This window comes from Halomonas sp. AOP22-C1-8 (assembly GCF_052378905.1).
Lineage (GTDB): Bacteria > Pseudomonadota > Gammaproteobacteria > Pseudomonadales > Halomonadaceae > Vreelandella > Vreelandella citrativorans.
In genome coordinates, this window is the sequence record NZ_JBQSYD010000005.1 from 1 (window position 1) to 57462 (window position 57462).

The following is a 57462-nucleotide window of genomic DNA, read 5'->3' on the forward strand; positions in this document are numbered from 1 at the left end:
GATGATGTCTGAGCAGAATGAAAACGTTTCCCTTGAGCCACCATCACAGCAAGAGCTCGTTGATTTCATGGTGGGATTCAAAACGAATGTCGTTTTATGGGGCTCCCCGAAGGTTATCAACGCCCAGCTGAACTTTCAGAAAGTATCAGAATCTGGCGGCAACGTACTTTTTGCTGTAGATAAGTTGTACAAAGCAATTCGTGAAGACATAGGGCTTAGCAACAAAGGGCTCGATAAGCGTCAGTTAGTGAAAATGTATTTGCGTGACCCAGGCGAGTTGGATGCGATGAGCGCTTCTAACCAAGCATTGCAGCGGACAAGCCGCTGAATGCGGCGTTATAGGTAAAGAGTATGGGAGTACCCCTTGGCTGTACCTGATTTTCAATCATTGATGTTGCCATTGCTCAAATTCTCCGCTGATGGCGAAGAGCATACGATGCAGGAAGCCCGTGAGGGGTTGGCGAAAATAATGGAGCTGTCTCAAGAAGATCTTGAGGAAAGGCTGCCAAGCGGTCGGCAATCTACATTTGCAAACCGCGTAGCTTGGGCGAAGGTCTATTTGACCCAAGCCGGAGTCCTGAAATCGCCCAAGCGGGGTAAATTTCATATTTCTGATCGCGGCCGAAAAATTCTTTCAGAAAACCCATGTCGGATAGACATAAAATTTTTGCAGCGGTTTGAGGAGTTCCAGGCATTTCGGCAGGCAAGCAGCAAAAACCGAACCGAGAAAGTAACCCACACGGGCGACGACGAGGCAGCAACTACGACTCCGGAAGAGACATTGGAGCAAGCCTACCAGCAGTTACGGGATGAAACGGCAAACGAGCTGCTTCATCTGGTAAAGAACAATACGCCGGAATTTTTCGAAAAACTGGTTATTCACCTTATCGTTTCAATGGGGTATGGGGGCTCTGTCAAAGAAGCGGGCAAGGCTACTCGAAAAACAGCAGATGAAGGTATTGATGGCGTCATCAAAGAAGATCGTCTCGGTCTGGAAACCATATACCTTCAGGCAAAGCGTTGGGAAGCAGCGGTTGGCCGACCAGAGATTCAGAAATTTGTTGGAGCGCTTCATGGCCAAAGAGCCAAGAAAGGGGTGTTCATCACAACCAGCCGCTTCTCGAAAGAGGCACTGGATTACGTCGGTCAAATTGATCCGAAGGTTGTCCTGATAGATGGCGCAGATCTCGTGCAGCTGATGATTGATCATGGTGTTGGAGTCAGTACGGCAACGATATATGAAGTCAAAAAGGTGGATACGGACTTCTTCATTGAAGATTGACAGAGACACCTATAACAAAACGCCCACTCGGATGGCCTTTTCTCCGCGTTGCTCCAAAAAGGCCACCGGTGCGCTCTGCGTTATATTAGTCATCGTTAAATGTCCGTTTATGCCCGAAACCCCCTGCAAATTAAAGTATCTACTCAGTGCAATAATAAAATTGTTGGCCGGTAGGCTGTCTCTTCTGATTTCCCATAACCTACAGAAATGCCGCTATAACAAAAAACCGGCCATACGCAGTGACCGGTAAATTTACTATGGCTGGATTAAAACGATTCAATCATTTTCAGGCGATGTAGTCTGCGCCTCGGTTTCTTCCTCGGGATCTTCTTCAACTTGCTTAACTCGAGGTGCCGGAGCCACCCAGGCTTTTAGGTATTGGCCTGCATAGCGGTAGAAATCGGGGGATTACGCAGGCGAGGCGTTGGGCTTTGTAAGTAATCTCTTACAAATGTGACGGCAACGTCTTACATCGCGAAGCTGCATTGTCTGTTAGGTTGTGGGTGCGATTGGATGCGCGAGCCGGATGGAGCCAGCTTTGCTGTAAGGATACGGATACCAAAGACCCTCGGCCAGTGGATGGCCGGGGGTTATATATTAGGATCGGGTAACTGACGATTAGGTCAGCGAAACACCGATTTCTGGGCGCGCTTCTGGGCTTCTTCAGCGCTCAGGCTGACAGTTTCCTTACCCTGGCGCTTTGCAGCAAGATAACGCTTACGTGCAGCCTGAATAGTCGCTGCTTTGCGCTGCTGCTGAGTGGTGTGATCATTGACGTATAAATGCATAGCATGTTCCTCGCTGAGAGGTAAAAGGATTGTCATCTAACAAGCTATCGAGAGTGTCAAATTTTGTCTCGTAGGCGTCTGCTGGGATAGGAATGCCGAGTTCCTGATTCACCTTCAGCGCAGTACTATCATCCCAAGCTTGTCGTGGAATAAATAGCGCGCCGTAGTTTGTCCCCGCCAGTGAAAAGTGTTGAATCTGTGCGCCTGGAAGAGTGGTGTCATCAATAAACTCTCGGCTACCAAAAATAATGCCCATGCCGCCTCCTGAAAACGGGGCAAGTATTATGGCATGGAAACAGCTCGCTTATCCTTTAACCTCACTCACCACCCAAGCCGTGGCATCAATCTGCGGCTTGTAGCCATTCAAGGTTAACGGCGACTCCGGCAACATATCCGCCCGCACTTGCGCTTTCTGCTGGTAGTAGCTGAAAAACTGCTCTGAACCATGTTGTACCCGCCGCTAGTACCTGGCACTTTGGCGCAATCGCCCCATAGCTCCTACCTTGTTGTAAAGACAAGAGGAAAGATTATGCTCAATAATCTCGCCAACAAGCTGGGCCTTCGGACGGATCCGACTATTTTTTTCACCTCTGCAGGCATCATGGTCCTGTTCCTGGTGGCGCTGTTGATTGCACCGGACGCGATAGGGAGTGCCTTTGGTGCGGGGCGGGAGTGGGTGGTTACTAACCTTGGCTGGTTTTTTATTTTAGGGGTGACCTGTTGGGTGGCGTTTTTGCTGTGGGTGGCGATTAGCCGTTACGGGGCAATTCGCTTGGGTGGTAACGACGCCAAGCCTGCGTATAGCAACATTTCCTGGTTCACCATGCTGTTTGCGGGTGGTATCGGTACGGTGTTGATGTTCTGGGGGGTTGCCGAGCCTATTTCCCACTTCTCTACGCCGCCAAGGCCGGGTGTCGAACCCTTTTCGGTAGAAGCCGCCGATGATGCCATGAGCTTTTCGATCTATCACTTGGGGCTGCATACCTGGGCGATTTTTGCGATGCCGGGGCTGGCGTTTGCGTACTTTATCTATCGTTACAACTTGCCGATGCGTTTTAGCTCCGTGTTCTACCCGTTGCTGGGCGAGCGCATTTACGGCCCTGTCGGCAAAACCCTCGATATCTTTGCCATTCTCGGCACGTTGTTTGGCGTGGCGGTTTCCATTGGCTTGGGCACTCAACAGATCAATGCAGGGTTAACCGAACTGTTCGGTGTGCCAGATGCGGTGTTTACCAAGGTGGTTATTATCGCTGTGCTGACCGCCGTTGCTGTGGGGTCGATTGTGGCGGGGCTGGATTCAGGCGTGAAGCGGCTTTCCAATATCAATATTGGCATGGCGGTTGGCTTGCTGGTGTTTGTGCTGCTTACCGGCTCGACCGTGTTTTTGTTACGTGCGGTTGTTGAAACCTTTGGCTTGTACATCACTAACCTGTTGCCGATGGCGTTCTGGAATGACACCCTGGCTCGCTACGCCAGCACCGACGGCAGTGGCTGGGGGTGGCAGGGCAGTTGGACGGTGTTCTATTGGGCCTGGACGGTGACATGGTCGCCTTTCATCGGCATCTTTGTGGCACGTATCTCTCGCGGGCGCACCATCCGTGAGTTTGTGCTGGGTGTGCTGTTTGCGCCTTCCATGTTTACGCTGGTGTGGTTTGCAATCTTTGGTTGGTCGGCCATGGAGATTGATGGCATTGGCGCAGCGGCTCGCGAGGCAATGGGGGACCAGGCGGGTGCCTTGTCCGCCGCCGTGGCTGAAAGCATCCCGCTCGCCATGTTCGCGTTTTTTGAGAACTTCCCAGCGGCTACGTTAATCCAGGGCTTGGCGGTGGTAATCGTGGCAATTTTCTTCGCTACTTCGTCAGATTCTGCGTCGTTGGTGGTCGATATGTTGTGTACCGGCAGCGCCGACCCTGGCCCTTGGCATCAGCGCGTATTCTGGGGTGTTTCGGAAGGCATGCTGGCCGCTATGCTGATTGTGCTGGCGGGTGATGCGGGGCTTACCGCACTACAAGAGGTAATTACCGTGGTCGGTTTGCCCATGTTTATCCTGGTGTTTGTCATGATGCTATCGCTGCTGCGCGGCCTTTCTCATGAGGACCTTACTAAAGTGAAAGTAGGCAGCCCACCCAAGCCCGAAAAGCTGAACGAATAACCTTACGAAGTGACCACACAGAAAAATGCCCGCTGATGGCTCAGCGGGCATTTCTTGTAGCATTCGGAAGTTTAATCTTCCCTGTTCGCACGTTATTAACATTCGAGCCAGCAGTCGTTGAATTGTCTCGTAGTTAGAACAGCAAACTATTTAAAACGGCAGAACGCCGCTAAAGCCAATCCCTAGTACGGCGATCACGACAACCACGACAACAATAACGGTAGTAGAAGGCATATTTACATTCCTTGTAAGGGGGAGAGCCTTTAAGCCTAGTGCATGGGTGGCTTTTTCGCACGTGGCGAGGCGAACATGCCGATACGGAATGATTAACCGGTGGCTGATTAAGGGGCTGATGCCAATTAGGAGCTGAAGTAGAAGCTGAAAGTAGAAATTAAACGTAGCAACGAACAGAGGAAAGCAGAGACTTAACCCATTAGCGCCCAGCAGAGGTGCTGGGCGCTATGATGACTACTGCAGGCACGTTAAGGCTATGCTGGTTTTCCGCAGCTACAGTTGTGGCCGCAGCCCGTGGAGCCGTCTGTATGGGCAATAGCACACGCCTCGGAGCAGAATTTCTGACCGTCTTTCTCAATGGATTGGTCGTCCACGGAACAATCGCATTTCGGGCAAGCACACTGTTGTTGAGCCATATTGCACCTCCTGTGTTGGTAACGTCAGCATAGACCCGGCTCCCAGTGTTATGTAATTGCGTTAGTGATTTATAGTTCAAGCTCGGCGTAGCATTCCTCCATAAAGTCCAGCAACACGCGCACTGAGGGAAGTAACTCGCGGCGTGCGAGGTAAACCGCGTGAATCACTTCTTGGCGCAGTTCCCATTCCGGTAAAACAAGCGTCAGCTGGCCGGAATCAATGGCGCCCGGCAGCACCAGCTTGGGCATTTGCGCAATACCAATGCCTGCTAGCGTGGCATGGTAAAGGGCGGTCATGTCGGTGGTGATAAAGCGTGGCGTATGCTCAATAACCTCGATGTGTTCGTCGCGCTGTAATCGCCAAGCGTGCTGTTCAACGGGCCTTGCGCGGCTGATACTGGGAAAGCGGGCAAGGTCGCAGGGCGCTTTCGGCTTCCCATAGCGGCTGAGCAGTTTCGGGCTGGCCACCAGGCACTGGCTGCTTGCTGACAGCACCTTGTGGAACAGATCGCTATCTTCAAACGGTAGAGGGCGGGCACGAATAGCAATATCCACACCTTCCGTCAGGGGGTCTACATGGCGGTTGGTGGCTTCCAGGTGAATATGTACCTGGGGGTAGAGACTCATGAAATCCGCCAGCATCTTGCTGACATGAAAGTTAAGTAACCCGGTGGGGCAGCTAAGCCGTATGATGCCGCAAGGCCCAGACTGGCTCTCTTCAATTACCTGCTGGGCAGCCTCAACTTCTTCCAGCATGGCTTTACAGTGCAGGTAATAGCGCTGGCCGATATCGGTCATTCGCAGATGCCGCGTTGAACGGTGGAGTAGCAATACCCCTAATTGTTTTTCAAGCTCCCCAACGTGTCGGCTAAGCTTTGACTTGGCGATGCCCAGGGCGTGCCCGGCGGGTGCAAAGCCTTCGTGGTCCACCACTTGGACAAAATAGTACAGGTCGTTGAGATTGGGGATTGTCATTATCGTTCTCAAATTGAAACGGTGTGTTGTGATTTTCCCATCTAATCACCGAACAGACGACCGTCTACACTCAGTTTTGTAAGTCGCAAGGCCAACCGGAGCTACCAATGGTGATGGCTCCATTAACTGAGTGCTAGGAGTGGATCATGTCAAAACCTTACGTTCGTCTAGATAAAGATAATGCCGCCGTATTGTTGGTTGATCATCAAGCGGGCCTGCTTTCACTGGTGCGCGACATTGAACCTGACCGTTTCAAAAATAACGTATTGGCCTTGGCTGATACAGCAAAGTACTTCGGTTTGCCCACTATCTTGACCACCAGTTTTGAAAATGGCCCTAACGGCCCGTTAATGCCTGAGTTAAAAGAGCGCTTCCCCGACGCGCCTTACATCGCTCGCCCTGGCCAAATTAACGCGTGGGACAACGAAGATTTCGTTAAGGCCGTTAAAGCGACCGGTAAAAAGCAGCTGATTATCGCGGGCATCGTTACCGAAGTGTGTGTTGCCTTTCCGGCACTTTCTGCCCTGGAAGAAGAGTTTGACGTGTTCGTGATCACCGATGCATCCGGCACCTTTAATGCCATGACGCGCGATGCTGCCTGGGACCGTATGTCAGCCGCCGGTGCGCAAATGATGAGCTGGTTTGGCGCGGCGTGTGAGCTTCACCGCGACTGGCGCAATGATGTTGAAGGTCTGGGTACCTTGTTCGCTAACCACATTCCCGATTACCGCAACCTGATGAACAGCTACAGCACGCTGACGAGCAAGTAATTACGAGTAACCACTGGCGGCGGAATCTGTCGCCAGTGGCTTATCTCTCACTTGGGGCAGCAAGGCAGGTTTATCTTCATCAATAACGGTTACTACGCCATAAAACATAACGATAAAGCCGGGCCGTCTTGCCTACGCTATTTTTGAGGAGTGCAGCACATGAGTTGGGTGCCGACGATTGAACCCCAATGCCCATCAGCGGGTGGTCTGAAGGATATCGAGACGCTGATTATTCCCCGTGCGCGTGACCTGGGCGGCTTTGAAGTGCGCCGCGCATTGCCTGCGCCCAAGCGGCAGATGGTCGGCCCGTTTATATTCTTCGATCAAATGGGGCCTGCCGAATTCTTAACGGAAGGTGGAATCGATGTTCGCCCTCATCCGCATATCGGCCTGGCCACCGTTACGTACCTTTATAAGGGTGAATTTCAGCACCGTGATAGCCTGGGCACCAACCAAATGATCTATCCGGGAGAGGTCAACTGGATGGTGGCCGGCAATGGCGTGACGCATTCAGAGCGCACCAGCCCCATTACCCGTCGGCAGCCAACCCATTCACTGTTTGGCATTCAAACCTGGGTAGCGTTGCCTGAAGAACACGAAGATAAACCCGCCACCTTTGAGCACTAGGGCCAGGACGCACTGCCGCTACTGCAGGGTGAAGGCAAAGAGGTGCGCTTGATTCTAGGCACGGCGTGGGGTGAGAAAGCGCCCGTACAGACCTTCTCGGACATGTTTTATGCTGATGCTAGCTTGATGCCGGGCGCTAAATTGCCACTGCCTGATAACCATGAAGACAGAGGCGTTTATATTACCTCGGGCAGCGTGATTATCGCCGGTGAAGTGTTCGAGGAGGGCCGGATGATGGTGTTCCGCCCAGGCGACCCGATTACCGTTACGGCAGGCGAGCGCGGCGCGCGCTTAATGCTGTTGGGCGGCGAGACGCTTAACGGCCCGCGCTACGTCTCCTGGAACTTTGTCGCCTCTTCCAAAGAGAAGCTTGAAGCCGCCAAGGAAGCATGGATTGAAGGCGACTTTGAACATGGCCGCTTCCAACTGCCACCTGACGACAATAGCGAATTTGTTCCTTTCCCAGGCCAGCCGGGTAATTAAAGGCCTGACTACTTGCTACCTCGTTTGAAAAAAGCATAAAAAAAGCTCGCATGAGGGGATGCCTCAGCGAGCTTTTTTCACAGCGTTTTACAAGTGGCTGTCGTGCAGCTTTGGGCTACAGAGTGATGACACCGATAAGGTAGCCAAAAAGCAGTAATACCAGGCTGAAGACCCACATAATGCCGAAGGAGTACCGGATATGTTTGCCCATTTCCAGCCCGGCAAGCTGTAACGCTAACCAAACGGCCGGGGCAAGCGGGCTAACAAAGGTGCCGATAATATTACCGATCACCATTGCGTACGCGGTTGAAACCGCTGGAACCCCTGCATTGCCGACCACTTCAATCACGATAGGCAAAAAGGCGAAGAAGTACGCATCGGTGCTCAGGATAAGATCAAACGGTACGCCAAAAATGCCGATCAATATGTGCATATAGGGCACCACGGCTGCCGGTAGAATTGCCACGATATCCGCCGATAACTCGCTCAGCATATTGGAGCCATTAAGAATCCCGAGGAAGGTGCCCGCAGCAATAATAATGGTGGCCATAACAAGGGCATTGGGCGCATGGCGTTTGATGCTCTGCATTTGCCCATCCATCTGGGGAATGTTAACCGGTAGTGCCAAGGCAACACCGATCATAAAGATCAGCGCGGGCGGCAAAGTGTCCATGGTAAGCGCAACGACAACCGCGAATAACAGCAGCGCATTAAAGGCCATTTTCCAGCCGGGCACCTTGTCGGCGGCTGGCTGTGTTTTGAAGGTTTCCTGAATATTGGCGGTAGCTGTGTCATTCAAGGCAGCGTCAGCGTCGAGTGAAGGTAGGCGCTTGATACGACGATTTTCACGCAGGCCTAATACCACTGCCAGTGCGAGTAGAAGGACCAGCGCAAATATCTGCAGGGGAATAAGCGGGCGCCATAGCTCGCTTGGGCTCATGCCGAGTACTGAGCCAATTCGGGCGAGCGGGCCAGCCCAGGGAAGCATATTCATAATGCTGGCGCCCAAACCGACCAGCAGTAACAGCAGGTAAGGGCTCATACGCAGGCGCTGGTAGGTTGGTAGAAGTGCAGGAATGGTTAGTAGAAAAGTGGTGGCTCCGGAGCCATCCAGGTGGGCAATACTGGCAACAAGTGCGGTGGCTACGGTAATGCTAACCACATTGCCTTTGGATACTGACAGCACCTTGCGAATAACCGGTTCAAATAGCCCCGCATCCTGAAGGATACCGAAGAACAGAATGGCAAACACAAACATGACAGCGACAGGGATAACGCGTGCGAAGCCTTGCTCATAAAACATCGCGATATCATCAATACCAAAACCGGTAACTATGGCGGCAACAATAGGCACAAGGACGAAGGCCACCAGGGGCGATACGCGTCCGCTTAACAGCATGGCTACAATAGCAGCGATAGCGGTCAGGCCCGCTAGGCTTAGCGACATTTTTAGCTCCTTGAGCGTGAATTTTCAATCCAGGATATTTCACTATTTTCTGAATTAAACTAATGGTTAATAAACTAAAGTCGCGCGGATTATGGTGACTCTGTTTTGGCTGCACAACCTAGACTTTATGCTTAGTCGTCTTGTAAATGCCGATATGTAGGCGAGCGATTGTGCACCAACAGAGAGACGATGAACGGACTGGTACTTGGTAACCAGGGTTTATAGGGAGCGGCTTAAGGCGAGGCCTAACTGGCTGAAATAGCGTTGAAAAGCAGTATTAATGTGCAGGCGGGCGCTGCCTTGGGGGTAAAGGCCAAGTTCGGCTTCTGGGGTGGCTTTGGTGCCTTTAACCAAAAAGTGATTCTTGATCGGCGCGTCCTGCACAAAGGCTTCAAACGCGCGGGCGCATAGCTCTTCCGGTTTGCTGTAATACACTTGTCCCAGCTTGCGGTCCATGGCTACCGAGTGCTGAAAAAGCTCGCTGGGCCGCTTGCCGCCGGGTTGTAGCAGAATGGCCGTAAAGCACTCCATTAGGCGCAGGTTAAGCGGGTGCACAATAGGCGGCGCATCAGCCAGCCAAGCGGCTGATGCAAATATATCGCGAGATAGCCCCGTGAAACACTTTTGCGCAATGTAGTGATCAAAGGCATGAAACCACTCGTGGGCAATACTGCCAGGCCCCGCGTTCTTGGCCAGCGCAAAGCTGCGCTGGGCAGGATCGTAATGGGCGGCAACGCCGGGCCGCCCGCCGCTGCCATACTGCAATGCCAGTGAACCGCGTAATGACACCAGCGTTTCGGGGCCTTGTAGAATCAACATCAAATCGCACAGCGCATCATGAAACAGCTCCGCTGCACGGTCGCGCTCAGTAGGAGTCACCCAGCGGCCAATTTCGATGGAGCGAAAATCGAACTGGCGCCGAATAAGCGCAAAGCTACTGGGCTCCTGCTGGCGATGAGACGGCCCGTTGCGATAAAACGTTCGAGCGTCGATACTCACGGCGCGCTTACCTGTTGGCTATCGGTAAAGGTATTCAAGCTAGACAGCCTGAGGATTAGGCTCTGTCTGAAAAGTGTCTGCGCTCGACAATACGGCGTTAAAAATTGGCTCGTGCGCGAGTCCGATCAAAATACTCATTTACACATGTAAACTCCGTTTTTTCGCCAATTTTTGCCTTGTCTTGTCTTCGCTCGTCGACTTTTCAGACAGACCCTAGTGCTGAATCCTTGCCTCCCTGGCGTGAATAAAGAAGTCACGTAAACGTTTCAGAGACTCTTCATCCCAGCCGGGCGGTTCGGAAAGCGCGGCCCAGGCATCAATATAGTCTTCCGCCGCAATTTCATGGCCAAAGCCTGGCGGGGCGCTTTCGGTAGTAAGGTCTACCAATAATTGCAGCATTGTTACCACAGGATACCAGCGCAGATCGGGTGAAACATCGGGACCACGCGGTGTGTGCATCCAGTCTGGTTCACGCCAGAAGGAAGCGGGTTCAAAAAACGTAATGGGGTCGCTGGCATATTGCAGGTAGGCAATACGAAAATTTCCCCATTCTCCCGGTACTTCTTGAAGCCCCTGCGTTTGGTTCATAAAGCGCACTACCGAGCCATCGCGAAACCTGGGTAGCCAAGCTGGCGAGCCGGGGTCACGGTCAGCCGTAATGCGTTTCCATGTGTCGCTTCGGAAAGGCGGGCCGGCCCATAGCGCTCCATTAAAGGGATCATCAATAATATCGTAGAGATCAAACGAAAGATCCGAGTTAAGTGCGCCCAGGCTGAGCCCAAACAGGTACAGCCGAGGACGTTCGTCACTGGGAAGGCTGGACCAGTAATCATAGACCACTGCAAATAACGCCCGGGCATTTTCGACGCCATAATCGGCTTCAGAAATTAGCGATAGATGGCTGGGCAGATAGGAGTATTGGGCCGCTATCGTGGCAATGTCGCCGCGGTGTAGGTATTCCACTGTATCCTGCGACCCTGGGTCTATCCACCCACGCCCTGTTGGTGTTGCTAATACCAAGACAGAACGCTCGAAACCGCCTACTCGGATCAGTTCTTCCAGCGCGAGTTCGGCTCGCTCGGTAGGCGTTTCAGCAGCATTAAGACCCACATAAACGCGGACAGGGTCAAGAGCTTCTTCGCCCAGAAAGTCACCGATTTGCGCGCCGCTTGGGCCTTCGGTCACAAAGCGCCGGCCACGGCTGCCTAACGCTTCCCAGCTAATTAACGACTCTGCGCTGCCGGGCTTTAGTGGGTCTTCAGGCGGAGAGAGGTCGCTTTGCATAAGCTCATCTACCTGCTGAAACGAGCGGTCGGCCACCTTTAGCGCATACGAAAAAATAATGCCTTCGATAACGAGCCAAAACAGCGCAATAGCGGCGATCGTGCCCAGCACATAGGCCACTCGGCGGGGCAAAATATAAGCCAACTTACGTGAAAGCAGCCGGAAGGTGCGCCTAAAAAGCAGCGCCATAAGCATTAAAAACGCAAACACACCCAAGGCAATTAAGGCAATGGAGAAGGGGTGTGTGCCGCTAACGGGTTCCATCTCCATTAGTTGGCGAATACTATTTTGCCATTCGGCGGCTCGCCATAAAAAAAGAGCGGCGATGCTCAGGGATACAGCGGCGGCTAACCAGTGAAAATACGTTTCCAGCCGCGCATTGGGGTCAGGTAAATGGAGGTAACGCCAAAGCCCATGCCCCATCACTCCCAACGCATATCCTGCGGTAAAACTTAGCCCCGACACGATACCTTGCGCGATGAGTGGGCGAGGTATAAGGCTTGGCGTTAGCGAAAACGCAAAGAAGAGCGTGCCCAGTACCAGGCCCACGCCTGAAAAGCGCGTTAGGTGTGAAGTAATCCACTGTTGTTGACTTCTGAGTTTCATTACTTACCTGCCGACCGTTATCAAGCGTATCAAAGAATGGTGTTCAAACGCAGTATGCGTTATAGCGTATATCAGAAATAGTTGCGGAGTAAAACGCTACATAAGTCTTTTTAAGAGGCGCCTCAGTGGACTTTCTCAAAGTGTGATGAAAAGATTTTAAACAAGCTTTGAGGAAGTCCTTATAGGAGTGGCGACGGTGATTTATACTAAAGGATAGCTTTGAAATATAAATGGTTGACCACAAGGAACGCCTTGGCTAACGATGTGCAGGAGCTATATGGAAGTTAAGCGGCGTACAATATTATTCGAAAGAGCTTGTGCAAATGCGATCACGGCTGTCCAACTCTTTCCCTGCTTCATAGGAGAAGGTGCGCCTTAACCTATTATAGGCAAGCCTTGGACAGGCGTGAGGCTAGCTAAAAACCGCTATCCCCTTGTGCATGATGTAATATCTACTCACCTGCGGCAGTTTCAATCCAGGTTTGAAACGATGCTTTTATTGATATACTGGTTAAAAGATAATTTTCTTCTGTTGTTATTATTTAATAGGTGGTGTTGTCGGACAATATATCTATGCTGCTGTGTATCTTGTTCTTTTTATGTGAATTTTGTTATTTTGTTGGGCGTTTAATATTAGGCCGGAAGATGAGCTTTTGTGGGCGCTTTAAGATCCATGGTAGCCACATAGCGCAAGGACAGCGTATTAAGGAAGAGCAGATAAAGATGTTTGTGGTACACAAGGAAGCATGAACAGGATGTTCGTGGTGTAGGATTATGGAGGAACTAATCATTCCCGGCCAGCAATGGCCGGGGTTTTTAATACTCTTTTGAAAAGATAGCTCGCTAATTAAGGTGTGGGTAACAGCAGCGGCATAATAAAATAAACAAACAGCGTAATCGCAATAGCGCTTACGAGGTTCATAGCAAAGCCCGCTTTGGCCATTTGTTTAATAGAAATACGCCCTGTGGAAAATACAGCGGCGTTAGGCGGGGTGGATATCGGCAACATAAAGGCACACGTAGTGGCGAGAGCAACCGCCACCATTAATCCGAGCGGATTGCCGGTCGTGATGGCTGCAGCCATGCCCGCGGTAATGGGCAGCGCCATATTTGCCGTTGCGGTATTGGAAATGATTTCCGTCAAGAACAACATTAACAGCACCATAATTAACAGTAGCCAGAAGTAATTGACGCCATCCAGTAACTGCAGTTGCTCGCTGATCCAACCGGTCAAATCGCTGGCGATGAACGCAGCAGCGAGCGTCATACCCCCGCCCCAAAGTATAAACAAGCCCCACGGCAAGCCCTTCATATCGTCCCAAACCAGCAGGGCGCGTTTTTCGTTGTGGGCAGGAATGACAAACAGTGCAATGGCGGCGGTTACCGCAATAATCGTATCGTTAATGGGTAGGTCAAAAAACGGTGCCAGCCAGCCGCGTAACGCCCAAGCCAGTGCCGTTGCCACAAATACGCCCAAGACACGCTTCTCTTCCTGGCTCATGGGGCCAAGAGCCGCAAGTTCCTGGGCCACAAAATCAATCTCAAGCGGTGTATTGGGTATTTTTGTGTATATCCGAGTGAGATAGACGTACAAAATCGCCAGTAAGATCAGCGTGAGTGGCAGCGCGAAAATCATCCACTGCAAGAAGCTGATTTCTACCCCTTCAAAAAACTGCGGGATCATGGCCACTACGATGGCATTGGGCACTGAGCCGATAATGGTTGCCAGCCCGCCAATCGAGGCTGAATAAGCAACGGTTAGCAGCAAAATACGTGCAAAGCTATCGCGATGATGACGTTCAAACTGGTCGCGTTCGTCTAATTCATTGGTTAGCGCGACGGCAATAGGCAGCATCATAAGCGCTGTGGCGGCGTTGGATATCCACATGGATAAAAACGCCGAGGCAATCAAAACGCCTAATACGATGCTACGCAGGCTGTTGCCAATGCGGTTGACGATCGACAGGGCGATGCGTCGGTGCAGATTCCAGCGCTCAATGGCAATGGCCAGAATAAACCCACCCATGTACATGTAAATAACCGGGTTGGCGTAGCCCACAACGGCTTCGTCCAACACCATCACACCGCTAAGCGGCAGTACCAACATGGGTAGAAAAGAAGTAACAGGGATAGGAACCGGCTCTGTCACCCACCAGGCGCCCATCCATACGGTTAATGCCAGCACCGTGCGGGGGGCTGGATCAATCAGCGTGTCTGGCATCAGTACCTGTATCAGTACAAAAAGAAGTGGTCCCGCTAACAGTGGTACCCAGTGGCGCCAATTTGACAATGACATTCCCATACTCGTCTCCTGACGCTATTGCATGAATTTATTGATAATTTGCTAACAATAAGAAGCGGGCATGCTACCACTTTCGTTTATACGCCGTTGGTTGTAGATTTTAGACTTTGGTATAAGGTTGTGGAGTGTCTGCCAGCGCTGCTTTCACTCAGCGTGGTAATCAATAGCAAATTGAGAGGGTGCAAGGGTTGGGGCGTTATTTGGCGGGAAGCATAAAAAGTAACATGTCGTATTGTCAGAGTTATTGGCGTTTAACTTTTTATTTGGCTCTTATTGTGCATAAAGATTAACTATTTTTAAGTACAAGCAGCGCATAACGCCGGTGCCTACGTTGGCTATTGGCAACCAGCTTTTAGAGATTAAGGGCTTTTAAAGTTTTCCTATCTCAGGTTAATGTGTTTGACACATTTAAGGTTCAAGGTAGGCAGTGCCACAAACGGAAACGTGGTCAGGAAGAGCAAGCAAGGAGTGCTTGTGGTCGCCAGGGATGCACGAACAGGACGTTCGCGAGGAAAGATTACGGAGGAACCGATAAAGCCCCAGGCAGTGATGCCTGGGGCTTTCTTATTGCAACGTGCTAATAAAAACGTACTAATGAAAATGAACAGCGCGGTTATTTGTCCTCGTTGTTCTCCGGTTTTGCATGCCCCTGGTGGCTAAGTGCGCTTGCTTGGTCAAGGCGCGGATGGTTATCCAAAAATTCACGCTCAAGGTTGGGCAGTTTGTCCAGCGCTTGTAGGGTATGCGTGAGCGCATGGATAGCGGCCAGTACGTCCTGGGTGTTTCCGGTTTCCGAAATGGTGTGCATATTGCGGATCGGAAAACCGATGGAGGTCGCGGCGCTGTCGATAGAGGCCAGCACGCCTGCCATGCCGTCGGTGCCTGTATCGACGCCCACCATATCGCGCTGCATCGGAATATCCTGCTCTTTGGCGGCGCTGGCGATGATGCGGTTTAACTGCTCACTGGCAATCGAACCTACCGACATGGTAAAGCCTTTGCCCATTTCCAGCGGCTGCATGCGTTTATCGCCGATACCCGGCGCGGCTACGTAGTCGTGGTTAACGTCCACGCCAATCAGCGCATCGGGTTTTAGTTCACCGGCCATTACCCGGCTACCAAAACGGCCAATCTCTTCGTAGCTTGCAATCGCAAACATAATGCGCACGTTGTCAGTGCCGCCTGCTTCGGCGATTAACCGCGCTACTTCAGCCGTTACAAAACAGCCCAGGCCGTTGTCCAGGTAGGCGCCGTAGAAGGTGTCGGGGCTGAAGCCGGGGCGGATAGGGCGGTCAAAAATAATCGAGTCACCCGGACGCACGCCTAAATTAAGCACTTGCTGCTTTTTGTTCTCGCCGTGAATTTGCAGGTCCAGGTAGATCTGCTCTTTCTTAATGCCTTTGTCGCCGGTGCGCGCTGCTGGGTCGGAAAAGTGAATGGCGCCGAGTGCTTCAACGGTGCCACCCTCAATCGAGCGGTAGCTGCCCGGTTTTTCGGGGTCTTCGCTGAACAGCTTCACTTCATGGCCGATCAGCACGGAAGGTAAAAAGGAGTCGGTGTTGATCCAGATTTTACCGTCTTCGCCGATAGAGCGTACCTGCATACGGATCTTGTCCGCATGGCCGATAATCATGACCTTGAACATATCATCGCGGTTAGGGTGAGTATCCAGCACCACGCCTGCGTTGCCCTTGAACTGGTGAAGGTGCCAGCTTTTGGGGGCAAATGTCTCGAAGTAGGGCTTTAAGACGCCGTAGGTCATGGCCCCTTCAAGGCCAACCGGGCTAGGCGCGGCCAGGATGTCGCGCATCAGCTTGAACTGCGCTTCGGGCATCGGTTGTGTCCAGGGCTTGGCGTTATCGCTCATTAAAACTCTCCATGGGGTTATCTGTGTGACTAGTCTGCCAGATTCATCAGGCTCTTCCACCATTAGACGATGTGGGCCGCGCCGTGTACACGTAATATGCAGGCTAATTAACTAGAAACAACGGTTAAGTCAAAACAGCGACAGGAGAGAGCATGAGTGCGGCATCGCTACGCGTTCAGCGCTATAGAGTATTGTTGGCGGGCGTTTGCAGTCAGCTTTTGTGTGTTGGCATTGCCCGCTTTGCCTATACGCCATTGCTGCCGATCATGCAGCAGCACACCTGGATGGGCGACGCGGATGGTGGCTGGCTAGCGGCGCTTAATTACGCGGGCTATATGCTGGGCGCGGTGCTGGCCGCCTCGATTCGCAGTATTTACATCAAAGACACGCTTTACCGTATTGGCCTGGTGCTGGCGGTGCTGACAACCGTGGGCATGGCACTTACGGAGAACTTTTGGCTATGGGCGGCGCTGCGTTTTTTTGCGGGGCTTTCCAGCAGTGCGGCCATGCTTTTGGCGTCTGGGCTGATCCTTCACTGGTTGATGAACCATCACCAGCGGGGAGAGCTGGGGATTCATTTTGCGGGGCTGGGGTTAGGCATTGTGCTGGCTGCTGTGGCGGTAGAGTTAATGCTGGCGTTCTCGCTTGACTGGCAAAGCCAGTGGTGGATTTTTGGCGTATTGGGCGCTGTGCTGCTGATACCCGCTTGGCGCTGGCTGCCTCGCCCTGTAAAACCGGCTCCCGGTGCTCGTCAAGGTGAGTTGCCTGCCGCCATGCCGCCTTCGCGTACCTTTATGCGCTTAATGTTGCCCGCCTATTTTTGTGCCGGGTACGGCTATGTGATTAATGCCACGTTTATTGTCACCATCGTGGAGCGCGAGCCGCTGCTTGCGGGCGCGGGTAACTGGACCTTTGCTGTGGTCGGTTTAGCGGCCGCACCTGCCGTTATGTTGTGGGATTTGGTGGCGCGGAGGATTGGCTATTTGGGGGCGCTGGTGGTGGCCATGTCGATCCAGGCCGTGGGGATTGTATTGCCTGCTATCTCCTCAAACCTGGTGGTTGTGTTGCTCAGCGCGGTGCTATATGGCGGCACTTTTCTAGGCTGCGTGAGTTTGGTGCTGACCATGGCTGGCAGGCTTTACCCGGCAAGCCCTGCGCGCTTAATGGGCCAAATGACGCTGGCGTATGGCGCTGCGCAGATCTTTGCACCCGCCTTAACCGGCGTGCTGGCTGAGGCTTCGGGCCACTATACCGTGGGCCTTTGGCTGGCCGGTGGCTTTGTCACGTTGGGGGCGGTGCTATTGGTGTGGCTGCGATGCGTGGACCAAACTGCCCAGCGGCTGGATGCCGAGGCGAAAGCGCTGTCTGTAATGCGCTAATTGAAGCGCTAAGTGATGAGCGAATGGGGCAGGCCGGGAAGAAGCCAAGGGCGTCGGGCGGTCGTTTTCAGAAAAGAGTTAACGAGTTTTGTGCTTTTGAGCCGAAATCCTCTAGGATAAACGCTTTTTTTACACCAGAAGGATAGTCATGGCGTCTTCCGAGCAACCTCGCATCCAGTGGCTGGGCCGCTGGGGGTTCGTGCTCGCCGCTACCGGTTCGGCGGTAGGGCTGGGCAACATCTGGAAATTCCCGTATATCACCGGCGAGTATGGCGGTGGCGCGTTTGTCCTTGTCTATCTGGCGTGCATTTTTGCGGTGGGCGTGCCGGTAATGATGAGCGAAATCGCTTTCGGGCGGCGCGGGCGCGGCAGCCCCATTGATGCGATTCGTCGAGTGGTTAACGAGTCCGGTCGCTCATCGGCGTGGTCGCTGCTTGGCTGGATGGCCATGCTGTGCGGCTTTTTGATTCTGTCGTTCTACGTGGTCGTGGCAGGTTGGTCGTTTTCTTATCTGTGGAAGATGTTAACCGGTGGCCTGGTGGGCACCAGCGTTGACGACATGGCCGCCGTTTTTGGGGAAAACAACGCCAACCCGCTCAGCCTAGGCTTCTGGAGCACGCTTGTTACGCTGGTGACCATGATTATTGTGGGCAAAGGCGTTCAGGAGGGGATCGAGAAAAACATCAGTTGGATGATGCCAGGCTTGGTTATCATGCTGATACTGCTGATTGTGTACGGCGTGTTTTCCGGTGGCTTTGGTGATGCGGTACGCTTTTTGTTCTCCTTCAAGGCGGGGAGCCTCTCCAGTGAAGGGATGTTGGCCGCGCTTGGCCATGCGTTCTTTACCTTATCGCTTGCCTCGGGTGCCATTCTTACCTACGGAAGTTACCTGCCCAAAGGCGCCTCCATTGGGCGTACCACCATTAGCGTCGCCATTGCAGATACGGCCGTTGCCTTGATGGCGGGGCTGGCGATCTTCCCGGTAATTTTTGCCAATGGCATGGACCCAGGTGAAGGCCCCGGGCTTATCTTTATGAGCTTGCCGCTGGCGTTCCAGGCCATGCCGCTGGGTACGCTGTTTGGGATTCTGTTTTTCGCCATGCTCTCCATGGCCGCGCTGACATCGTCCATTTCGATGGTCGAGGCGACCGTTTCCTGGCTCTGCGACAACAAGGGATTCTCACGCCGCAGTGCTGCGTGGAGCACGGGGATTGTTCTTTGGTTGATTAGTACCGCTGCCATGCTCTCCTTTAACCTGGGCGCTGATTGGACGTTGGCAGGCAAGACCTTCTTTGACTGGCTGGACTACATCACTTCACGCTGGATGATGCCATTGGGTGGGTTAGGCACCGTCATACTGGCAGGCTTTGTCCTGAAGAGTGAAACGTTCCGCGACGAGCTAGGGCTCTCGCCTCTGCCCTATACGCTATGGCTTGCCATGGTGCGTTATGTCAGCCCGCTGGGTATTTTGGTTATTTTCGCTGATGCATTAGGGCTGTTTACCGTTACCTTTTCAGTTCATTGGCCGTGGTTGTTGGCTATCCTGCTGATCATGATGGCGTTGGGCGAGTGGTTGAGTCCTCGCCTGCGTCAGGCGTTAACGACACGCTAACGGATTCTCCCCAGCCAACGCTGCTGCTGAGCAATGAGTGACGGCTCATCCAGCGGCGTTTGGCAGGTGATTTGAGTCTCTTCCTGAGATCGTAGTTGAGACAGGAGCTGAGACAGGAGTTGAGATCGTAATTGAGATAGCAGTGGTTACTTACGTAAAGCAGATTGCTTGATAGCGCCAGGGTGAGTGCCTGCCTGCATCAACTCGTCCCAGCGTGTGGTGTAGCGGTTTGAACAATGAGCGCTGCGCAGCTGCCAGGCGGCATCGGCATCCGTCATGCCAAAGCTGATGGTGCCTTGCCCCATGCGCTGATTGATATTATCCAGGGTGGCCATTAAGTAAGGGTATCGGTTCCGCGGCGGTTGATGTAGCAACGAGAGCTGGTGCTGCTCGGCATCAACCAGGTCCAATAGCATCACACCTGCCTTCATAAACCGGTAGCCTGGCCGGTAAACCTGTTCAACCCCTTGGTGAACGGCCTCAAGAATTGTGCGCGTATCGTCGCTGGGTGAGGGCAGGGGCACCATGGCGTGGGGAGAATACTGGGGTTGGTCTCGGCGGTGGCGGTTGGTGTTTAGAAAAATCATCACGGCTCGCGTGAGGCTGCGCTGCTGACGGAGTTTTTCGGCGCTGCGCTGGGCATGTTGGCGTAACGCGTTATGTACTTCTGTTTTACTACCGGTTGATTGGCCGAATGAGCGCGACGTCATAATGCGGTGGCGCGGTTGATCCAGCGTATTCATCTGCAGGCAGGGTGTACCGCGCAGCTCCAGCGCCGTGCGGGCCAGCACTACCGAAAAATGTTTGCGCAGTAGCCGAAGGTCAGCCTCACGCAAGTCCCAAGCGGTATTAATATTACTGATCGCTAACCGCTCAGCAATCCGGCGCCCAACGCCCCATACGCTGCCCACCGGCGTTTGTTTAAGCAGGGCGGTCGTTGCCGCATCTTTTCCCGTTAGCAGGCACACGCCTTGATAGTGAGTCGCCTGCTTGGCCAAGTGGTTGGCAAGCTTCGCCAGCGTATGCGTAGGGGCCAGCCCGACGCATACCGGCAGGCCTAAATGACGCCGAATCCGCCGACGCAGCCATTCGCCCAGGGTTTGGCACTGCTGATTGCTGAACGCCTCCAAGTAAATAAACATTTCATCAATGGAGTACGGTGACACGGCTGGGCAGGTATCGCGCAGTAGCTGGCACAGCCTGGCCGACATATCGCCATACAGCTCATAGTTGGATGACTTGAGGTAAATGTCACCATGCTTACGCAGGCTTTCGAGCTTAAACGATGGCATGCCCATGGGGATGTCCATGGCTTTCATCTCGGCAGAGCGGGCGATGATACAGCCGTCGTTGTTCGACATAACGCCAACCGGTTTGCCTTCCAGCGCAGGATCAAACACACGCTCACAACTGACGTAAAAGTTGTTGGCATCGACCAGGCCAATCATCGGACATACTCATGAATGACGGCACGCACTACTCCCCATAGCTGGCACTCGGTGCCTTCCAAAGGAAGCGGCGGGTAGTGAGGATGCGCGGAGCAGAGATGCGGCGTATTTTGGTAGAGGGCGTAGCGCTTAATCAGCACTTCCTCTTCAAACATGGCAACCAGAATGTGCCCTAGCCGAGGCTTAATGCTGCGGTCAACGACCAGCAGGTCGCCATCAAAAATCCCCCAACCTTCCATACTGTCACCAGCGGCGGAAAGGTAGAACGTCTGGGTAGGGTTTTTAATTAACCGCGTGTTGAGGTCGAGCGTACGCGGTTCGTAATCCTGCGCTGGTGATGGAAAGCCGCTAAAGCCCGCACGGCCTTGTAACGATGAAAAAGGCAACGGCTGAGAAGTTAACGGCAAGGTGGGCACGAGCGTCGATGGAGGCAACGACATCGTCGGCATCCTCACTGAATGTAATGTGTATGTATATACAGTATTTATTCGTGAGGTTTAAATTGCAAGCGTTGAACGGCGATTAGGCAAGCCTAGCGCGCTAGCCACAACCCCACGACGATGGCACTAACAACAGCAATAAAAAAAACAAGGTTACGGGCGCGTGTATCGCGGCGTGGTTTCATGGCAGCACCATTAGCAAGGGTTGGGTAAAAGCGACGGAAGAATTGCGCCTGGCATGGTAACGTTTGTTACTGATACCGTCATCCAGACATTGCCTGAACGCTTACTTCAGGAACATTAAAGGCGTCGCGTTATTTGCCAACGAGATGGCCGCTTCATCAGGAAAACAACGTATGTGTGAACCGACCCTCCAACCCGCGTCTCGACACTCCGCGCAACCGCTGGTGCTTGCGCAAGGGCGCTTGGCCGCACTGGGCTGGGGCCGCGTGGATGCACCTGTCTGGCTGGCGCTACACGGCTGGCTGGATAACGCGGCAAGCTTTAGCCGCTTGGCACCGCTTTTGGCAGATGCGCTGGATATCCGCGTGGTAGCCATTGATTTTCGTGGCCATGGGCACTCCCAGCACGCCGCTTTCGGAAGCGACTATGCGTTGTGGGATTACTGCCACGACGTGCTTGATGCGCTGGACGCGCTGGGTATTGAACAGGCTTCTTTACTGGCCCACTCCATGGGCGCAGCGGTTGCCTGCCTACTGGCCGCCGCCATGCCAGAGCGTATTGCCCGGTTAACCTTGATTGACGGGCTGGGGGCGTTGAATACGCCTGCGGAAGAAACTGCCAGCCAGTTGCGCAAAGGGCTTATTGCCCATCGTCGCCCGCTTTCCCGCCCACCACGCTATGCTGATATCGAAAGTGCGGTTGCCGCGCGGGTAGCCGGTGGCGTCACCACGCTGGATAGCGTAACGGCGATGCCGTTGGTTGAGCGTAATACGCAAGCAACTGCCGATGGCTATCTACAAATGCGTACGGATAGTCGACTGCTAAAACCCTCTCTGGTGCGCTTTACCCCTGAGCAGGTGCTGGCTCTGTTAGCGTGTATTCAGGCGCCAGTACTACTGATTGAAGGCGAGCAGGGTATTTTAGGAAAGCGTGCCTGGGCCGAGCAGGCGCGCTTGGCGGTTAACGATCTGACCCGCCATGTGTTGCCTGGCGGGCATCATCTGCATTTAGAATCTAAAGCGGTTGCCGCTGTGGCTGAACTCGCCGCCGCCCACTGGGAGGCAGCCGTGTAAAACGGTTATACGGTCGGCTCAAGAGCAATAGGAATAGCCAATGAATCAACTGACGCACGCGGGTAGCGGGAAAAAAGTGGCTTTGGTGTTGGGCAGTGGCGGGGCGCGCGGTTATGCCCATATCGGTGTCATTGAAGCCCTGGAGGCACGAGGCTTTGAGATTATTTCAGTGGCGGGATGCTCCATGGGCGCCCTGATTGGTGGCATCTACGCTTCTGGCAAACTGCCCGAGTATCGGGAGTGGGTCTGTAATCTCGATTATCTGGATGTGCTAAAGCTGGTGGATGTGACCTGGAGCCCGATGGGTGCCATGCGTGCCAATAAGGTGATGAGTAAGTTGGAAGCGTTGGTAGGCGATGTGCTCATTGAGGATTTGCCTATTCCGGTGACAACGGTGGCGACTGACCTGGTTCGCCAGCGCGAAGTGTGGTTTCAAAATGGCCCGTTACTGCGCGCCATTCGTGCCTCTATCGCCATTCCAGGCGTCATTACGCCGGTCAATGTTGGTGACCAGGTGCTGGTTGATGGCGGGCTTCTTAATCCGCTGCCTATCATGCCGGTTATTTCTGCCCACGAAGCAGATCTGGTAATTGCGATTAACGTAACGGCACATAGCCCGCAGCCGGTGTCGTTGGAAGAACTCCTGCCCCGTGAGCACGAGGAAAATGACAGCCGAACGGCGCAAGAGCGTGACCGTGATGAAAAAATTGGCGGCTGGATGAGCGACGTGCGCCAAGCCACCCTGCGTTTATGGGAGGGGCTTGGCAGCAGTGAAGTGGACAGCGGCGTGGAAGCTGGCGCTGAAGAGAGTGTTGAGACGCGAGGCAAGCGCGAGTGGAGCAAGCTCGATATGATTTTAGAGTCGTTTGATATTACCCAAGCGGCCCTGGCAAAATACAAAATTGCCGGTTATCCGCCCGATATATTGATCGAGATTCCCAAGACGGTATGCAGCACGTATGAGTTTCATCGCGCTAAAGACTTGATCCGCCTGGGGCGGCACTTGGCCGATGAGGCGCTGGAGCGGCGCATGCCCAGCATTGCCTCGGATGCGACAGAGTGAGGCAGCGAGCCGCTGGAAAAGCGCAAGCAGAGCAGTGAAGAGAGCGGCTGAGCGGCGTTACGCCCCGCGCTTACGCAGCAATATATAGACTGCTCCGGTGCCGCCATCAATATCAATGGCCGAGCAAAAGGCCAGCACCCCCGGCCATTCGCGTAACCAGGTATTGGTGTGACTCTTAAGCACCGGAAAATCTGAAGTGGTGCCCCACGCCTTGCCGTGAACCACCAGCACGCAGCGCAGCCCTTGGCTTGATGCATCGCGCAAGAAGCTTTCAAGCTCCGCGCGGGCTTCTTCAAGCGTGTAGCCGTGCAGGTCAAGCCCCGCCTGCCACTCGGTTTGGCCACGCTTTAACTGGCTGAAGGTACGCCAGGGTAAATCGGGCACGCTAAACTCAAGGTACTCAGACGGGCGCACGGCCTCGACCCGGCCATCCGATGTGCGGCCGCTGGCTTGTACTGTGCTGTTTTGAACCGCCGCATTACGCCGTGCCTGTTGGGCTTCATCATTGCGCTTGGGCTTGCCGGGGTCGGCTTGATTATGTGCAATACGGCGTACGCCTGCTGCTTTCAGCGCCTGGCGAAAAGCGCTGATATCGTCATCGTTGGGCAGGTGGCGTCGCGTCATATCAAGCTCAAAGTGTGAAAAGGCAGAAAGAGTAAAACAAGAAAGCATATAAAGTGCCGACAGTATAGCGAGCTGAGCGGCGCTGTGAACCGGGCGGCGTCAAAGGTACAATCTTTTCTTTATCAATGAGTGTAGCCGCATGTGGCTGCATGGATGGTTTTCGTTTATCAGGAGTCGCTGTGACCACGCACCTCAATGCTGAGACCTCTCACTCAACCCTTTCGTTGCCGGATACGGCGTTGGTGAGCGATCTTTTTACACTACGCGACTATCTGCGCTGGGTATCCAGCGAGTTCTATCTGGCCGGGCTGCACTATGGTCACGGCACCGAGTCTGCCTGGGATGAAGCCGTTGCGCTCTGCCTGGGGGCACTTCATCTGCCCTGGAACGTCGACCCCGCCGTTTTGGAAGCACGGCTTTTGCCTGTTGAGCGCCAGCGTATTATCGCCCTGACCCGGAAGCGGGTAGCCAGCCGCCAGCCATTGCCGTACCTGCTGGGCGAGGCCTTTTTTGCAGGCCACCCCTTCAATGTTGATGAGCGAGTGCTGATTCCGCGTTCGCCGATTGCCGAGCTGATCGAAGACGGTTTTTCGGCCTGGTTCCCGGAAGAGCCGCCGGAGAGCGTGCTGGATTTATGCACCGGCTCTGGTTGTATAGGGATTGCAACCGGCCTTTATTTGCCTACCTGCGAAGTGACGCTTGCCGATATTAGCCAGGATGCGCTGGCCGTTGCCCGGGAAAATATTACCCGCCATGACGTGGGTGACCGGATACGGGCGGTCGCCTCGGATGTATTTGACGGGCTGGAAGGCCAGCGCTTTGACCTGATTGTTTCCAACCCGCCCTACGTCGATGCGCGTGATTTGGCTACCATGCCCGCTGAGTTCCGCCATGAGCCCGCGCTGGCACTGGGTGCCGGTAAAGATGGCCTGGATATTGTGCGGCGTATTTTGCGCGAGGCGCGCAGCCATTTGAGCGATACAGGTTGGCTGATTGTCGAAGTGGGCAATTCTGACCGCCACGTGGAGGCTGCGTTTCCCGACGTACCTTTCCTGTGGCTTGACTTCGAGCGCGGCGGCCAAGGCGTATTTGCTTTGAGCGCCGATGAACTCGACGCCCATGCGGCGTCTTTTGCGTAAGGAATGAACGCCCATGTCTGGCAATAGTTTTGGCAAGCTGTTTACCGTTACCACCTTTGGAGAGAGCCATGGCATTGCGCTGGGCGCCATTGTAGATGGTTGCCCGCCGGGGCTTGCGCTGTGTGAAGAGGATTTACAGCGCGACCTGGACCGTCGTCGCCCAGGTAGTTCTCGCCACACCACGCAGCGCAAAGAGCCTGATCAGGTGAGGATTTTATCGGGCGTGTTTGAGGGAAAAACCACTGGCACCTCCATTGGCCTACTGATCGAGAATACCGACCAGCGCTCCAAGGACTACTCGAAAATCAAGGACCAGTTCCGCCCCGCCCATGCGGACTACACGTACCACCATAAATATGGCCACCGTGACTATCGGGGCGGCGGCCGCTCAAGCGCCCGCGAAACGGCCATGCGGGTAGCCGCGGGTGCTATCGCCAAGAAGTACTTGGCCGCCCAAGGCGTACAAATTCGTGGCTATATGAGCCAGCTGGGCCCCATCAAGATTGAGTTTAAGCAGTGGGAGGCCGTCGAGCAGAATGCGTTTTTCTGCCCCGATCCCGCCAAAGTAGCCGAGCTTGAAGCGTATATGGATCAGCTGCGCCGTGACCAGGATTCCGTCGGTGCCGAGATTACCGTGGTCGCTGAGGGCGTTCCGGTCGGGCTGGGTGAGCCGGTGTTTGATCGCCTGGATGCTGAGCTGGCGCACGGTTTGATGAGTATTAATGCGGTAAAAGGTATTGAGATTGGTGCGGGTTTTGAATCCGTTGCCCAGCGCGGTAGCGAACACCGCGACGAGATGACGCCGGAAGGCTTCTTGTCCAATCATGCCGGTGGCATATTGGGCGGTATTTCCAGTGGGCAACCGATTGTGGCCAGGCTGGCGCTTAAGCCGACCTCCAGCATTACGACGCCTGGGCGTTCCATTGATGTTAACGGCCAGCCGGTCGAGGTGATTACCAAAGGTCGCCACGACCCTTGCGTGGGGATTCGCGCCACGCCGATTGCCGAAGCCATGATGGCGATTACATTGCTTGACCACTGGCTGCGCCAGCGTGGGCAAAACGGTGAGGTTAGCGTTGATACACCCCGTTTAGCGCAGCATTAAAGCGGCGTACGGCTTGGCGTAACGCTGCTACACTCAAGGAAGATGGCTGAGGAGTAACCCATGAAGATTAACGTTGAGTTTGATCTGACCCCGGATGAATTTCGTCAAGCATTGGGGCTTCCTGATGTAGAGGCATTCCAGCAAAGCCTGCTGGAAAATATTCAGCGGCAAATGGAGTCGGGTGCAGAAGGGTATGACCCCATGAGTTTGATGCGCCCCTTTTTGCAGCAGCCCATGATGCAGCAGGGGCTTTCTCAAGGGTTGGCCAACTTTGGAGCTTACCAGCAGATGATGTTGGATATGTTGCGCCAGGCAGGCAATGCCAGCAGTGCCGCCCCTGATGATCAAGCGGCGGACAATGATGCGTCGAGCAGCGAGAGAGCGCCTAATGCCAAAGCAACGGCGTCCTCGCGTTCGCGTGGCAAGGGAAAAACCGAGTAATGTGGCGAGGTGCATAACGGCCAGTTAATGAGCGCCGTCATCCAGGGCTCTTGAAAACAGTGTTATTGAAAACAGTGTTATTGCAAAGCACCCGGTCAAGGATTACTCTTTTTGCAGTGCAGCAAATCACTTCGTAGGGGGGCGCGAAAGCGCCCACACTCTGAAACGGAAGAGGATTAGACACTATGCAAGACGATATGATGGACGCTTTTAACGCCCAGACCCGCCAAATGTTTGAGCCCATGCGCAAAATTAACTCGCTGATGCTCAACAACATGGAAAAAATGACCCAGTATCAACTGGAAGCCATGAAGCGCTATAGCCAAATGGGCACCGAGCGCATCCGCAGTGCCACCAGCATTCAAGATGCAGAAAGCCTGCGTGACTTCGGCACCCAGCAGGCTGAAATCATGAACGAGCTTTCCCAGCAAATGCAGGAAGACGCCCGTGCCATGGGTGAGATGAGCCTGCAGTTCAAAACGGAAATGGAAAAACTCTTCAGTGATGCCGGGCAGCAAATGACCGAGCAGGCGACTGCCGCCGCAAAAGGCCAACAGCCTGGTGCTTCTGGATCCGCCTCGAGCCAGTCTTCACGGAAAAAATAAGAAGTCGGCTAACTCACGGCGCCTCTAGGCGCCGTATTGTTATAAGGGGATTCAGTATGCAGGGGTGGAAACGACCATTGCACGACATGTTTCAGCAGGGAGTGTCTCAAGAAGACATTGAGGCATGGAATACGCAACTGAAAGAGGCCGCTGAGCAGTACCAGGGGCTTATGCAGGATCTGCTGGCACGCATGGCCCCAAGCGAGGCGGCCGACTCGGTCTATAGCGATATGCGCAAAAGCTTCGAGGCGGGTGCGCAGGCATTAATGAATAACCCAACCTTGCTGTGGCAAACCCAAGCGCGCCTGCTGCAAGATCAGTGGCTGCTATGGCAGCAAAGCATGCGTGCTTTGTCTGGTGAGCAGGTCACACCGCTGATCACCCCCTCCAAAAGCGACCGGCGCTTTAAAGACGATGCCTGGACGCAAGACCCGCACTATGCGGCGATCATGCAGCAGTACCTGCTGTTTTCGCAGGTAGTAGAAGAACTGATCGAAAGCCTTGAAGGTATGGATGACCTCCAGAAACGAAATCTGGGGTTTTATGCCCGTCAGCTCGTCAATGCCATGTCGCCCACCAATTTCGTTTCTACTAACCCTGAGGTGATGCGGCGAACGCTGCAAACCCGTGGGCAAAATCTGGTAGAAGGGCTATCTCGGCTGCGTGAAGACCTTGCCAACTCAGCGGAAGGCATCAATGTGTGTATGACCGAGCGCAATGCGTTTGGTATCGGGGAAAACATCGCGGTTACCCCTGGGGCAGTCGTGTATGAAAACGAGTTAATTCAACTGATTCAGTACACGCCCACCACTGAGAAGACCTTTAAAACGCCGCTGTTAATCGTGCCGCCCTGGATCAACAAGTATTACATCCTTGATCTGCGCCAGGATAATTCCATGGTCAAGTGGATGGTGGACCAGGGCCACACCGTATTTTTAATTTCATGGCGCAATCCTGGCCCCGAACAGCGCGACATTACCTGGGCCGATTACATGCAAATGGGGCCGATCAGTGCGATTAGCGCCATTGAGGATGCCTGTGGTGAGAAGTCGGTCAACCTGGTGAGCTACTGCGTGGGCGGCACCCTGACGGCTTCGACCGTTGCTTATCTAACAAGTACCCGCAAGGGGCGAAAGGTGAAGTCGGTCACCTACATGGCCACGCTGCAGGATTTTCGTGACCCCGGCGATATCGGCGTTTTCCTGAACGAAGCCGTGGTGCAAGGGCTTGAGCAAACCATGCAGCTAAAGGGCTATCTGGATGGTCGCTCAATGGCTTACACCTTTAACCTGCTGCGTGAAAATGATCTTTTCTGGTCGTTTTATATCAATAACTACCTGAAAGGAGAGATGCCCGCCGCCTTTGACCTTCTCCACTGGAATACGGATGGCACGAACCTACCGGCGGGCACGCATGCCTGGTATTTACGCCACATGTATCTTGAAAACCGTTTGGTCGCGCCGGGTGGTATTGAGCTTGATGGCGTAAAAATTGATTTACGCAAGATCTCCACCCCCAGTTATTTCGTGTCGACCAAAGAGGACCATATTGCCAAGTGGAACAGCACCTATTATGGGGCGTTGCTGCCTAAAGGCCCCGTCACGTTTGTATTAGGTGGCTCGGGGCATATCGCCGGTATCGTTAATCCACCGCAAAAGAACAAGTACGGTTATTGGAGTAACGACGCACTGCCAGAAAGCCATGAAGCGTGGCTTGAAACAGCGGCGTTTAATGAGGGGTCCTGGTGGCCGCACTGGCAGGCATGGATGACACAGAATGGTTATGCGGATACCCAGAAAATGGTGCCCTCGCGCACACCCGGCGACGGTAAGCTTGAGGTGATTGAGTCAGCACCAGGGCGCTATGTAAAAATGACCATTCCTGACGTGCTAAGCGAACAGGGCAGCCTGTAAAGGCTGCTCCGATCATCCGGGTATTCTACAAAAAAACTATCCTTCTCATGTTTAAGCGAGGTGCTAACAATGCCGCCCACTACCCGTTACTCATTAGCCCCCGCGTTTAGCGCACAACACCGTCCTAATAACCATGGCGCTTGCTGCTGTGGTTCACCTGTCTTACAGCATTTTCATGAGCGCGTTATGGCAGAGATTGCTCGCCGCGAAATGCTGGGTGGGCCGGCAGCGGTCATGGCGCTGTTTGCAGGTGTACATACGCCACACGTGGTTGATCAGCCCTCAAAAGCGCATGACGGCCCTGTGCTACTCACCAACTTAACGCTTTTTGATGGAAGTGGTGGCCCGTTGCGCGATGGCGTATCCGTTAAGGTAGAGGATGGGCGAGTCAGCGCTATTCTTGAAGGGAATGCTGGCGCTGAGTCCGGGGACGTTATCGACTGCGATGGGCGCGTGTTGATGCCTGGCTTAATCGATGCGCATTGGCACTCCACGCTAGCCGCTATTACACAGATGGAAGCCATGAGCGCGGATATTGGTTATATCCATTTGGTCGCCGCAAAAGAGGCCGAGCGAACGCTGATGCGAGGGGTTACGTCGGTCAGAGATGTGGGAGGGCCGTCATTTGCACTGAAGAGAGCCATTGACGAAGGCATCGTGAACGGACCGCGGATATTTCCCGCAGGCGCCATGATTTCCCAGACATCCGGGCACGGTGATTTCCGAATGCGGCACGAATTGCCTCGTGGTAGTACAACCCCGCTAAGTTACACGGAGCAGCAAGGGGTCGCCATGATTGCTGACGGTGAAGCGGAAGTGCTTAGGCGCACGCGTGAGCAGTTGATGCTGGGGGCTTCTCAAATAAAGCTGATTGCGGGTGGTGGCGTCGCGTCATTTTATGATCCGCTCGACAGTACACAGTTTAGCGAGCGCGAGCTTCGCGCAGCGGTTGAGGCAGCCGGTGACTGGGGCACCTATGTCATGGTTCATGTCTACACCTCCCGGGGTATTCAGCGTGCCCTGCGGGCAGGCGTACGCTCAATTGAACATGGTCAGTTGGCAGATGAAGAGACCGTTCGAATGATGGCCGGTGAAGATGTGTGGTGGAGCCTTCAGCCTTTTCTGCAGGATGAAGATTCCAACGTTTACCCGGATGCGGCACGCCGAGAGTCTCAGCGGCAAGTTGCCGAAGGAACGGTTCGCGCGTATGAAATGGCCCAGCGATTTAACGTTAAAACTGGCTGGGGAACGGATATTCTTTTTAATCCTCAAAATACCCCCAACCAGCTGCATCACTTGGCTAAGCTAACGCGTTTCTACGACCCGTTGACCGCATTGGCAATGGCGACGGGGCGTAACGGGGAGCTACTTTCTCTCTCGGGGCCGCGTAACCCGTATCCGGGAGTGCTTGGGCGTATTGAGCCTGGTGCGCTAGCCGACCTGCTGGTCGTTGATGGTGACCCAAGCAAAGATCTTGATTTTCTTAAAGATCCAGAGCGTAACTTGCGCATGATTATGAAAGCTGGGCGTGTTTATAAAGATTGTTTGCAGCAATAGCTTGGCAAGATCGTTTATAAATATCGATTTTAAGTGCTTGATCGGTTGTTTGTTTATGATTGAATCAATCATGCACTGACCGCTTTTCCGGCCATTAATAGAAGTGTTGGTTTTAGAACCTTGTTGGTTTAAATGTTTCTAACGCGGTAGTTGGGATTTCAGCAGGCCCCACGTCTATTTCCGGGCTTAAGGAGATAGGCGTTGAACTCTTTTTAGGGGGCTATTCGTAACCGCCGTTCCTATGCTTCTGGGCGCCCCCTTTGTGGCAAACACAAACCGCGCCGCGTTCTCGCCTAATATCGGCAGGCCGAGGGTGCTGTCATAATGTCGCAGGAGGGTTGTAGAACACCTGGATGGCGCTATGGTAGCCAAAGATTCATAACGACATGCGATAGGCCAGTACGTGCGAGCTTGGCGCGTGTGCCGTTTAACCGTGTTTATTTAAAGGGAGCATCGAAGTAATGGCGAACAAGGCACTGAATGTCATGGCCCAACGAGTGACTCAGCGGCTGGCGTTAAGCGCGTTAGCACTGCTATTAACGGCAGGTGTTGCGCAGGCGCAGACGCTAGAAGTAAGCAATGCTCGGTTAAGCCTGCTGCCTGGTAACACGCCCGGTGCGGGTTACTTTGAGCTTTATAATGCGGGCGATGAAGCTGTCACGCTGGTGGGCGCTCAAAGCCCTGCCTTTGATAGTGTTGAAATACATGTTAGCTCCGAGCACGACGGTATGGCCCATATGCACGAACTTACATCGCTTGAAATTGCCTCAGGCGAGCGTTTTGAGTTTGCGCCTAAAGGTCATCATCTGATGTTTATGCGCCGCGTTGAGCCCTTAAACGTAGGTGATGACGTTGACGTGGTGCTTGAGTTTAGCGATGAACAGCAACTGCCCGTTACCTTTAATGTTGTCTCTCCAGCATCGATGTAAAGGCCAGGAATAGGAACCCTATATGTACAAGTTGTTGTTCGCCACGTTGGCGTCTCTTTTACTGGCTGGTTGTAGTGATCAGAGCTGGCGTACCACCGACGTTGCCGACATTATGCCGTCGCTTGATTTTTCACTGGTGGATGATAACGGCGACAGCGTCCAAGCGGATGAATATCTGGGTAAGCCAGCGCTTGTCTATTTTGGCTACACGTTTTGCCCCGATGTTTGCCCCATTACCCTGGCAAGATTAGGCGATGCGATCAGACAGCTGGATGATGAGACGCGCGACGAGGTTCAGGTGCTGTTTATTTCGGTCGACCCGGCGCGTGACACGCCCGAGGTGCTAAAACGCTATACCAATGCCTTTGGCCCTGAGTTTACTGGCTTGACCGGCGATAAAGCCGACATTGATGCGATCACCAACCGTTACCGCGTTGCTTACGAATACGGTGAAGAGAATGAGAATGGTGACTACCTGGTAACACACTCCAGCGCTGTTTTTGCCTTTGATCGAGAGGGGAATGCACAGTTCCTGGTGCGGGATAGCCACCCGATAACGGATGTTCAGGCGGATATCAAACGGCTGATAGAAAAAAGCTAACGCCGCTTGGAGTAGCCCCAGGGAGCTAAACAGGTAGTAGACGTAGGTAGAAAAAGTCTGTAGCAAAAAAGGGGCGACTGATGATCAGTCGCCCCTTTTTATATGCCGTTTACTTGGCTAATACCTGGCAACGAAAGCGATTTAGCAGACGGCAGAGAGGCCGCAGCGCGACTTGTACAGACGAGAGTTAATATCCAGTTCGATATTCTCACTGTCTTTATCGTAGAAAAAGGAGGCATAGCCATTGTCAGAAGAGGCTGTGCGATAGAGGCCGCAGATGCCATAACCATACTGCACTTCCTGCAGCTGCGAGAGCTCAATATCATGGGATGTCCCCAGCTTATTTGCCAGAGCGTGTTGAATGTCATCGCCAACATGGCTGTCAGACATAACCTGGCCACCGAAGATAGCGCCCGCCAACACGACAGTAAGCGCCAGCGGCATCACGACAAGTAGTAAAAAAGGACGAGATTTTAACATAGTGGTATTCCTATGCCAGCCAGAATCAAAAAAGTGCTCTATTGTAGCGTGTCATGTTGAAGGTTCCTATCGACCGCGACAACGTGTCAAGCGAAGGCCAGGTAGCAGCATTAGCCCCGCTAGTAGCCATGCAGGCCAGCTCCCGGTGCGGGTAAAAGGTGTTAACCCCTCCATCGCATAGAACTCACCCACTAACGCTGTCGTTTCAAACTGGGGCGCTTGAGCAACGATGCTTCCGTGGGCATCAATAATCGCTGTAACGCCGTTACTGGTGGCGCGTATTACATAGCGACCATTTTCAAGTGCTCTAAGTCGTGCCATTTGCAAATGCTGGAAAGGGCCAATGGAGGCGCCAAACCAGGTGTCGTTGGAAACCGTCAGCAGCACATCGCTGTCCTGAGCGCGACGCGCCACAAGCTGCGGATAGATGATTTCATAACAGATCGCGTTGCCCAGGCGAATGCCGGAGGCCTGCATGGGCGTCTGATGCGATGCGCCTTTGGTAAAGCTCGACATCGGCAGGTCAAAAAAGTCGATAGCACCGCGCAGCACGCTTTCAAGCGGTAGGTATTCGCCAAAGGGCACCAGGTGCTCTTTTTGATAACTGCCTTCAACGTTGCCAATGCCCACCACGCTGTTGTAGTAGCGGTTAGCCTCATCCAATTGAACGATGCCTGTCACCAAGGCAACGCCTGGCGGAAGGTTAGCCTGAACGCGCTCCAGGACCGGACGTGCCTGAGTTTCCGTCATGGGAAGTGCGGTTTCTGGCCAGATAATTATGTCAGCCTCATCGGCGACTTCAGCGGTCAGTCGGCTGTAGGTATTCGCTGCGATGCGCTGGCCGTCTGGCGTCCACTTTAGCAACTGCGGGAGGTTGCCCTGAAGTAAAGCAACCCGAGTCGGTGTGCTGGAAGGGGTGGTCCACTGTGCAGGCAAGGCCAGCGGTATCAGCCAGATCGCCAGTAACGGGGCCAGTGCCCACCACTGGCGGCGCAGAAGCACGTTAGCTGCCAGTGTGCCGCTAAGCACCACCAGCAGGGAAAGTAGGTAGACACCGCCAATTGGTGCCCAGCTTGCCAAGGGTGAATCGACATAGCCTGAGCCCATTAGTAGCCAAGGGAAGCCTGTGAACAGGTAGGTGCGCAGCACTTCACCCAGCACCCAGGCACCGGCAAACGTTAGCCATGCCAATCGGGGCGTGGTAAAGCGCCGGTAAAGCCAGAAGGTGCCCGCATAAAAAAGGGCCAGTACGGCGACAAAAAGTGCGGTCAGCAACACTGCCAGCGGCACGCCGGTATAGCCGTAATCATGAATGGAGATATAGACCCATGAGGCGCCGCTGGCAAAGAGTGCAATGCCATAGAGCCAGCCTTTAAGCGCTGCCTGGGCAGGCGTTAAGGTATGAATCCCTACGTAAAGCAGGGCAATCGCCACTGGGCCAAGCCACCATAGTTCAAATGGTGAAGCGGTTAGCGTGGTAAAGCCGCCCGCAACCAGGGCCAGTAACAGTTGAAGCATAAAGGCGGGTGTTGGCCCCATGAAATATCCTGTCAATACGTGGTTAATCGGTAAGCTACTAGTCGTTTTTTTGAGGTTCGAGGCTCTCGCCATCGCTTTCACGATAGGCCTCTAATAAGCGGATGCGCCGGTTATCAGCATTCAGGATGACAAAGTGCCAGCCGCCGAAGCGAGTATGCTCGCTGCGCCCGGGCAAATGACCAAATTGCTGCATCACCAGGCCGCCCACGGTATCGAATTCATCGTCAGAGAATTCGGTGCCAAAGCGTTCGTTAAAGTCTTCGATGGGGGTGAGGGCGCGAATAGCAAAGTGGCCGTTTTCCAGCGTGCGGATATCGTCCTCTTCGTCGGTATCGTGCTCGTCTTCAATATCACCCACGATTTGTTCCAGAATGTCTTCAATCGTAATAATGCCGGCAGTACCGCCATACTCATCTACCACAATTGCCATGTGGTTGTGCGTATCACGAAACTCTTTGAGCAGGCTGTTAAGCCGTTTCGACTCTGGAATAAACATGGCCGGACGTAGAACATCTTCCAGTTTGAAGGCATCCCGGCTTTCCTGGGTTTGCGACAGTAAAGGAAGCAAGTCTTTTACCAGCAATATCCCTTTAACATCATCCAAATTCTCGCCAATCACAGGATAACGGGAGTGACCGGTTTCCTGGATAAGCGGTAAATAGCCATCACGCGTTTGGTCCAGCGTTATGGCCGATACCTGAGAGCGGGGTATTAATACTTCTCGGACCTGTCGATCGCTAATTTCAAGCGCACCTTCAATAATCATGATGGCGTCCTGATCCAGCTTCAGTTTCCCAGCGGTATGGCGTAAAAACGTCATCAGTTCAGCGCGTGAACTGGGTTCGTCGGTATCTCCGGTAAGGGCGCCAAAGAGTTTCTCGAGCCAGGATTTTTGATTAGGATTGCTCGATCGGTCTTCGCTCATGCGTCAAATCTCTTGTTTACGGGGCAGACAGGTGTCGTAACGTGCCTAAATCTAGTATCAACAAAAAACAGGGTGCCAACAAGGCGGTGTCCCCCTGGTACAGGGCGCTATGTTGCACTATGCCTCTTGCCTTGCATCAATGAACGGTTTCTTCCCTGCGGGTTGTCAGTGTCATGGCACATGGTAAGGGTCAGAGATGCCCAGCTCAGCAAGCAGCGTACGCTCTAGCTGCTCCATCTCTTCTGCCTCCTCATCTTCAATATGGTCATAACCCATTAAATGAAGCGTGCCATGAACGACCATGTGCGCATAGTGATGCGCTAACGGCTTCTGTTGCTCGTCCGCCTCTTTTACCACAACGGCATGACAAATAATCAAGTCGCCGAGCAGCGGTAGCGTGAGCCCCGGCGGGTTTTCAAATGGGAACGATAGCACATTGGTGGGCTTGTCTTTGCCGCGATAATCGCGGTTTAAGGCTTGGCTTTCTTGCTCGTCCACAAAGCGGATCGTAAGCTCTTGGCGCTCATCATCCGGGTGATGAGAAAACACACAGCCCACCCAGTGGGTGAGCTGTTCAAGCGTGGGCAGCAGCGGTTCATCAATAGCGGCCTGTCGATCAATCACGATATTGTTCAACGTGATGTATCTCCCCATCGTTCCTGAGACTGTTCGCGCCCTTGAAGGCGTGCCTCGCGCTCTTGCTGGCGTACTTCACGGCGGGCACGCTCTTCCACTTCCTGCTGCGACTCGAATTCGTCGTAGGCTTCGATAATGCGCTGCACCAAGGGGTGGCGTACGACATCCTTGGCGGCAAAGTGGGTAACGCCGATGCCAGGCGTATCTTTCAGTACGTCAAGCACTTGGGACAAGCCAGAGCGCTGCCCGCGAGGAAGGTCGACCTGGGTGATATCCCCGGTGATCACGGCCGTTGAGCCAAAACCGATCCGGGTCAGGAACATTTTCATCTGCTCCGGCGTGGTGTTCTGGCTTTCGTCCAAAATGATGTACGAATTATTCAGCGTGCGACCGCGCATATAGGCCAGCGGCGCTATTTCAATCACTTGGCGCTCGATGAGCTTGGCCACTTGTTCAAAACCGATCATCTCGTACAGCGCGTCGTACAGCGGGCGCAGGTACGGGTCGATCTTTTGGGCTAGATCACCAGGCAAAAAGCCGAGTTTTTCACCCGCTTCAACCGCTGGGCGTACCAGTAAGATGCGGCGCACTTCCTGCTGGTTAAGCGCTTCAACCGCTGCTGCTACCGCCAGATACGTTTTGCCGGTGCCAGCTGGCCCGATACCGAAGTTAATATCGTGCTCGCGGATGCTGGTGACGTAGCGCTGCTGGTTCAAGCCGCGCGGCTTAATCATGGTGCGCGGCGTGCGCATTACCACGTCATCGGGGCTGCCTTCTCCGTCCTGCTCGTCTTCTAGTGCTTCCAGGCCAGACTCTTGCAGGAACAGGTGCACGGTATCTGCCGAAAGATCATCCACCGCCGTTTCGCGGTAGAGGTGCTCAAGCACGTTAGCCGCCGCTTTGATGCGGTTGGCAGCACCGGCCAGCTGAAACATATTGCCCCGGTTGCGCAAAGTCACGTCCAAGCGGCTCTCAATCAGCTTTAGATGCTCGTCCTGCTGGCCACTTAGGCTGGCAAGCCGCTGTGGGTCATTGGGTTCAAGGCTTAGGGTGATAATGCGATTGGCCTGAGGTGATGGCTGGCTCAAGAGTAGGAAATCCGTCAGTTAATGTGTGTAGACACCCAGCTTACTGCCCCAACCGGGGTTGGGGCAATTACCTAAGATAAGATAGCGGTCAGTAACGCTCGGGGGAGGCGAGCTCGCCGCGCAGCGAGTTGGGGAATGCCTCAGTGATCTCAACATCCACAAAGTAGCCGATTAGCTCGGTAGGGTTGGCCGCACGGAAGTTAACCACGCGGTTATTCTCCGTACGCCCAGAGAGTTGGCCGGGGTCTTTAGGTGAAAAGCCGGTGACCAGAATGCGCTGGGTAGACCCCACCATGCGGCGGCTGATCTGGGCCACATTCTGCAGAATGCGCTCTTGCAGAATCGCCAGACGCTGCTTCTTGACGCTTTCTGGGGTGTCATCCGGCAGGCCTGAGGCGGGGGTGCCCGGGCGCGCCGAGTACACAAAACTAAACGAGTGATCGAAGCCAATCCGGTGGATCAGATTCATCGTGGCTTCAAAGTCTTCCTCGGTTTCACCTGGGAAGCCGATAATGAAGTCCGATGAGAAGCTGATATCCGGACGGTTAGCGCGCACGCGCTCCATCTTCTCAATGTACTCTTCGGCAGTATGGCCACGCTTCATGGCGCTGAGAATCCGGTCGGAACCCGATTGCACCGGCAGGTGCAGGTGGCTGACCAGTTCCGGGATGTCTGCAAATGCATCCACCAGGCTGTCGGTGAACTCAACCGGATGCGAGGTGGTAAAGCGTATGCGGTCAATGCCATCTACTGCAGCGATGCAGGCAATCAGCTCGGCAAGATCAATTTCATCACCGTCGTCGTTGTCGCCTCGGTAGGCGTTAACGTTTTGGCCCAGCAGGTTGACTTCGCGTACCCCTTGATCGGCCAAGTGGATAACTTCATCCATCACCTTCTCAAACGGACGCGAGACCTCTTCTCCGCGGGTATAGGGCACCACGCAGAAGGTGCAGTATTTGGAGCAGCCTTCCATGATCGAGACAAAGGCCGTGGCGCCATCTGACTTGGGCTGGGGCAGGTGATCAAACTTCTCGATTTCCGGGAACGTTACGTCTACGGCGGCAATTTGATTGTTGCTGCGCGCATCCAGCATGGAGGGCACACGGTGCAGCGTCTGCGGGCCGAAAATCATATCCACGAAGGGCGCACGCTTACGCAGCGCATCGCCTTCCTGGCTTGCCACGCAGCCGCCTACGCCAATTACCAGGTCCGGGTTGGCGTCTTTTAGCTTTTTCCAGCGCCCCAGCTGATGAAACACTTTCTCCTGCGCCTTCTCACGAATTGAACAGGTGTTAAGAAGGATGACATCGGCTTCCTTCTCATTATCGGTGAGTTCAAGCTGGTGAGATTCACCGAGTAGATCCGCCATACGGGAGGAGTCGTACTCGTTCATTTGGCAGCCGTGCGTTTTGATGAAGAGCTTCTTCGCCATCGGTACCTGTCGTCTATGGGTCGTCGGGGGACGAGGAATGAATGGGGTATCGTTTTAGTAGCGTAGGCTACTGTTGAATAATCCTATTATACGGGCACAAGAAACCGGGGGCTAGCATTCCCCAATAATCGATACTTGACCTTAGTCTCTAAATCAGTATACTACGCACCGTGTTTGAGAAGTTCCTCGATAGCTCAGTTGGTAGAGCAAATGACTGTTAATCATTGGGTCACAGGTTCGAGTCCTGTTCGAGGAGCCAGCACTTTACAGGTTGGTTCTGCTTAAAACACAATAGCTTAAGATGTTCCTCGATAGCTCAGTTGGTAGAGCAAATGACTGTTAATCATTGGGTCACAGGTTCGAGTCCTGTTCGAGGAGCCAAGCTGACTATTTTACTACCTGTTTTGGCATAGCCTGCTATAGGTAGCGCGTTATTCCTCGATAGCTCAGTTGGTAGAGCAAATGACTGTTAATCATTGGGTCACAGGTTCGAGTCCTGTTCGAGGAGCCATCTACTTGCCTTTTTAGATTCACAGTGTGCTTCTTTTGTGCCTGGTTCTGAAAAGCGTGCTGCGGTCTGTTTTCTAGCTCCCCTGATTTTTATCAAACCTTTATTACCTCTTTAAGCCTTTATCGTCTCCAAGTCGTTATTAACCCCTGTAAAATTATTGGCCCCGCTGCCTAACGGTATTGGGTTGATTTCGTGTATCTGGCGGGTCAGAAGTCATGCGTAAAAAAACGCCGACCTAAAAGGTCGGCGTCATACAGCGATCAATGGTTATTTAGCGTGTCGCCATTCGCTGGGCTTGTTGAAATTGCGCGTAATCCAGCAGGATTTCTGCGGCTTCTAGTACGGGAGCGCGATCAGCGGGCATGCCTTCATCCTCTCCGTTTTCGTCAGCATCGTCACTGGGTTCGCTGCTCTCCAGGCGTGCATCCATCCACTCGTCTAGTTCTGGCAGTTTGAGTGCCCGGCGACGTTGGTTCTCTAGCGAAAGCTGCTCGGCCTCTTGGGCCTCAAGCTCACGCTGGCGCTGCTCGCGGTTCAGGCTCACGCTGGTGTGCTGCTCACGTAGCTGGCGGGCCAGCGTGGACTGGCGCTCAACATAGCGGAAGTTGGGGTTCTCTTTGGCGCGCGCTGCGTGTTGGGTGTTCAGTGCGTCTATAAAGGCTTCCGGCGTTCCGTAGCGACGGTACTGAACATCTTGAACAGTATCCCAGCCAAGGGCGTTATCCAGGCTGCTTTCACCGATCCGTTCTGGGTCGATTAAGCTCGGGAAGCTAATGTCAGGCTCAACCCCACGGTTTTGCGTGCTTTTACCGGTGATGCGGTAAAACTTGGCGCGGGTCAGCTTGATCTGCCCATGGCTTAGGTCGTTCAGCGTTTGTACGGTACCTTTGCCAAAGGTTGATGAGCCTACTACCAGGCCGCGACCATAATCCTGAATGGCGCCTGCAAAGATTTCCGAGGCAGAGGCGGAAAGGCGGTTAACCAGCACGGTCAGCGGACCATCGTAGAGTGTGCCTGCGCTGGTATCGCCATAGAGCTGAATGCGCCCTTGAGCGTCACGTACCTGTACGGTGGGGCCTCGGTCAATAAACAAGCCAATCAGCGAGTTAGCCTCTTGAAGCGCACCGCCGCCGTTATTACGCAGATCCAGCACAATGCCTTCTACGCCTTGCTCTTTTAGGCGCTCGACTTCACGGGCGACATCGCGTGTGGTGCTGCGATACTCCTCTTCGCCCGCCTGCCAGGCGTCAAAATCAACATAGAAAGTAGGAATGTTAATGACCCCAATGGGATGGGGTTCACCGTCTCGCTCAACGTTGATCACTTCGCCATGGGCTGCCTGGTCTTCAAGGCTTACCGTATCGCGGGTGATCTCGACAATATGCGAGCGGGTCATGTCCACCGCTTGGGCGGGCACGATATCCAGGCGGACGACGGAGCCTTTGGGGCCACGAATCAAGTCAACGACGTTGTCCAGGCGCATGCCCACAACGTTGACCATTTCGCCCTCTTCCTGGCCAACCGCAATGATGCGGTCGGCAGGTTCCAGGACATCTGCACGGTCAGCGGGGCCGCCGGGCACCAGGCTTGCTACTTTCACGTATTCGCCATCGGCCTGCAGTAGCGCGCCAATGCCTTCCAGCGAGAGGCTCATCTGGATGTCAAAAGATTCGCTTTGGCGTGGTGAGAGGTAGCCGGTATGTGGATCAATCGTGCTGGTGACCGCTGCCATTATCAAGCCGAAGACATCTTCTGATTCGGTTTGGCGTAGACGACTAAGCTGGCCTTCATAGCGCTGGCGCAGGTTGTCGACTATCTGCTCGTCATCCTGGTCGGTAAGCGCGAGCGTTAGCGCGTCATTTTTTAACCGCTTGCGCCACAGCTCATCAAGTTCGCTCTCGCGGGTGGCCCAGGGAGCATTTTCGCGATCAACTTCCAGGCGCTCATCGCTATCAAAGCTAAACGATAGGCCTTCATCAAGACGTGCAAGCAGCCATTCAACCCGCGCAATATTACGCTCGCTTAGCTGGTTATAAAGCGCGTAAGCATCATCCAAATCGCCGTTAAAGAGTGCTTCAGCCATATCATTTTCATAATGGCGGTAGGGCTCTATATCGCGATTCAGTAAATAAGCGCGTTGACCATCGAGGATATCCAGGTAGCGTTGGAAGGCCTCCTGTGACCACTGCTCATCAAACGTTATGTTGGCGTAGTGGCCGTAGCGGAGCGCATCCGCAATTTCTACTGCCGCTTGGCGTTGTTCGTCGGTCGGCGCAATTTGTGCCATAACTGCCGGGCTGGTAACGACCAGCATCACGGCAAGGGCGACCGAGCGCGAAAGCGTTGCAAACAAGCTCATCAGTCAAGCTCTCCCGGATTTGTGTACACTCATTCTTCCCTAGACCTGCTTGTGACCTATGTGTTGCATAGGCCAGGGGGCATTGTAGCAGGTCGTTTGCTCTATGAGACTCAATCATTACTGTTATGAGGATTTCCATGTCCGAAGCTTTCAACGCCGATCGGCTAACGCGGTTATGTGATTTTCTGCGCCAGTCGCCCACACCTTGGCATGCAACGAAGGCAATGGCCGAACGCTTGGAGAAAGCAGGTTTTCAGCGCCTCCACGAGACAGCTAATTGGCAGCTGGCGCCTGGGCAGCGCTATTACGTTACGCGCAATGATTCTTCCATTATCGCCTTTCAGTTGCCAAGCGATACGCTTAAAAGCTTGCGTATGCTGGGCGCGCATACGGATAGCCCCGGATTGCGCTTAAAGCCCAACGCCACTCAGCACTCTGCAGGTTGGTTGCAGCTTGGCGTGCAGGTGTATGGGGGCGTACTGTTGGCGCCCTGGTTTGACCGTGATTTAGGATTAGCCGGGCGCGTACATGTGCGCCATGCGGACGGGCGGCTGGAAAGCCTGCTGCTGAATGTTGACCGGCCTATTGCGATGGTGCCGAACCTGGCCATCCATCTGGATCGCGACGTGAATTCGGGCCGTGCTATTAATCCGCAAACGCAAATGGCGCCGGTACTGCTGCAAAGCGATAGCACCAAGCTTTCTGAATTGCTAGCTGCTTGGCTTGAGGAGCAGCACGGTGTGCGCTCCGCTGAGGTGGTGGATTTTGAACTGGGCTTTTACGATGTGCAGCCGCCTTCGCTCGTAGGAGTGAAGCAAGAGCTCATCGCCAGTGCGCGGCTGGACAATCTGCTCTCCTGTTTTATTGGCATGGAGGCCTTGCTCGAAAGTGATGGTAGCCAGGGGGCGTTGTTAGTGGCGAACGATCACGAAGAGGTGGGTAGTGCGAGCGCTTGTGGTGCGCAGGGGCCGTTCCTGGGCGATGTGCTTAAGCGCATCAATGCGCAGGTAGGAGAGGGCAGCGAGGAGTCGCTGATTCAGTTGATTCAGTCATCGCTGATGATTTCCTGTGACAATGCGCATGCGTTGCATCCTAACTTTCGCGATAAGCATGATGAGCAGCATGGCCCCGCCATTAACGGCGGCCCGGTTATCAAGGTGAATGCCAGCCAGCGCTACGCCACCAATAGCGTAACCGGTGCGCTATTTCGTGATGTGTGTCGCGAAGCCGACGTGCCGGTACAGTCATTTGTGACGCGGGCGGATATGGGCTGCGGTAGTACCATTGGACCGATTACGGCGACGGAGCTGGGCGTGCCTACGCTGGATATCGGCGTGCCACAGTGGGCCATGCACTCTATCCGTGAAACGGCGGGTACGCGTGACGTGGAATACCTAACCCGAGCATTGAAAGTGTTTCTGAATCGGCCGACGCTTGGTTGATGCGCACTAGATAACGCCCAACAACGAAAAAGGCCCGCTGACTAAGTCAGCGGGCCTTTTGCTATTCGGTGTTGGTGGCTACGCCCTGATTTGAACAGGGGACCCCATCATTATGAGTGATGTGCTCTAACCAGCTGAGCTACGTAGCCTTTCAACGGGGGCGTATATTAACAGCTTTTTTCCGCTCGTCAATATTTTAACGTAATAAGCGCGATGCCCAGGTAGTTACTCGTTGTCTTTTTGAGGTTGTTTGTCTGGTGGCGTTACATTGGGTAGGGAGTGGCTGTTCCCTGATGGCTTGTCAGTGAACTTGTGAGGGGGCTTGGGAGAGTGCTTGGGAGAGTGCTTAGGAGAGTGCTCGTAATCGTGCCCGGAAAGGCTGGGACGGTCAGTTGCCTTGTGCCAAATGCGATGTAAACCACGCTGTATATCGTCGAAAACCTGTTGAGAGATTAAGCGGTCTTTTACCATTTCTTCCATGCTTTCAGCACTTCGGCGCAACGCATAAAGGCGTAACATGCGCTGCTCAAGTTGGTAGGCGTGACGACCGAACTTTGCTTCCGTCTCACGTATTGCTTGATCGACAGCGCTGATCCTTATATTGAGTACCTCATCAAGTAATTCAGCCATGCGCTGACCGAATAGCGGGGTTAGCCGCTGTGTCGTGTAATGGTGCAACTCTTCTAGTACCGCCCTGTGGCAAATTAATAGCTCAAAACGGTTAGATAGCAGACGTGTCAGCGGCCAGCGAATCCTCATATGCTGGTGAAGAAAGGTGCACAGCTTAATCCAGCGAGTGTGAGAGGTTATTTTCCGTGTTTCTCTGTTATAACCCAAGCGGCCCTCTGAGCGAGCCGCATCAATGGTTCTGCCGCTGGCGCGCATCATCGTATCCAAGTTATGGATGCTGGTGACGCCGTTTCCGTAGCGCGGAATAAGATCGCGCTCTCGAACAGCCAGCGTCACCAGCGCAATTGCCATACGGTCTCGCTCAGGTAGCGCTTGATCAAGCGCGAAAGGGGCCGTCTCGATGGCCATATCGCGACGAAATTTAGCAATGACATCATCGGTGATGGAGGGGGCAATGTTGAAGTTCTGCGCTGTGCGTTGTACCGCGCTTTCAACCTCAATGGTCGAAAGATGAATAGCCTGTTGCTGAAGCGCTTTGTCATAAGGGTTTAGCTGATCAAGCTTTAGCTTGCGAATGACCGCCTGAAGGCTGGTTCCATTAACCAGTAGGCTGAATAGTACAAAGCCGGTGGCCAGGATAGCGACAAAATGGCGAATGTCTGCTGAAAGCGCTGTTTGCTCTGCAACGCCAAGCGCAAGTACGAGTGTGACCGCGCCACGTAGTCCTCCCCAGGTGATAGCCAGCTTATAGCTTGCGCTGATCGGGGTTGAAAGCTTGAGTCGATTCAACAGCGGCAGAAAGCCAAATAGAACGAGGAGGCGTGCCAGTAAGGTCGCCAGAATAATCGTTACGAGTAAGGGTAGCCACGCAAGAGTCATCCCTTCCAGCATTTTTGGCACTTGCAGCATGGCGAGCAAAAACACCATGGCACCCGCGACGGAGGCAATTTGCACCCAGAGAAGTTGCAGGTATTCCCAATTGGCGGGCGACGTCCGCGTTCTGCCTAAACCGTTGAGCACCAGGCCTGCGGCTACGACAGCGACAACCCCCGAAACACCGAAACTTTCGCCCAGCAGGTAGGTGGGGTATGGCAGAGAAAGCGTGATGGCTATCTGCGCTTTGCCATCGTTACCGATAAGAGCGAGTGCCTCTGCACCGATACGCCCGACGATAGCGCCAAGGATCAAACCGCCACCCAGGGATAACGCTAGCATCCCGGCCACCTGTAGCGCAGTGGTAGCGACATGGTCGGTAAGTGAAGCGAGTAGCACGCTGACAATCGCGATTGCGGCCGCATCATTTAGCAGGCTTTCGCCTTCCACTAGACGGATTAGCCGTGGAGGTGCTCCAACGTTACGGAAAATGGCAATGACGGCGGATGGGTCAGTTGTCGCGATGACGGCGCCAAGTAACAGCCCAACAGGCAGTGCTGCTGCGCCTAGCAGCCATATAGACAGGCCCACCATACCTGTAGCAACGAAAACAGCCACTACCGCAAGGAGTAAAATAGGTGCTGCATCAGGCACCATTTCACGAACATCAACACTGAGCGCTGCCTGGAACAACAGCGGGGGGAGGAAGATCCACAGATATATTTCAGCAGGTAAGGATGCTGATAAGAGAGGATCAAAGAGATCTATGGCAGGCCACAATGTCGACAGGGTCGCGTAAGAGAGCCCCAGGGTGATGCCTGTTAACGCCAGCAGCGTCGCTTCAGGAAACGCCGTACGCGCAGAGAGCCGTTGCACCAGCGCAATGATCATAAGCATCAGGCTGCCAAGTAACAGCACTTTGTACAGTGTTTCCATAGGTATCAGCTTCCGGTTGAATAAGCTCGGATGCCTCAGTATTAGTCGGCTGGGCGTAGGATGCCACTGAAAAATTAAGAAAAAAGAGGTAGGGGCGTTGCCTGAAGGCGGCAGATGAAGAGACAAATTGCCATGGGCGCAGGAGTGCGCCCATGGCAGGAGCTAGCAGGTTACGGGGTGGTCAATTAAACATTAAACCGGAAGTGCACCACATCACCATCTTTCACAATGTACTCTTTGCCTTCCAGGCGCCATTTGCCCGCATCTTTGGCACCTTGCTCACCGCCCAGTGAGACAAAATCGTCATAGGCGATCACTTCTGCGCGGATAAAGCCTTTCTGGAAGTCGGTATGGATAGCGCCAGCAGACTCAGGGGCCGTAGCACCCTGTTTTACTGTCCATGCGCGGACTTCTTTTACGCCTGCAGTGAAGTAGGTTTGCAGGCCCAGTAGGGCATAACCTGCGCGAATAACGCGGTCAAGGCCGGGCTCTTCCATGCCCATCTCACCCAAGAACATGGCGCGTTCTTCATCTTCCAGCTCAGCGATTTCAGCTTCCAACTGGTTGCAGACGGGCACTACGACCGCGCCTTCTTCGGTAGCGATCTCTTCAACGATATCCAGGTAAGGATTGTTCTCAAACCCGTCTTCATTGACGTTAGCGATGTACATGGTGGGCTTTAGGGTTAAAAAGCCAAAGCTTTTCACCTGACGCTTTTCGTCTTCATCCAGACCGAAGCTGCGCAGTGGGTGGCCTTCGGCCAGGTGCGGCTCAATCTTGTCGAGGATGGCTTTGGTCGCGATGGCATCTTTATCGCCGCCTTTAACCGAACGCAAGAGCCGCTGACTGGCCTTCTCAACGGTGTCCAGGTCCGCTAGGGCGAGCTCAAGGTTAATCGTTTCGATGTCGGCGCGAGGATCAACCTGGTTGGCAACATGGATAACGTTGTCGTTATCAAAGCAGCGCACCACGTGGGCAATCGCTTGGGTTTCGCGAATGTTGGCAAGGAATTTATTGCCCAGACCTTCACCCTTGGAGGCACCTGCCACCAGGCCCGCGATATCGACAAACTCCATGGTCGTGGGCAGGACTCGTTCAGGTTTGACGATCGCTGCCAGCTTATCCAAACGTGGGTCAGGCATGGGGACGATGCCTACGTTGGGTTCTATCGTACAAAACGGGAAGTTTTCCGCATCAATGCCTGATTTTGTCAACGCATTGAAGAGCGTGGATTTGCCTACGTTGGGTAGGCCGACGATACCGCAGTTAAAGCCCATAAATTCATTCCTGGCCGCTAGGCGCGCGCTAACGAAAGGATGTGTTCAGCGCGGGTCTAAAGTGAAAAAAAATCGATAGTAACTATTTTACGCTATGCAGGCGATTCATGGCTTTAGCCCAATCGCCATCAAGTGCAAGCGGGAGTGTGGCTTCGCATTCGTTAAGCACATGATCAATGGCCGCCTGCTCGTCTTTGCCGGGTCGACCAAGCACGTAGTGAGTTACCTGACGTGCCTCACCAGGGTGACCGATGCCGATGCGTAGACGGTGGAACTGCTTTTGATTGCCAAGTGCGCTGATGATATCGCGCAGGCCGTTATGACCACCGTGGCCACCGCCTGTCTTATAGCGCGCCTGCCCCGGGGGGAGGTCTAGCTCATCATGAGCGACCAGTAAATTCTCGGGGGCAAGTTTAAAAAACTGGGTAAGCGCTGCCACAGAGGCACCGCTTCGGTTCATGAAGGTGGTAGGGTTGAGCAGATGAAGCTCGTGGTCGCCCACGCGGGCCTTGGCATACAGGCCGAGGAATTTCTTCTCCGGGCGCAGTTCGGTATGGGCGCTGCGCGCAATGGCATCGACCAGCCAGAAACCCGCATTGTGCCGGGTGGCATCATACTCGGCGCCGGGGTTGCCTAGTCCTATCAGGGCCGTTACCTGACTCATTGACCTACCTCCAAAAAAATCCGGGCGTATTCTTGACGTCGTGCGTCATTGACGGCTTGAGGTGCAGTTGCAAAAAGGCAAGTCGCAAAAAAGATCAAGCGCCGAAGCGCTTGATCTTATCATTCCCGGGTCATACGGGTATGGCCCGGGCCAGGTACGTATTCAGCCATGAAGGCGATGCGCACCCTTATCGGCCTTACTCAGCGCTGGTGCTTTCTTCGCCTTCGCCTGCTTCTTCGTCATTACGTACTTTAACTTTCGTAATGCTGAGAATGGCGTTGTTGTGTTCCTCACCGTGAGACAGGTCAACGGAGGAAACGCCCTTCGGCAGTGCCAGGTCAGACAGGTGCAAAATCGTGCCCAGCTCAACCGCGGAAATATCAACTTCCAGGTAGTCAGGCAGGTCTTTCGGCAGGCAGCTGATAGCAACTTCGTTAGCCAGTACGTGCAGTTCGCCGCCCTGGTCTTTGATGCCCACACACTGCTCTTCGCCGATTACGTGAAGCGGTACGTTCATGGTGATTTCATGAGTAGCGTCAACACGCAGGAAGTCAGCGTGAGTCAGAAGCGGCTTGTAGGGGTGACGCTGAAGATCACGTACCACTACTTGCTCTTCTGTACCATCGATAACCAGCTTGATTACTGAGGAGAAGAAGACTTCGTCTTCAATCGCTTTGTAGAAAGCAGTCTTTTCTACAGAGATTGATTGCGCGCCTTTTTCACCGCCGTAAACAACGGCCGGTACTTGTTGGTTCGCACGACGCAGGCGGCGGCTCGCACCTTTCCCCAGGTCGTTACGAACGCTGGCTTTCAGGATAAAATCAGACATGTAATTTGCCTCTTGGTTTAAGTAAGGAAACGCCGCCGCCCGCGACCAGACGACGACGCTCCCAAGGCCCCAGAAGGGGGCTATATCGTTAGGCGATCAGTGGAACATCGCGCTAACAGATTCTTCGTTGCTAACCCGGCGGATCGCTTCTGCAATCAAACCGGCAACGCTCAACTGACGAATTTTTCCACTGCGACGCGCATGGTCGGCAAGCGGAATAGTGTCGGTCACGACAACTTCGTCCAGTACAGAGTTGGTGATATTGTCAACGGCAGGGCCGGACAAGATCGGATGTGTCGCATAGGCCACTACGCGTGCAGCGCCATGATCTTTCAGTGCTTCACCGGCTTTGCAAAGCGTACCAGCGGTGTCGATCATGTCGTCAACGACTACGCAAGTACGGCCTTCAATTTCACCGATGATGTGCATCACCTGAGCCTGATTGGCTTGGGGGCGACGCTTGTCGATAATCGCAAGATCAGCATTCAGCTGTTTGGCGATAGCGCGAGCACGAACGACACCGCCTACGTCGGGTGAAACCACGACCAGGTCAGCGTAGTTTTGGCGCTCGATATCATCCAGAAGGATCGGCGAGCCGTAGACGTTGTCTACCGGTACATCGAAGAAACCCTGAATTTGGTCGGCGTGCAGGTCCATCGTCATTACGCGATCAACACCCGCTTTTACCATCATGTCCGCAACCACTTTAGCGGAAATAGGTACACGAGCAGAGCGTACACGGCGGTCCTGACGTGCATAGCCGAAATACGGCACGACCGCCGTAATCCGCGCCGCTGAGGCACGACGCAGAGCATCAACCATCAGGATCAGCTCCATCAGGTTGTCATTCGTCGGTGCACAGGTGGACTGGAGGATAAACACGTCCTTACCGCGCACGTTCTCATTGATCTCGACTGCGATTTCGCCGTCGCTAAATTGGCCAACCGTGGCATTACCCATGCGGCTGTCCAAGCTCTCGGCAATTTTTTGAGCGAGTTCGGGATTGGCGTTCCCGGTGAAAACCATCAATTTTGACACGCGCAGCCACCTTTGCAGTGTTTGGAATCAGGGGAGAAAACGCAGATCATGTCAGGTTGGCTGGGGTACCAGGATTCGAACCTGGGAATGCCGATACCAAAAACCGGTGCCTTACCACTTGGCGATACCCCAGCAATAACCTAATGCGATGACCGGGCGCTTTCAGCAGCCCAGAGCATCTTGTAGGGGAGAGGTGTTCAGTCCGCGTGCGACCCATGTCGGCCAGCGTTGACCTGCCAATTCAGCGACGGTACGTGCGGTTTGTTCAGACTCAAACGTCGCAAACAGACAAGCGCCAGTACCGGTCAGCCGAACAGGTGCATACTGCGCGAGCCAATCAAGCGCTTCCGCCACCAGCGGATAGCGTTTTTTAACGATGGCCTCGCAGTCGTTACGCCACTCAGACGCTCCCCCCTGCAGTGCGCGCGCCATAGTAATGGGGCGGCTGTCGCGTGTCAATTCCGGGTCCTGGAAGATCAGGGGGGTTGAGACACTCACTTTCGGATGAATAATCACAAACCAGGGCGTATCCAGCGTCACGGAGGTCAGCTTTTCACCGATACCTTCAGCCCAGGCGCTGTGTCCATAAATAAAGACCGGGACATCGGCGCCAAGCTGCAAGCCCAACTTGGCCAGTGCCGCCGCTGAAAACCCTAATTTCCACAGCTTATTTAACCCCAGTAACACGGTGGCAGCATTCGAACTCCCTCCGCCAAGCCCGCCTCCCATCGGGAGCTTCTTCTCTATGGTCAGCGTAGCCCCTGGCATAGCCCTTGGGATAGCTCCTTGCGCAGTGCCTGCTGAGCGCTGAAGTAGGCGGGCTGCGCGAACCATCAGGTTGTCATCGTGAGCCACACCGTTTACCGGAGTGGCGAGCGTGATATCGCCGTCATCGCGCAGGGTGAGTGTGAGCTGATCACTGATATCAACGATTTGAAACAGGGTTTGTAACTCGTGGTAGCCGTCGTCACGACGGCCCACAATGTGCAGCATGCGATTGAGCTTCGCAGGTGCGGGAAGTGTTAAAGAAGCAGACATTAAAGCTCTCACGTGACTTGAATTAGGCGCGACAACTCAACGGGCGCATAAACCGTTATTGAGAGCGCCACTGGTTAACGACCAGGGTGATGCGTACATCGTCATAGTTCATCACCAGGCGGCGAGGTAGCCACATACCTTCAACCTCTTCCCAGTCGCGGTAATCAATTTCCCAGCCATCCTGCTGCATGTGCTGCGGAAAGCCCAGCTCGTCGGTTTCCAACTGATAACTTGCATGTTCACCGGGCAGGCCGCGCACCCAGTCAGGCATGGCGCTAACTGGAAGCGACCAGCCTAACTGCTCTTCCATCAGTGCTTCCGGTGTTTCTGCTTCAAATCGGCCATCACCCGTGGTTAGCGAGAAGCGACCTTCACGACCTTCAAGTACGCTGCGGCCCCCGCCAAACGGCCCGCTGATCAGCATGCGAAAATAGTGGGGGTGTTGGCTCCAGTCCAGGTTGGCGCTCTGATTCTCTTGTGGTGTGCGAAGGCCTGCTTTGCCGATCAACGTCCAGGTATCAAAGGCGTCAATATCCGCTTGCTGGCGTTCCCATTGACCTGCTTGGCGGCCACCTTCTTCCATCGGGCCTTGCGTCGCGCACCCGGCAAGTAGCAGTAACGCTATGCTGGCAAGAAAGAGGCGAGGGGCGCGTGCAGTGCTGGTAAAGCGCATAAAAGTGGGCAGTGTGTTCAACATAACAGGCTCCATGTCAATGTGTTGAAAAGGTAATGGCAGCATCTTAATGGCGTATCGAGCATAAAGGGAGGCGCCAGCCCCGTTAGGGAGCACCTGACGGGGTTAGTTCAGGATGACGTTCAAGTAACGCGTCAACCTGCGGGTGACGCGTTGTGCTATCAAGCACCATTTGGATTAACGTGCGAGCCTCATCGCTACGACCAAGGGCATGTAAGACTTCGGCCAAATGAGCGGCCACTTCCTGGTCGGGCATCTGGTTATAGGCACTTTCAAGCCAGGCAAGCGCTTCTTCATTTTGGCCCAGTCGGAAATATACCCAGCCCATGCTATCAAGTATCGCCGGGTTGCTGGGGTCTTCTTCGTAGGCGCGCTCAACCAGCTCGCGGGCTTCTTCCATGCGTCCTGGCAAGTTAAGATCTGCCAAGGTATAGCCCAGTGCATTTAAGGCATTTGCGTTGTTGGGTTCAATACGCAAAAGCTGACGTAAATCTTGCTCCATTCCTGGGAAGTTGCCTCTCTCCCAAGAGCGCATGGCGCGTAAATAAAGCAGGTTAACGTCATCTGGTGTGCGAGCCAATTCGCGGTCAAGTAACGCTAGTGCTTCATCGGGCGCGTTCAGTTCGTCCAGCAGCTGCACTTCAAGGGCGACCAAGTCGCCAAAGTAATTTTCATAGCGCATTCGCTCAATGCGTAAAAAAGCCCGCGCATCCATCACACGGTCATCGTCAATCAACATTCGAGCGGCGGCCGCCCGGGCGGGTAAAAACTCGCCTCCCTCGCTTACCTGGCGGTAGTAAAGCAGTGCGTTATCGGTATCGCCTTGGGACTCCGTGATAGCGCCCAGCAGGTAGTAGGCAAGATCGGGAACGTTGTCCTGGCTTGTGAGTGGCTGCAACAGGCGGTAAGCAGGCTCGCTGTAGCCTTCCTCAAGGTAAAGTTGCGTTAGGGCCAAGCGTAAACGCTGGTTACCGTCATGGCTTTCCAGTAGCGCATCCGTTTGTACTTCTGCGGCGGCAATATTATTCAAACGAATTTCGGCTTGAGCCAGCAGCAGCGTAAACCGTACGTCATCGGGGACAATGCTGGCGCCTTGTTGCGCGGCTCGCCTGGCGGTGTGTAGATCGCCAGCTTCGAGCGCCAGTTGCGCTTGGGCAAGCCAAAGCGTCGCCGATTCTGGCGCTTGCTTTGCAACGTCGTCCAGATGCGCTTGCGCTTGGCGGGTATTGCCAAGCGCTGATTCAAGTAGCGCAGTGGCAAGCAAGGCATCGCTATGATACTCAAGCTGCTCTGCACTGGGTTGAGCCAAGTGGGCGCGCATCGACTGGGCCAGTAAGTTGAGCGGTGCGCTCCCTTCCGTGATAGCGATGTCGACGAAGGCCGTTAGCTCGCCATTGCCGCCTGCTTGAGTGATCGCTAGCCGCTGTTCAAGGCTGTCCAGCCAGTCACCTCGCTGCAAAGAGATCGCAGCCAGTAGCTGGTTGGGCGCTTCTGCCGAGGGGGCCAGCTCACGCCAACGCAGTGCGGATGCCTCCATTAACGCTACATCGTCACCAAACCGAGCCGCAAAGGTGGCGCGTTCGGCCAGCGCCGGAGCGCTATAACGTTGCGATGCCTCCAGGTAACCTTGGCTGGCAGAGCGGTAATCGCCACGTTGGCCCGCTAATTCCGCCGTAAGCAGCGTACGTAGCCCATCGGCGTCCAGACCACGGGTAATAGGTGGGGCCGACTGCATGGGGTCAGAAGCTATCAGGTCTGGCAAGCCGCCTTTATAAGAGGGTGCTGACTGGCAGCCGCTCAGGAATACCACGGTGGCGGCCAAGGGCAGTAGGGATGAACCCAATTGTAGTGAGCGAAGGGGCATGCGTCTCTCATTTTAGTGGCCGAGCGTTCAGCATAGCGGCTTGGCTGGCTGCGGCAAAGTGATGTACGCCAGATGTTAGTGTGCTGTGATAGAATAGTCGGCCTTGAAAGGCTGGCAGATAAGCGCAATTGAGTAATGATCAGCCATTGCCCAAGCTTGCGCTAATTCAGCGTAAGACGTAAACCACTGAGACTTCAAGACCGATAGCAACGTGATGACCGAACCACTAGCGAAGACGCATACCGCATGACGCTTCTTGCCTTGGGAATCAATCACCGTACTGCCAGTGTGGCCGTACGCGAGCAGGTAGCCTTTACTCCGGCGCAGTTAGATCACGCGCTGGAGCAACTGCGTGGTCTGTCACATGTTAGCGAAGCGGCGGTGCTCTCCACCTGCAACCGCACTGAGCTATATTGCGTAACGGACGCTGCTGGCGAGCAAGCCGTGCTTGAGTGGCTAGGGCGTTTTCATAACTTGAGTGTTGAAGAGCTGACCCGCTGCGCGTACCACTATTTAGACAACGACGCTGCGCGCCATTTAATGCGTGTGGCCGTTGGTCTGGACTCCATGGTATTGGGTGAGCCGCAAATACTTGGGCAATTGAAAGATGCCTATCAACAGGCGCGCCAAATGCAGGGGTTGGGCGGCGAGCTTGAGCGTCTTTTTCAACATACCTTTGCAGTCGCCAAGCAGGTACGTACCGAAACCGGGATTGGCAAAAATCCGGTTTCGGTGGCCTATGCTGCGGTGAGTATGGCTAGCCGAATTTTTGATGACTTTAGCCGCTCGCGGGCGTTGCTAATTGGTGCGGGTGAAACCATCGAGCTGGTCGCGCGTCATCTACATGAAGCCGGTGTACGTCAATTAACCGTGGCTAACCGCACACGGGAGCGTGCTGAGCTTGTCTCCTCGCGACTGGGTGGTAAGGCAATTACGCTTTCTGAAATTCCGGGCGCGCTGGAAGAAGCCGATATCGTTATTTCTTCCACCGCATCGCCTCTGCCAATTCTGGGCAAGGGGATGGTTGAAAGCGCACTCAAAAAGCGTCGCCACCGCCCGGTCTTTATGGTGGATATCGCCGTGCCACGGGATATTGAGCCCGAGGTAGGCGAGCTTGCCGATGTGTTCCTTTATACGGTCGATGATCTGGAAGAGGTGATCGAAGAGAATCGTCGCTATCGCCAAGTGGCTGCTGACCAGGCCGAGTCTCTGATTGAGCACGGTGTCAGTAGTTGGCAGCATGAAAAACGAATTCGTAACGGTGGTGAGTTGATTCGCGACTACCGTCAGCACGCCGAAACCCTGCGCGATCAATCGCGTGATCAGGCGTTGGAGCGCTTGGCGCGCGGTGAAGACCCAGCCAAAGTGATTGAGCGCCTGGCTCATCAACTGGCTAATCGCTTAATGCACCAGCCCACGCAAGCAATACGCGATGCCGCCTCGCAAGAGCAGCATGACTTGCTGGAGGCCGCGCCACGCTTACTATTGCCTGTTAAACCCGCTTTTGAAAAGCCCGCGCCCACGGCTAACCGCCAGAAGGATAATACGCCCGCATGAAAGATACCTTGCGCCAACGCCTCGATAGCTTTACCGAACGTTTTGAAGAGCTGGCGATGCTGCTGTCTGACCCTGAGGTCATTAATAATCAGCAGCGCTTTCGCGACTATTCACGCGAGTACGCCGAGCTGGATGAGCTGGTAGCGGCTTGGCAGCGCTATCGCAGCGTTGAAAACGATATTGAGGCAGCCCAGCAGCTTAGTCGGGACGATGATCCTGATATGCGTGAGCTTGCCGAGATGGAAGTCAGTGAAGGGCGCGAGCAGCTAGACCTACTGGATACTGAGCTAAAGCGTTTGCTGGTGCCTAAAGACCCCGATGATGGCCGAGGCGTGTTTTTGGAAGTACGTGCCGGTACCGGTGGTGATGAAGCCGCGATTTTTGCAGGTGATCTGTTTCGTATGTATTCACGCTATGCGGAAAAACGTGGCTGGCGCGTCGAAGTAGTGAGTACCAACCATGGCGAGCAGGGCGGCTATAAAGAGATTATTTCCCGCGTTAAGGGGGATAGCGTCTATGCGCGTTTGAAATTTGAGTCGGGTGCTCACCGGGTGCAACGCGTTCCTGCTACTGAATCTCAAGGGCGTATTCATACGTCGGCATGTACTGTGGCGGTGATGCCTGAAGTTGATGATGTTGGCGATATCGATATTAATTCATCGGATTTACGCGTCGATACCTACCGTTCAAGTGGAGCAGGTGGCCAGCACGTTAACACCACCGACTCAGCGATTCGTATTACCCACATACCGACAGGCGTAGTGGTTGAGTGCCAGGAAGAGCGTAGTCAGCATAAAAACCGGGCCAAGGCGATGTCGCTGCTTGCCGCGAAATTGAAGCGTAATGCGGTCGATAGTCAACGACAGGAGCAGGCGGATGCCCGTCGCTCGCTGGTAGGCTCTGGTGATCGTAGCGAACGTATCCGTACCTACAACTTCCCTCAGGGGCGAATTACCGATCATCGTATCAACCTGACGCTTTATAAGCTCAATGAAGTGGTGAGCGGCGAGCAGTTGGATGAGGTCATTGAGCCCTTGATCCACGAGTATCAGGCCGAACAGCTATCGGCGCTTCAGGACACGTAATGACGTTTGATGCGCTTTTACAGGCCGCAGCAGAGCGCTTAAAAGCCGCCGGCTCAGCCTCGCCGCGCTTGGATGCCGACGTCCTGCTTGCCCACGTAATTCAACGGGACCGCACATGGCTATATACCTGGGGCGACCGTGATTGTCCCGGGTGGGAGCATGCGCGCTTTGATGCACTAGTGGCGGCGCGTGCTCAGGGGCAGCCAGTGGCCTACCTGACCGGTGAGCGAGAGTTTTGGGGGTTGCGGTTGGTCACTTCAAAAGAGACGCTAATACCGCGGCCGGATACCGAAACGCTGGTAGAAACAGCGCTCAACCACGTTGCCTCTCCCGTCGGGCGCTTGCTGGATTTAGGTACGGGCACCGGAGCCATTGCACTGGCTTTTGCCAGTGAGCAGCCTGGTTGGCAGGTGGTTGGTGTCGACCTTCGCTCAGAAGCGGTTTCTTTGGCACAGCGAAACGCAGCCGCGTTAGGGATCGATAACGTAGCGTTCATGCAAAGCAATTGGTTTGCTGCCTTTGAGCAGGATGCGACACCCGTAGAGCGGTTTGATCTTATTGTGAGTAATCCGCCGTATATTGCCGCTGACGATCCGCATTTGCACCAAGGGGATGTGCGCTTTGAGCCGCTGAGTGCGCTGGTGGCAGGGGGCGATGGGCTGGCCGATTTGATACATTTAGTGGCCACGGCGCGGCGCTACTTAACAGCCTCAGGATGGCTGTTGCTAGAGCATGGCTATCGTCAGGCAGCCTCAGTGCGCGCAGCGCTGGTGGATGCGGGTTATCAAAACGTTGAAAGTGTTTGCGACCTCGGTGGGCATGAGCGTATTACCCTTGGGCGCTACTAGCTCGTCTGGCTTATCTGTAGTGGATCCTGCTATGAAACCTAAAAATAGAACGCTAGACCGTATCGACCTTAAAATTCTGCGCTGCCTGCAGGAAAATGCACGTATTTCCTATGTTGATTTGGCATCAGAGGTTGGTTTATCCACAACTCCTTGTTTGGAGCGTGTCAAGCGCCTGGAGCGCGCGGGCATTATTCGTGGCTACCAGGCGATTCTTGACCCCCAGGCACTCAAAGCCAATTTACTGGTCTTTGTTGAAATTAGCCTGGAAACTCAATCGCCAGCCGTATTTGATGAATTTCGTCGAGCCGTTGAAAAGCTGCCGCAAATCCAGGAGTGCCATCTGGTCTCTGGTCAGTTTGATTACATCTTGAAATGCCGCATTCCAGAAATGGCCGCCTACCGTCAGCTATTAGGAGACGTGGTGCTTACGCTCCCCGGCGTCAAAGAGTCTAAAAGTTACGTGGTTATGGAAGAGGTGAAAGAAAGCTTTAGCCTGCATGTACCCGACGTTGAGCACTTTGAGGACAAATAAGTCGATGATGGATGATCAGACACTGCTGCGCTACAGCCGTCACATTATGCTGCCTGAAGTGGATATTGAAGGGCAAGAGCGCTTGCGTAGTGCCCATGCTCTGATCATCGGTGCGGGAGGGTTGGGCTCGCCGGCGGCACTTTACCTGGCCGCTGCGGGTGTCGGGCAGATAACGATTGTAGATGCTGATCATGTCGAGTTGTCTAACCTTCAGCGTCAAATTGCTCATCAGCAGGCAAGCATTGGGCAGAACAAGGCGGCTTCTGCCAAGGCCAGTATGCAGGCGCTAAACCCGGATTGCCGTATTACAGCACTTGAAACTCATGCGGAGGGTGAAGCCCTGGAGCAGCTCGTTGCTGCTGCCGATGTGGTGCTGGATTGTACGGATCGTTTTTCCAGCCGCTATGCCATCAATGCTGCCACGCAAAAAGTAGGTGTTCCGTTGGTGTCAGGCGCTGCCATTCGCTTTTCTGGTCAGCTTGCGGTGTTTAGCCCCCGTGACCCAAACTGCCCCTGCTATGCTTGCCTTTACCCACCGGACGATATGGGCGATGAAGCACTTGGCTGCGCAGAAAGTGGTGTGATGGCGCCGTTGGTGGGGTTAATCGGATGTTTTCAAGCTGTTGAGGCGTTCAAATTGCTAAGCGGCGCCGGGCAAACCCACCAAGGGCTTGCAACCTTTGATGGCCTACGAGGCCAGTGGCGCCACTTCAACGTACCGCGTGATCCGGCGTGCACTGTGTGCAGTGTGATACCTAAACAGAGCGATGTTTCGTAGAAGAGGCATTAGTTGGTTCATCTGCAAGCGTTGTCCTGCTCAGAATCCCTTTTTTTGATGAGT

The 57462-nt window shown here is 54.1% G+C and carries 51 protein-coding genes and 5 tRNA genes; 27 read left to right on the plus strand and 29 right to left on the minus strand.

The genetic code is table 11. The annotated features are described in order from the left end of the window. Positions 1–328 (plus strand): hypothetical protein (locus ACT3TY_RS03965; RefSeq protein WP_444627403.1); only part of this gene is annotated, 328 nt, incomplete at its 5' end. Between the two features lie 36 nt (positions 329–364). Continuing rightward, positions 365–1282: a restriction endonuclease gene (locus tag ACT3TY_RS03970; RefSeq protein WP_172117160.1), complete on the plus strand. Its 918-nt coding sequence runs from the start codon at positions 365–367 to the stop codon at positions 1280–1282. 623 nt (positions 1283–1905) lie between these two features. On the opposite strand, the gene ACT3TY_RS03975 is transcribed toward ACT3TY_RS03970, so the two are convergent. Both ACT3TY_RS03975 and ACT3TY_RS03980 read right to left on the minus strand, forming a co-directional pair. Beyond that, positions 1906–2070, minus strand: coding sequence for a hypothetical protein (locus ACT3TY_RS03975; protein WP_444627404.1), 165 nt, complete (start codon positions 2068–2070; stop codon positions 1906–1908). Then, on the minus strand, positions 2051–2326 hold the full coding sequence (locus ACT3TY_RS03980; protein WP_444627406.1) for a hypothetical protein: 276 nt from the start codon (positions 2324–2326) through the stop codon (positions 2051–2053). Before ACT3TY_RS03980 ends, ACT3TY_RS03975 begins: the two co-directional genes overlap by 20 nt. Positions 2327–2599: 273 nt before the next feature. Between ACT3TY_RS03980 and ACT3TY_RS03985 the strand changes: the two genes are divergently transcribed. Further along, the gene (locus ACT3TY_RS03985; RefSeq protein ID WP_444627407.1) at positions 2600–4222 is read left to right on the plus strand and encodes a BCCT family transporter; all 1623 of its coding nucleotides are present in this window, start codon (positions 2600–2602) and stop codon (positions 4220–4222) included. A 488-nt stretch (positions 4223–4710) separates the two neighbouring features. Here the strand turns inward: ACT3TY_RS03985 and ACT3TY_RS03990 are convergent, their stop codons facing one another. Next, positions 4711–4872, minus strand: coding sequence for a metallothionein (locus ACT3TY_RS03990; protein WP_193053101.1), 162 nt, complete (start codon positions 4870–4872; stop codon positions 4711–4713). Positions 4873–4941: 69 nt separating this feature from the next. Continuing rightward, entirely contained in the window at positions 4942–5847 is a 906-nt protein-coding gene (locus ACT3TY_RS03995) for a LysR substrate-binding domain-containing protein (protein WP_444627408.1), read from the minus strand. 146 nt (positions 5848–5993) lie between these two features. Between ACT3TY_RS03995 and ycaC the strand changes: the two genes are divergently transcribed. From ycaC to ACT3TY_RS04010, 3 genes are all read left to right on the plus strand, one after another. Continuing rightward, positions 5994–6617, plus strand: a complete 624-nt coding sequence (gene ycaC, locus ACT3TY_RS04000) for an isochorismate family cysteine hydrolase YcaC (RefSeq protein WP_192528638.1) — start codon at positions 5994–5996, stop codon at positions 6615–6617. A 159-nt stretch (positions 6618–6776) separates the two neighbouring features. Continuing rightward, complete coding sequence (locus ACT3TY_RS04005; protein WP_444627410.1) at positions 6777–7244, plus strand: pirin family protein; 468 nt, start codon at positions 6777–6779, stop codon at positions 7242–7244. 42 nt (positions 7245–7286) lie between these two features. Further along, on the plus strand, positions 7287–7727 hold the full coding sequence (locus tag ACT3TY_RS04010) for a pirin family protein (RefSeq protein WP_444627411.1): 441 nt from the start codon (positions 7287–7289) through the stop codon (positions 7725–7727). A 115-nt stretch (positions 7728–7842) separates the two neighbouring features. On the opposite strand, the gene ACT3TY_RS04015 is transcribed toward ACT3TY_RS04010, so the two are convergent. The 5 genes from ACT3TY_RS04015 to ACT3TY_RS04035 all read right to left on the minus strand — a co-directional run bounded on the left by ACT3TY_RS04015 (position 7843) and on the right by ACT3TY_RS04035 (position 16232). Further along, positions 7843–9174, minus strand: a complete 1332-nt coding sequence (locus tag ACT3TY_RS04015) for a CitMHS family transporter (protein ID WP_192528636.1) — start codon at positions 9172–9174, stop codon at positions 7843–7845. A 219-nt stretch (positions 9175–9393) separates the two neighbouring features. Continuing rightward, a complete protein-coding gene (locus ACT3TY_RS04020; RefSeq protein ID WP_444627412.1) occupies positions 9394–10173 on the minus strand; it encodes a CLCA_X family protein in 780 nt (259 codons plus the stop codon). A gap of 213 nt (positions 10174–10386) precedes the next feature. Next, on the minus strand, positions 10387–12063 hold the full coding sequence (locus ACT3TY_RS04025) for an alpha/beta hydrolase (protein ID WP_444627413.1): 1677 nt from the start codon (positions 12061–12063) through the stop codon (positions 10387–10389). Between the two features lie 847 nt (positions 12064–12910). Further along, the gene (locus ACT3TY_RS04030; protein ID WP_225733806.1) at positions 12911–14359 is read right to left on the minus strand and encodes an SLC13 family permease; all 1449 of its coding nucleotides are present in this window, start codon (positions 14357–14359) and stop codon (positions 12911–12913) included. Between the two features lie 619 nt (positions 14360–14978). Continuing rightward, on the minus strand, positions 14979–16232 hold the full coding sequence (locus tag ACT3TY_RS04035; RefSeq protein WP_441679057.1) for a M20/M25/M40 family metallo-hydrolase: 1254 nt from the start codon (positions 16230–16232) through the stop codon (positions 14979–14981). A 152-nt stretch (positions 16233–16384) separates the two neighbouring features. Here ACT3TY_RS04035 and ACT3TY_RS04040 point away from each other — a divergent pair, with 152 nt between their 5' ends. Together ACT3TY_RS04040 and ACT3TY_RS04045 are read left to right on the plus strand one after the other, a co-directional pair. Further along, positions 16385–17611 (plus strand): YbfB/YjiJ family MFS transporter, encoded by a 1227-nt coding sequence (locus ACT3TY_RS04040; protein ID WP_444627415.1) that lies wholly within the window; start codon positions 16385–16387, stop codon positions 17609–17611. A gap of 148 nt (positions 17612–17759) precedes the next feature. Continuing rightward, positions 17760–19223 (plus strand): sodium-dependent transporter, encoded by a 1464-nt coding sequence (locus tag ACT3TY_RS04045; RefSeq protein WP_444627416.1) that lies wholly within the window; start codon positions 17760–17762, stop codon positions 19221–19223. Between the two features lie 146 nt (positions 19224–19369). Here the strand turns inward: ACT3TY_RS04045 and ACT3TY_RS04050 are convergent, their stop codons facing one another. Together ACT3TY_RS04050 and ACT3TY_RS04055 are read right to left on the minus strand one after the other, a co-directional pair. Further along, positions 19370–20671, minus strand: coding sequence for a Y-family DNA polymerase (locus ACT3TY_RS04050; RefSeq protein ID WP_444627418.1), 1302 nt, complete (start codon positions 20669–20671; stop codon positions 19370–19372). Beyond that, the gene (locus ACT3TY_RS04055) at positions 20668–21111 is read right to left on the minus strand and encodes a LexA family protein (RefSeq protein WP_087106828.1); all 444 of its coding nucleotides are present in this window, start codon (positions 21109–21111) and stop codon (positions 20668–20670) included. Before ACT3TY_RS04055 ends, ACT3TY_RS04050 begins: the two co-directional genes overlap by 4 nt. 356 nt (positions 21112–21467) lie before the next feature. On the opposite strand from ACT3TY_RS04055, the gene ACT3TY_RS04060 reads away from it, so the two are divergent. Together ACT3TY_RS04060 and ACT3TY_RS04065 are read left to right on the plus strand one after the other, a co-directional pair. Then, the gene (locus ACT3TY_RS04060; protein WP_444627419.1) at positions 21468–22367 is read left to right on the plus strand and encodes an alpha/beta fold hydrolase; all 900 of its coding nucleotides are present in this window, start codon (positions 21468–21470) and stop codon (positions 22365–22367) included. A 40-nt stretch (positions 22368–22407) separates the two neighbouring features. After that, positions 22408–23430, plus strand: coding sequence for a patatin-like phospholipase family protein (locus ACT3TY_RS04065; protein WP_444627421.1), 1023 nt, complete (start codon positions 22408–22410; stop codon positions 23428–23430). 57 nt (positions 23431–23487) lie between these two features. Here the strand turns inward: ACT3TY_RS04065 and ACT3TY_RS04070 are convergent, their stop codons facing one another. Next, entirely contained in the window at positions 23488–24054 is a 567-nt protein-coding gene (locus ACT3TY_RS04070) for a Smr/MutS family protein (RefSeq protein WP_444627422.1), read from the minus strand. 179 nt (positions 24055–24233) lie between these two features. Between ACT3TY_RS04070 and prmB the strand changes: the two genes are divergently transcribed. The 8 genes from prmB to ACT3TY_RS04110 all read left to right on the plus strand — a co-directional run bounded on the left by prmB (position 24234) and on the right by ACT3TY_RS04110 (position 32344). Then, positions 24234–25193 (plus strand): 50S ribosomal protein L3 N(5)-glutamine methyltransferase, encoded by a 960-nt coding sequence (gene prmB, locus ACT3TY_RS04075; protein WP_172117146.1) that lies wholly within the window; start codon positions 24234–24236, stop codon positions 25191–25193. 13 nt (positions 25194–25206) lie between these two features. Then, a complete protein-coding gene (aroC, locus tag ACT3TY_RS04080; protein ID WP_444627424.1) occupies positions 25207–26298 on the plus strand; it encodes a chorismate synthase in 1092 nt (363 codons plus the stop codon). 60 nt (positions 26299–26358) lie between these two features. After that, the gene (locus ACT3TY_RS04085) at positions 26359–26739 is read left to right on the plus strand and encodes a hypothetical protein (RefSeq protein ID WP_444627425.1); all 381 of its coding nucleotides are present in this window, start codon (positions 26359–26361) and stop codon (positions 26737–26739) included. 185 nt (positions 26740–26924) lie between these two features. Further along, the gene (locus ACT3TY_RS04090) at positions 26925–27344 is read left to right on the plus strand and encodes a phasin family protein (RefSeq protein WP_172117143.1); all 420 of its coding nucleotides are present in this window, start codon (positions 26925–26927) and stop codon (positions 27342–27344) included. A gap of 56 nt (positions 27345–27400) precedes the next feature. Beyond that, on the plus strand, positions 27401–29257 hold the full coding sequence (gene phaC, locus ACT3TY_RS04095) for a class I poly(R)-hydroxyalkanoic acid synthase (protein WP_444627426.1): 1857 nt from the start codon (positions 27401–27403) through the stop codon (positions 29255–29257). 186 nt (positions 29258–29443) lie between these two features. After that, the gene (locus ACT3TY_RS04100) at positions 29444–30814 is read left to right on the plus strand and encodes a metal-dependent hydrolase family protein (protein WP_226912154.1); all 1371 of its coding nucleotides are present in this window, start codon (positions 29444–29446) and stop codon (positions 30812–30814) included. A 461-nt stretch (positions 30815–31275) separates the two neighbouring features. After that, on the plus strand, positions 31276–31743 hold the full coding sequence (locus tag ACT3TY_RS04105) for a copper chaperone PCu(A)C (RefSeq protein ID WP_172117141.1): 468 nt from the start codon (positions 31276–31278) through the stop codon (positions 31741–31743). Positions 31744–31765: 22 nt separating this feature from the next. Next, positions 31766–32344 (plus strand): SCO family protein, encoded by a 579-nt coding sequence (locus ACT3TY_RS04110; protein WP_172117140.1) that lies wholly within the window; start codon positions 31766–31768, stop codon positions 32342–32344. A gap of 141 nt (positions 32345–32485) precedes the next feature. Here the strand turns inward: ACT3TY_RS04110 and ACT3TY_RS04115 are convergent, their stop codons facing one another. The 6 genes from ACT3TY_RS04115 to miaB all read right to left on the minus strand — a co-directional run bounded on the left by ACT3TY_RS04115 (position 32486) and on the right by miaB (position 38444). Continuing rightward, positions 32486–32824: a hypothetical protein gene (locus tag ACT3TY_RS04115; protein ID WP_172117139.1), complete on the minus strand. Its 339-nt coding sequence runs from the start codon at positions 32822–32824 to the stop codon at positions 32486–32488. A 66-nt stretch (positions 32825–32890) separates the two neighbouring features. Further along, the gene (gene lnt / locus ACT3TY_RS04120) at positions 32891–34363 is read right to left on the minus strand and encodes an apolipoprotein N-acyltransferase (protein ID WP_444627428.1); all 1473 of its coding nucleotides are present in this window, start codon (positions 34361–34363) and stop codon (positions 32891–32893) included. Positions 34364–34400: 37 nt separating this feature from the next. Continuing rightward, a complete protein-coding gene (locus ACT3TY_RS04125) occupies positions 34401–35288 on the minus strand; it encodes an HlyC/CorC family transporter (protein WP_193053079.1) in 888 nt (295 codons plus the stop codon). A gap of 171 nt (positions 35289–35459) precedes the next feature. After that, entirely contained in the window at positions 35460–35924 is a 465-nt protein-coding gene (gene ybeY / locus ACT3TY_RS04130; RefSeq protein WP_444627429.1) for an rRNA maturation RNase YbeY, read from the minus strand. After that, positions 35921–37012, minus strand: a complete 1092-nt coding sequence (locus tag ACT3TY_RS04135; protein ID WP_172117135.1) for a PhoH family protein — start codon at positions 37010–37012, stop codon at positions 35921–35923. The genes ybeY and ACT3TY_RS04135 overlap by 4 nt, the downstream gene beginning before the upstream one ends. 88 nt (positions 37013–37100) lie before the next feature. After that, positions 37101–38444 (minus strand): tRNA (N6-isopentenyl adenosine(37)-C2)-methylthiotransferase MiaB, encoded by a 1344-nt coding sequence (gene miaB / locus ACT3TY_RS04140; RefSeq protein WP_444627430.1) that lies wholly within the window; start codon positions 38442–38444, stop codon positions 37101–37103. A 183-nt stretch (positions 38445–38627) separates the two neighbouring features. Here miaB and ACT3TY_RS04145 point away from each other — a divergent pair. The 3 genes from ACT3TY_RS04145 to ACT3TY_RS04155 all read left to right on the plus strand — a co-directional run bounded on the left by ACT3TY_RS04145 (position 38628) and on the right by ACT3TY_RS04155 (position 38955). Continuing rightward, positions 38628–38703: transfer RNA gene (locus ACT3TY_RS04145), tRNA-Asn, on the plus strand. A 46-nt stretch (positions 38704–38749) separates the two neighbouring features. Then, positions 38750–38825: transfer RNA gene (locus ACT3TY_RS04150), tRNA-Asn, on the plus strand. Positions 38826–38879: 54 nt separating this feature from the next. After that, positions 38880–38955: transfer RNA gene (locus ACT3TY_RS04155), tRNA-Asn, on the plus strand. Between the two features lie 271 nt (positions 38956–39226). Here ACT3TY_RS04155 and ACT3TY_RS04160 read toward each other — a convergent pair. Further along, entirely contained in the window at positions 39227–41314 is a 2088-nt protein-coding gene (locus tag ACT3TY_RS04160) for a carboxy terminal-processing peptidase (RefSeq protein ID WP_441679067.1), read from the minus strand. Between the two features lie 137 nt (positions 41315–41451). Between ACT3TY_RS04160 and ACT3TY_RS04165 the strand changes: the two genes are divergently transcribed. After that, on the plus strand, positions 41452–42756 hold the full coding sequence (locus tag ACT3TY_RS04165; RefSeq protein WP_444627431.1) for a M18 family aminopeptidase: 1305 nt from the start codon (positions 41452–41454) through the stop codon (positions 42754–42756). Positions 42757–42828: 72 nt separating this feature from the next. On the opposite strand, the gene ACT3TY_RS04170 is transcribed toward ACT3TY_RS04165, so the two are convergent. The 10 genes from ACT3TY_RS04170 to ACT3TY_RS04215 form a co-directional block, all read right to left on the minus strand. Next, positions 42829–42905, minus strand: a tRNA-Met gene (locus tag ACT3TY_RS04170). Between the two features lie 76 nt (positions 42906–42981). Then, positions 42982–45195 carry a cation:proton antiporter gene (locus tag ACT3TY_RS04175; protein WP_444627432.1) on the minus strand — a complete coding sequence of 738 codons (2214 nt, stop codon included), beginning with the start codon at positions 45193–45195 and terminating at the stop codon, positions 42982–42984. A 185-nt stretch (positions 45196–45380) separates the two neighbouring features. Beyond that, positions 45381–46472 (minus strand): redox-regulated ATPase YchF, encoded by a 1092-nt coding sequence (gene ychF, locus ACT3TY_RS04180; RefSeq protein ID WP_192527536.1) that lies wholly within the window; start codon positions 46470–46472, stop codon positions 45381–45383. 82 nt (positions 46473–46554) lie between these two features. After that, positions 46555–47136, minus strand: coding sequence for an aminoacyl-tRNA hydrolase (gene pth, locus ACT3TY_RS04185; protein WP_087106784.1), 582 nt, complete (start codon positions 47134–47136; stop codon positions 46555–46557). 196 nt (positions 47137–47332) lie between these two features. Next, a complete protein-coding gene (locus ACT3TY_RS04190) occupies positions 47333–47965 on the minus strand; it encodes a 50S ribosomal protein L25/general stress protein Ctc (protein WP_444627434.1) in 633 nt (210 codons plus the stop codon). Positions 47966–48061: 96 nt separating this feature from the next. Beyond that, a complete protein-coding gene (locus tag ACT3TY_RS04195; protein WP_018916716.1) occupies positions 48062–49003 on the minus strand; it encodes a ribose-phosphate pyrophosphokinase in 942 nt (313 codons plus the stop codon). A 57-nt stretch (positions 49004–49060) separates the two neighbouring features. Beyond that, positions 49061–49135, minus strand: a tRNA-Gln gene (locus ACT3TY_RS04200). A gap of 30 nt (positions 49136–49165) precedes the next feature. Beyond that, positions 49166–50041, minus strand: coding sequence for a 4-(cytidine 5'-diphospho)-2-C-methyl-D-erythritol kinase (gene ispE / locus ACT3TY_RS04205; RefSeq protein ID WP_444627436.1), 876 nt, complete (start codon positions 50039–50041; stop codon positions 49166–49168). A 55-nt stretch (positions 50042–50096) separates the two neighbouring features. Next, positions 50097–50738, minus strand: coding sequence for a lipoprotein insertase outer membrane protein LolB (gene lolB, locus ACT3TY_RS04210; protein WP_087106778.1), 642 nt, complete (start codon positions 50736–50738; stop codon positions 50097–50099). 82 nt (positions 50739–50820) lie between these two features. After that, positions 50821–52599, minus strand: a complete 1779-nt coding sequence (locus ACT3TY_RS04215) for a tetratricopeptide repeat protein (protein ID WP_444627437.1) — start codon at positions 52597–52599, stop codon at positions 50821–50823. Between the two features lie 246 nt (positions 52600–52845). Here ACT3TY_RS04215 and hemA point away from each other — a divergent pair, with 246 nt between their 5' ends. The 5 genes from hemA to ACT3TY_RS04240 are packed head-to-tail and all read left to right on the plus strand — an operon-like array spanning position 52846 to position 57399. Beyond that, positions 52846–54156, plus strand: coding sequence for a glutamyl-tRNA reductase (gene hemA, locus ACT3TY_RS04220; RefSeq protein ID WP_444627438.1), 1311 nt, complete (start codon positions 52846–52848; stop codon positions 54154–54156). Further along, positions 54153–55241 (plus strand): peptide chain release factor 1, encoded by a 1089-nt coding sequence (gene prfA / locus ACT3TY_RS04225; RefSeq protein WP_172117122.1) that lies wholly within the window; start codon positions 54153–54155, stop codon positions 55239–55241. Before hemA ends, prfA begins: the two co-directional genes overlap by 4 nt. After that, positions 55241–56089, plus strand: a complete 849-nt coding sequence (gene prmC / locus ACT3TY_RS04230; RefSeq protein ID WP_444627440.1) for a peptide chain release factor N(5)-glutamine methyltransferase — start codon at positions 55241–55243, stop codon at positions 56087–56089. The genes prfA and prmC overlap by 1 nt, the downstream gene beginning before the upstream one ends. Before the next feature lie 31 nt (positions 56090–56120). After that, positions 56121–56621: an Lrp/AsnC ligand binding domain-containing protein gene (locus tag ACT3TY_RS04235; RefSeq protein ID WP_087106768.1), complete on the plus strand. Its 501-nt coding sequence runs from the start codon at positions 56121–56123 to the stop codon at positions 56619–56621. 4 nt (positions 56622–56625) lie between these two features. After that, complete coding sequence (locus ACT3TY_RS04240) at positions 56626–57399, plus strand: HesA/MoeB/ThiF family protein (protein WP_444622561.1); 774 nt, start codon at positions 56626–56628, stop codon at positions 57397–57399. The last annotated feature ends 63 nt before the right edge of the window (positions 57400–57462 follow it).

Bases quoted from the DNA above. Each gene is read 5' to 3' on its own strand.
- aroC (WP_444627424.1), top strand. From the start codon at position 25,207: ATGTCTGGCAATAGTTTTGGCAAGCTGTTTACCGTTACCACCTTTGGA.
- ACT3TY_RS04065 (WP_444627421.1), top strand. From the start codon at position 22,408: ATGAATCAACTGACGCACGCGGGTAGCGGGAAAAAAGTGGCTTTGGTG.
- ACT3TY_RS04100 (WP_226912154.1), top strand. From the start codon at position 29,444: ATGGCAGAGATTGCTCGCCGCGAAATGCTGGGTGGGCCGGCAGCGGTC.
- ACT3TY_RS04025 (WP_444627413.1), bottom strand. From the start codon at position 12,063: ATGAAACTCAGAAGTCAACAACAGTGGATTACTTCACACCTAACGCGC.
- ACT3TY_RS04160 (WP_441679067.1), bottom strand. From the start codon at position 41,314: ATGAGCTTGTTTGCAACGCTTTCGCGCTCGGTCGCCCTTGCCGTGATG.
- prfA (WP_172117122.1), top strand. From the start codon at position 54,153: ATGAAAGATACCTTGCGCCAACGCCTCGATAGCTTTACCGAACGTTTT.
- ACT3TY_RS04090 (WP_172117143.1), top strand. From the start codon at position 26,925: ATGCAAGACGATATGATGGACGCTTTTAACGCCCAGACCCGCCAAATG.
- ACT3TY_RS04215 (WP_444627437.1), bottom strand. From the start codon at position 52,599: ATGCCCCTTCGCTCACTACAATTGGGTTCATCCCTACTGCCCTTGGCC.
- ACT3TY_RS04035 (WP_441679057.1), bottom strand. From the start codon at position 16,232: ATGAGCGATAACGCCAAGCCCTGGACACAACCGATGCCCGAAGCGCAG.
- ACT3TY_RS04085 (WP_444627425.1), top strand. From the start codon at position 26,359: ATGAAGATTAACGTTGAGTTTGATCTGACCCCGGATGAATTTCGTCAA.
- ycaC (WP_192528638.1), top strand. From the start codon at position 5,994: ATGTCAAAACCTTACGTTCGTCTAGATAAAGATAATGCCGCCGTATTG.
- hemA (WP_444627438.1), top strand. From the start codon at position 52,846: ATGACGCTTCTTGCCTTGGGAATCAATCACCGTACTGCCAGTGTGGCC.
- ACT3TY_RS04045 (WP_444627416.1), top strand. From the start codon at position 17,760: ATGGCGTCTTCCGAGCAACCTCGCATCCAGTGGCTGGGCCGCTGGGGG.
- lolB (WP_087106778.1), bottom strand. From the start codon at position 50,738: ATGTTGAACACACTGCCCACTTTTATGCGCTTTACCAGCACTGCACGC.
- ACT3TY_RS04060 (WP_444627419.1), top strand. From the start codon at position 21,468: ATGTGTGAACCGACCCTCCAACCCGCGTCTCGACACTCCGCGCAACCG.
- ACT3TY_RS04165 (WP_444627431.1), top strand. From the start codon at position 41,452: ATGTCCGAAGCTTTCAACGCCGATCGGCTAACGCGGTTATGTGATTTT.
- ACT3TY_RS04030 (WP_225733806.1), bottom strand. From the start codon at position 14,359: ATGTCATTGTCAAATTGGCGCCACTGGGTACCACTGTTAGCGGGACCA.
- lnt (WP_444627428.1), bottom strand. From the start codon at position 34,363: ATGGGGCCAACACCCGCCTTTATGCTTCAACTGTTACTGGCCCTGGTT.
- ACT3TY_RS03985 (WP_444627407.1), top strand. From the start codon at position 2,600: ATGCTCAATAATCTCGCCAACAAGCTGGGCCTTCGGACGGATCCGACT.
- ACT3TY_RS03995 (WP_444627408.1), bottom strand. From the start codon at position 5,847: ATGACAATCCCCAATCTCAACGACCTGTACTATTTTGTCCAAGTGGTG.
- ACT3TY_RS04240 (WP_444622561.1), top strand. From the start codon at position 56,626: ATGATGGATGATCAGACACTGCTGCGCTACAGCCGTCACATTATGCTG.
- ACT3TY_RS04015 (WP_192528636.1), bottom strand. From the start codon at position 9,174: ATGTCGCTAAGCCTAGCGGGCCTGACCGCTATCGCTGCTATTGTAGCC.
- ACT3TY_RS04055 (WP_087106828.1), bottom strand. From the start codon at position 21,111: ATGTCGTTGCCTCCATCGACGCTCGTGCCCACCTTGCCGTTAACTTCT.
- prmC (WP_444627440.1), top strand. From the start codon at position 55,241: ATGACGTTTGATGCGCTTTTACAGGCCGCAGCAGAGCGCTTAAAAGCC.
- ACT3TY_RS04235 (WP_087106768.1), top strand. From the start codon at position 56,121: ATGAAACCTAAAAATAGAACGCTAGACCGTATCGACCTTAAAATTCTG.
- ACT3TY_RS04110 (WP_172117140.1), top strand. From the start codon at position 31,766: ATGTACAAGTTGTTGTTCGCCACGTTGGCGTCTCTTTTACTGGCTGGT.
- ychF (WP_192527536.1), bottom strand. From the start codon at position 46,472: ATGGGCTTTAACTGCGGTATCGTCGGCCTACCCAACGTAGGCAAATCC.
- ACT3TY_RS04050 (WP_444627418.1), bottom strand. From the start codon at position 20,671: ATGATTGGCCTGGTCGATGCCAACAACTTTTACGTCAGTTGTGAGCGT.
- ACT3TY_RS04115 (WP_172117139.1), bottom strand. From the start codon at position 32,824: ATGTTAAAATCTCGTCCTTTTTTACTACTTGTCGTGATGCCGCTGGCG.
- ACT3TY_RS04040 (WP_444627415.1), top strand. From the start codon at position 16,385: ATGAGTGCGGCATCGCTACGCGTTCAGCGCTATAGAGTATTGTTGGCG.
- ACT3TY_RS04105 (WP_172117141.1), top strand. From the start codon at position 31,276: ATGGCGAACAAGGCACTGAATGTCATGGCCCAACGAGTGACTCAGCGG.
- ACT3TY_RS04005 (WP_444627410.1), top strand. From the start codon at position 6,777: ATGAGTTGGGTGCCGACGATTGAACCCCAATGCCCATCAGCGGGTGGT.
- ispE (WP_444627436.1), bottom strand. From the start codon at position 50,041: ATGTCTGCTTCTTTAACACTTCCCGCACCTGCGAAGCTCAATCGCATG.
- ACT3TY_RS04125 (WP_193053079.1), bottom strand. From the start codon at position 35,288: ATGAGCGAAGACCGATCGAGCAATCCTAATCAAAAATCCTGGCTCGAG.
- ACT3TY_RS03975 (WP_444627404.1), bottom strand. From the start codon at position 2,070: ATGCATTTATACGTCAATGATCACACCACTCAGCAGCAGCGCAAAGCA.
- miaB (WP_444627430.1), bottom strand. From the start codon at position 38,444: ATGGCGAAGAAGCTCTTCATCAAAACGCACGGCTGCCAAATGAACGAG.
- phaC (WP_444627426.1), top strand. From the start codon at position 27,401: ATGCAGGGGTGGAAACGACCATTGCACGACATGTTTCAGCAGGGAGTG.
- ACT3TY_RS04175 (WP_444627432.1), bottom strand. From the start codon at position 45,195: ATGGAAACACTGTACAAAGTGCTGTTACTTGGCAGCCTGATGCTTATG.
- pth (WP_087106784.1), bottom strand. From the start codon at position 47,136: ATGAGTCAGGTAACGGCCCTGATAGGACTAGGCAACCCCGGCGCCGAG.
- ACT3TY_RS03990 (WP_193053101.1), bottom strand. From the start codon at position 4,872: ATGGCTCAACAACAGTGTGCTTGCCCGAAATGCGATTGTTCCGTGGAC.
- ACT3TY_RS04070 (WP_444627422.1), bottom strand. From the start codon at position 24,054: ATGACGCGACGCCACCTGCCCAACGATGACGATATCAGCGCTTTTCGC.
- ACT3TY_RS04190 (WP_444627434.1), bottom strand. From the start codon at position 47,965: ATGTCTGATTTTATCCTGAAAGCCAGCGTTCGTAACGACCTGGGGAAA.
- ACT3TY_RS03980 (WP_444627406.1), bottom strand. From the start codon at position 2,326: ATGGGCATTATTTTTGGTAGCCGAGAGTTTATTGATGACACCACTCTT.